We start from the raw sequence: 57,671 nt of genomic DNA, 5'->3' as shown, positions 1-57,671 counted from the left end.
CAAGCCGAAGCGCAAAAAGAACGCGCTATGAAGGAGATACATTCTTTAGATCGCTTGCAAACGAGTAGCCTCCAGACACTGGCACATCAGCAACAGTTTATTTTCCTTATAGGAAAATCGAAACCTTGGCAGAGTGAGTATGCTCATTACCTTGAGCATTCTGCTGAATTTAAGCAATTATGGTCTACTTATAAATCATCCAACAGTAATCTAAAACAACCTAAATATCCAAATTTAAATGATAATTATGCTTCAATAAAAAGCTTTATGCAAGCTTATGAAGGTCTTCCCGAAGCGTACATAGAACAATCCGACAAAAATTTGAAGCAAATTGCCTCGTTAAATTTAGATTCAGAAGAAATCAAGGTGGCACAACAAGTGCTTTTAGATTTTAACGATAGTCCAATTGCTTTTAAATTTGATACTTTTTCTGATGACCTTACTGAACTTGTCAACCTTGCTCATGAGGACTATGAACAAGCGAAGGCATATTATGATACAGCTCAGGAAATTCGATTTCAAATCGTTACGGCTAGCATCTTATTATCGGTTGCGATCGCTGTTTTGTTAGTGATGTACATCAGTCGTGCGATCGCTATGCCAATTCAAGCAACAACAAACATTGCTCAGAAAGTTACCAAAGAAAAGAATTTTGACTTACAAGCGCCCATAACTACTAAAGATGAAGTGGGAGCTTTAACTCTCTCATTCAATGAATTGATTCAACAGGTGAAGCAGCTTCTTGAAGAACAAAAAGCGGCTAGTCAAGATCAGATGATACAAAGTGAGAAGATGTCTAGCCTAGGGCGAATGATGGCTGGAGTCGCCCATGAAGTCAATAATCCTCTGAACTTCATCTATGGCAACTTGATTTATGCTAGTGATTATGTTGAAAAACTCTTAGTGCTTCTAGAAGCCTACACTGCTGAGATTCCTCACCCTTCAGAAGCTATCCAAGAAATGCAGGAGGAAATTGACTTAGAGTTTCTAAAAGAAGACTTGCCGAAAGTATTACAATCGATGAAACTTGGTGCAGAACGTGCAACTCAAATTGTTCTTAGCTTAAAAGACTTCTCTAGGCTTGATAAGTCAAACCCGCATCCTGTCGATTTACACGCTTGCATGGATAGCACCCTCCTTATCCTGAATAATCGCCTGAAAAAAGAGATTAAAGTGATTCGGAACTATGACAATATTCCAGCAATTGAAGGCTATGCGGGTCTACTGTATCAGGTATTTATGAATCTGCTCAGTAATGCGATTGATGCTTTAGAAAAATTAAGCGAAAGTAAGCTGATTGCCATTACAATAGAATGCCAAGATCAGAATTCAGTTATTATTAAAATTACAGATAACGGTTTGGGCATCTCTCCAGAGAATCAGGCAAAGATATTTGATGCCTTCTTTACGACGAAACCTAGAGGTGTGGGAACAGGATTAGGTTTAGCCATTAGTCGAGAGATTATAGTCGAGAAACATGGTGGCAAAATCACTTGTAATTCTGAGGAGGGAGTTGGTACAGAATTTGCGATCGCACTTCCAATCAAACATCAATATACTTCTAAACCCCATAACCAGTTCGACTCGCTAGCTACCACCGCCGAAAAATCTCATCGTGTAAATTTAATCTGAAAATAGGTGTTAGGTGGTAGGTGGCAGGGGAGAGGGATTTTCATAGCAATCTTTGTGTACTCCTGTTCATGGGTGTCTAATCTGAAATAGACAGGGGAAGAGAGATTTTCCTTCTTTAGGTTAGAGGCAAGCCACCTTTAACTTGTGCGATATTCAAAAGCAGTGAATTTTTGAGTAAAACGAACTATGGGACTCTTTGACCAGATTTTAGGCGCAATAAACAATCCTGAACAGCAAGCTAGTTCAGGTCAGATAGGCGATGTCCTCAGTACTGTTCAACAATTGAGTAACAATTCCAATGCCGACCCTTCAGCCGTTCAATCGGTGTTCTCAATTGTAGGAAAATATGCTCGCTCGGCTCTGCAACAAAAGCGAAACACTGCTGGCAATCAGCAAACTCAAGACTTTGTCAATCAATTCGGTGGCACTCATCCCAGCAATCAAGCTGTCCAGATGCTCTTTAATGCTCCTCAAATCCAGCAGATTGTTCAAGAAGCAGCACAAAGGACAGGATTAAGTAGCGCTACGATTCAAGCAATGTTGCCAATCCTGGTTCCCGTAGTCTTGAAGCTTCTTCAAACGGGTAACAGTACCCAAAACCCTCAAGGTTCAAACCCTGTTCTCCAAACCTTCTTAGATGCCGATGGCGATGGCGACGTTGATATGGCTGATGCCTTGCAGATGGCAGGGCGCTACATGAGTCGATAGTGTTATTTAATGAGACACCATGTGCATAGTTTTGAGTGCTTGTTGTGTGAACAGCTAAACATTAAGCCAAACTGACTAGGTTAATTAGCAGGGCGGGACAAGCACAATTTCTGCTACAGCAAGACAGGAGTGAAACTCAATCATGGAAGGCGTTATACCCTGCCTCGCCTTCCTCCCCGCCTACAAGGGGACGGGGTTTCCAGGCGGGAAGATTTTTATGAACATTCTCAACCAAGTTTTGAGTGCCCTTGATAATCCTGATCAGGATGCCACTTCCGGTCAAATGGCTGTGATGCTTAATACCGTGCAGCAGCTAGGGGACACGTATGGTACAGACGCATTGACTGTGCGCTCGATGCTGTTGATTGTCGGAAACCATATTCGCTCTGCTTTGCAGCAAAAGCGGACTACAGAGGGTACGGCACAGGCAGAAGCCGTGGTCGATCGCTACAGTGGCACTTATCCTAACGATCAAGCGGTTAATGTACTCTTTAACTCTCCTCAAGTAGAGGGCATTGTGCAAGAGATTGCCAACCGAACCGGGTTGAATGCTGCAACGATTCAAGATATGTTGCCGATTCTAGTTCCCTTGGTGTTGAACTTCTTGAAAACTGGCAGTAAAGCGCAGCATTCCCAAGGCGGCAATCCAGTACTCAATGCCTTCCTGGATGCAGATGGTGATAGAGACATTGATATTGCAGATGCCATCCTGCTGGCAGGACGCCATGTTGGTGGGTAAGGGGCTAAGAAACTAGTGCCGCTCCCTTGGAAGTCAAAAGTCAAAAACCTTGCTTTTGTAGTGAGCTTTACGGTTTACCTGAGGCAGATTGGCCTGATGCTTACCGCGTGAACCGCTATGTCCGAGGTGTCAATGATGATGCTACGGCAGTTGAAGCTTTAGGAGAATTCCAAGACTTTCCAACCTGGATGTGGCGCAACACGGATGTACTTAACTTCATCAATTGGCTACGTCAGTATAACGATGCGTTACCTCAAAATGCCCGTAAAGTGAGCTTTTATGGGCTTGACCTCTATAGTATGCACGCCTCCATCGACGCTGTTCTAGGTTACCTGGACAAGGTTGATCCAGACGCTGCCAAGCAAGCACGCTCCCGTTACGACAGTGCTTGGCATAATCTGCGGACTCCCTCTTGAATTTGCGGCTCATTGAGTTCGGTATAACCTAGGACAAACTCATTCGTACTACCACTCTGAATGTAGTAAGAAGAGGCAGAGATTAAGCCCACGCCCACTTGTGCCGCCCGATTCAGGATTTCTTGCTCACTCAAGTGGGTATGCAACCGTATCATTAGATGCAGCCCTGCATTCTTACCCAAAATCGTTACTTGCTCTCCCAGATGCTGCAATAGAGCTTGCACAAGCGTCCGACGACGTTGGTCATAAAGGTTACGCATCCGCCGAATATGGCGTTCTAGATGTCCCTCTTTAATAAAATCTGTAAGAACGTGTTGATCTAACAGTGATGATTGACGGTCTATAAGCCACTTGGCACGGTCAAATACAGATACTAAACTCGGTGGCACAACCAGATAGCCCATTCGTAAGGCGGGAAATAGTACCTTCGAGAAGGTGCCAATGTAAATTACTGAGTCACTTGAGCCTAGTCCTTGTAAAGCAGGAATTGGGCGATCGCTATACCGATACTCACTGTCATAATCGTCCTCTATAATTGTTGCGCCTGTCTTTTGTGCCCACGCCAGTAGCTCTAACCGTCGTGGCAGCGACAAGATGGCACCTGTAGGGAATTGGTGAGATGGAGTTACATAAACGAGTTTGATTGCTCCTGGGGCAGTTGCTAAACTCTTGACCATGAATCCTGATTCATCAACAGCTACAGGATGTAGACAAGCCCCTTGCGCTAGGAACGTGCGTCTTGCTCCTAGATAACCTGGATCTTCCATTGCAATCCAGTCACCGCGATCAATCAACAAGCGTGTTACCAAGTCAAGGGCTTGCTGGGAACCACTGACGATAATTACTTGGTCAGGTTGGCACTGTACAGCGCGAGAGCGGGATATGTAAGACGCGATCGCTTCCCGCAATGGCTTATATCCTCGCGAGTCTTGAGCATAGCCGAATATATCTGAGCTAAAGCGGCAATGGCGTGACAAAAGCCGTCGCCACAGCTTCAACGGAAAATGGTCAATTGCAGGTCGTCCGTAGCGAAAGTAAATCGTCGCCTCTGGTTCTTTTGGTCTCAACAAGTCATTACCTGTGAGACTGACACCATAAGCTGATAGTTGCTTCGGCAAAGGTGCTGCATTTACAGAGGACTGAATGGGTGCAACTTCCAATAGGTCATCTGGGAGTTGCTGACAGACAAATGTTCCTGAACCCCTAACCGCTTGGAGGTAACCCTCACTCAGAAGTTGCTCGTAGCTCAGAGTCACAGTAGCACGCGAGACTCCAAGAGACTGAGCCATAGTTCGTGTTGAAGGAACACGCTGTCCTGACGTTAATCGCCCTGTAAGGATTGCTCGTCGCAACTCCTCATACAGTTGACGGTGCAGAGGTAGTGCAACTTGGGGGTCAAGGGTAATCGCTAAGTCCATACTGGTTGTGAAAGTGGACTGGTTATTAAGTACAAAAGTGGTGCTTGTGCAAGACCACTTAGCTAATTACTCTAGCTATGTAGCGCTAAGAGGCAAAGGTCATGAGTTACAAAGCACCGGAAGTCAGTGAAGAGAACTTTACCCCGACGCAAAGAACTACCCTTAAGCGAGTGCCGAAACGAGGGCATTATGAGCGCGATCTGGTTTACCAAATTTTGGATGAAGGGTTGGTGTGCCATGTCGGATTTGTCGCCAATGGACAGCCCTACGTTATCCCGACTGCTTACGGACGAGTTGAGGATAAGCTCTATATTCATGGTTCACCTGCCAGCCGGATGCTGCGATCGCTACAGACAGGTATTGATGTCTGTGTAACTGTGACTTTGATTGATGGTTTGGTGCTAGCTCGTTCAGCATTCCATCATTCAATGAACTACAGATCAGTCGTAGTGTTTGGGACAGCCACAACTGTACAGGATACTGATCAGAAGCTGGAAGCGCTCTATGCTTTTTCTGAGCATATTGTTGCTGGGCGGTGGGCAGAGGTGCGTCCGCCTAGCCGTCAGGAACTTGCAGGAACTTTGGTTTTGGCGCTACCACTCAGTGAAGCTTCTGCAAAGGTACGGACGGGGCCACCTGTTGATGATGAAGCTGACTACGCACTACCCGTGTGGGCAGGCGAAATTCCCTTGAAAGTTGTTGCCACTCAACCGATTAACGACCCTCGTCTAGGCTCAGAAATTCAACCTCCTACCTATGTGTGCAATTATTCCAGGTCTACTGGAGCGGGCGAAAAAGCGATCGCCCTTCCATCAGAAATTTTTGGTAAATGAGGGCGACCAAACGCAATAAAAAGACTTAATTCAGTGTCAACACACTATCATTTAGATGCTACTGGGCAAAGCTGGTGACCTATCAGTGGAAGGTAAGGGGCAAATCGTGAGCGCAACCCATACAGCAGACTTCAATTTGTGGATTGAGCGGACAGCCAAACTGTTGCGGGAACGTCGCTGGCATGAGATCGACCTGGAGCATCTAATTGAGGAGGTTGAAGACTTGGGCAAAAGTGAACGGCGAGCAATTGCCAGTCAATTAACTCGCCTTCTGTTGCATCTGCTCAAGTGGCAACATCAACCTCAGCGTCGCTCGGATAGTTGGCTAGATTCCATTACTGATGCTCGGACTCAAATCAACCTAGTGATCGAAGATAGTCCTAGCCTCAAGAAGTATCCAGCAGAGCAACTCGAACAAAGCTATCAGCGAGCTAGGCGACAAGCAGCCAACCAACCGGAAATACCAATTTCAGTTTTTCCAGAAGAGTGTTCGTATTCCCTAGAGTTAGTGTTGGACGAGAACTGGTTGCCAAAGGAAAGTAATTGAAATCTTTGTGCAAAGCTAAATGTTGAGTTAAATGAATATTATTGTGCGATTACAGGTTATTAGATACAAATCTCGTTCTGCAATAGACGATTGAGACAAATGGAAAAGCGATCGCCCCTTCCAAAGTAGGGTGCGTCATGACGCATCCTACCAAGCCGCAACATTCGGTTGCCTGTATCAAGCTCTACCAAACTGCAACAGCAAATCCGTTATCGTCATGGCATTAAGAATGTAATCTTATTTACATAACTATGCGGATTGAGCAGTTGCAAGCGTTTCTGGCTGTTGCCGAAACAGGGAATTTCGGACAGGCAGCACAAAAATGTGGGGTAACGCAGTCCACAGTCAGCCGACAAATTCAGTCGTTAGAAAATGACTTGGGTTTGCCCCTATTTCATCGCACAGCTCAAGCTAAGCTGACGCTGGGAGGGGAACATCTGCTGCCTCATGCTCGCAAAATCTGTCAGGAGTGGCACTCGGCAACGCAGGAATTAGCGGAATTGATGGCAGGGAAGCAGCCAGAACTCTGTGTGGCAGCAATTCACTCAGTCTGTTCTCATTACTTACCTCCGATATTGCAGCAGTTTTGCCAAAATTACCCAGATGTGCAGTTACGGGTGACAGCATTAGGAAGCGATCGCGCTTTAAAAGTCCTCCGAGATGGCTTGGTTGATGTTGCGATTGTGATGAATAATCGCTTTTTAACCGCTAGTCCAGAAATGGTCGTTGATGTCTTATTCAACGAACCCATTGAAGTCTTAATGGCGGCAAATCACCCCCTGACTCAACACGAACAGGTGCCTTGGGCAGAACTCGTTCAGTATCCGCAAGTCGTGTTTAAAGATGGCTACGGGATGCAGCGCTTGGTACAAGAGCGATTTTCCCGGTTTGGAGCCAAACTGAAAGCGGTGATGGAGTTGAATACTTTAGAGGCGTTTCGTGGTGTTGTGCGGCAGGGAGAATTAATTGCTTTGTTGCCCAAATCAGCTTTAGTAGAGGCTTGTACTGACCCAACTCTGGCAGTCCGTGCGATCGCCAATTTACCACCGTCACTAACAGCACCTAATAACCTTGTCGGCAATGTCTCAACCTCAGATTCCAGCCTGAGTCGCCAAGTCGTTATGGTTACAACTCAAGACCGACTTCTCGTTCCTCCTATTCATTACTTTTGTCAGCTAGTGCGTCAGTTGGGGCTACCTGGTGTTAATCCACCCTCATCCTCAGAAGGTAATAATTGCTCAGACCTTTCCAGCCATTTGAACAAGAAAGTGATGAATTATGAGTGATTGGGAAGATTACTAAAAAAGATACTTGAGATTTCTTAGTCTCCAGGCTCCAAAACTGTTTAATTGTGCCTAACTTAATTCATAATTTCTCAATCCAAAGCTGACGACGAAACTGCCATGAGTGATGCCTTTAGGGAATTGTTAAAGAAAGTGGGTAGTGGTGTCCACACGGGTAAAGATTTGAGTCGTGAGGAAGCCGCAGACGCTACTCGGATGATGCTGTTGCAAGAAGCAACCCCCGCGCAGATTGGCGCGTTTATGATTGCCCACCGGATTAAACGACCTACGAGTGAGGAACTTGCAGGAATGCTGGATGCTTATGACCAGCTAGGGCCAAAGCTGCAACCTTGGGGAATGGGGAATGGGCAAGAGTCTTCAACAACGCCCTCTTTCTCTCAACCCGTAACTGTATTTGGAACACCCTATGATGGGCGATCGCGTACTGCACCTGTAACTCCACTAACTGCCCTCATTTTGGCAGCCGCTGGCGTACCTGTATTGATGCACGGGGGCGATTGTATGCCGACTAAGTATGGTGTGCCTTTAGTTGAGATTTGGCAGGGATTGGGAGTTGATTTCTCGAAACTAAGGCTTTTTCAGGTACAGCAGTTACTAGAGACAACAGGTTTGGGATTTATCTACCTTCCCCAACACTTTCCTCAAGCGCATCAGTTGGTGCCCTACCGCGACCAACTTGGTAAACGTCCACCAGCAGCAACACTAGAACTCGTTTGGTGTCCTTATGCAGGAAATGCCCATATTATTGCAGGATATGTGCATCCTCCAACGGAAGACCGATTTCGACATACCTTTGAGTTTCGGGGAACCACTAATTTCACGTTGGTGAAGGGATTGGAGGGGAGTTGTGATTTGCCACGCGATCGCACGGCAATTATTGCAGTTAGTCAGCCAGATAGCAGTTCTAACTTTGAGCGTATCTTGCTGCATCCTCGTGACTATGGTTTCGCTGGTTCGGAAGTGCCTCTCGACTCAACCTCTCAGCTTTTGGCACAGATGCGAGATGTTTTGGATGGTAAATCCTCCGATTTGATGCTAGCTGCCATTTGGAACGGTGGATTTTATCTGTGGCGTTGTGGTATTTGCCCCGACTTACCCACAGGTCTTGCCAAAGCGCAAGCGTTATTTCTAGGCGGGAATGCTGCCCAGAAACTACAGGAAGTCAGCGATGCGATCGCTTCTATGCAGTTAGTGACTAGTGCCTAATTTCTCTTCTTCCTGAGAAACTCGTTCTGCAAATCTAAGTTTTGCAGAGCGAGAACGCGGATTTTCATTAAGTTCGTTTTCTTGGGCTATCACTGGCTTTTTGGTTAATACCTTTAACAAGGTGGAATCTCGGAGGCTGTGCTTAACAAGGCGGTCTTCTAAGCTATGAAAACTAATAATCCCGATTCTGCCCCCAGGCTTTAGCCAGTTCGGTGCCTTGTTCAAGAAGGTTTCTAGAGAGGAAAGTTCCTGGTTAACAACAATCCTCAAGGCTTGAAAAACGCGGGTAGCCGGATGAATTCTGCCATAGCGATATTTACGAGGGACACCAGAAGCGATCGCTTCTGCCAGTTGATCAGTCCTTTGAAACGGACGTTGTTCAACAATTCGCCGTGCAATCTGCCGAGATAACCGTTCTTCTCCGTACTTGTAAAACGCATCGGCTAGCTGCGCTTCATCCCAGCGATTGATCACATCGGCGGCAGTCAGAGATTGGCGCTGATCCATTCGCATATCTAAATCAGCAGCATGACGAAAACTAAAGCCTCGTTCCGGAATATCAAACTGAGCAGAGCTAACACCCAAATCGGCGATGATTCCATCAAATTGCTGGTGAAATGGCTGATATTCAGCAAAATTACCTAGCCAGAAGTGGACGTGATCGCTATACGTTTCTAACTTGGCTTTTGCCGCTGCGATCGCGTCTGCGTCTCGATCAATTGCTGTGACGTGAATATCTGGTGCGGCTTCCAGAATTAACTGGCTGTGTCCACCCCCACCCACCGTAGCATCCAGGTAATGCCCACCCGGACGAACGTCTAAACCTTCGATCAACTCTCGGCTCAGCACTGGCACATGTAAAAACGCCACTGGCTTCGCCTCTTCAGCACTAGTCTCCATATAATTAGTAAAGAGAAGCAACAAAAATCAATATATTGCACAAGACCTACCGCCATAAAGCTATCAAATATCAGCGATAAGCGAGTTCGTACATTGTGCCTAGTCTGTTTTCCATTGTTAAATATCAACAGACTGCTGACTAGTAGGGGTAACTTGCCAAGTTGCACTACTAACTTTTGAAGCTGACTGTCTCTTGTTGCAACTGTCTAACCTGCCGAAACGGGAAACTGCTTAATTTATGGCACAAATTGAAACGAGAACAGAACCCATGGTTCTCAACATGGGTCCTCACCATCCTTCCATGCACGGGGTGTTGCGACTGATCGTTACTCTCGATGGCGAGGATGTGGTCGATTGTGAACCGGTAATTGGCTACCTGCACCGGGGCATGGAGAAAATTGCCGAGAACCGTACTACCATCATGTACGTCCCTTACGTGAGTCGATGGGACTATGCGGAGGGGATGTTCAATGAGGCAATCACCGTCAATGCCCCAGAAAAGTTAGCGGATATCTCGGTACCCAAACGCGCCAGCTACATCCGCGTCATCATGCTGGAGTTGAATCGGATTGCCAATCACCTGCTGTGGTTGGGACCGTTCATGGCTGACGTTGGTGCTCAGACACCGTTCTTCTACATCTTCCGCGAACGGGAGCTGATTTACGACCTGTGGGAAGCCGTATCAGGGTATCGAATGGTAAACAACAACTACTTCCGCGTTGGTGGGGTAGCTGCTGATCTAACTTACGGCTGGGTTGATAAGTGTTCTGACTTCTGTAACTACTTTATGGACAAAGTAGACGAGTACGAACGTCTTATTACCGACAACCCCATCTTCCGGCGACGGGTAGAGGGCGTTGGTACCATAACCCGCGAAGAAGCGATTAACTGGGGACTATCGGGTCCGATGCTGCGGGGTTCCGGTGTGAAGTGGGATTTGCGGAAAGTTGACCACTACGAGTGCTATGACGACTTCGACTGGGAAGTTCAGTGGGAAACGGCTGGTGATTGTTTCGCTCGCTATCTAGTGCGGGTTCGCGAGATGCGCGAGTCGGTCAAGATTATCCGTCAAGCCTTGAAAGGACTGCCTGGTGGTCCTTACGAGAACCTAGAAGCCAAGCGCATGGCAGAAGGGAAGAAATCCCAGTGGAATGACTTTGATTACCAGTTCGTCGGCAAGAAAATTGCTCCTACTTTCAAGGTTCCCAAGGGTGAACACTATGTCCGTGTTGAAAGTGGCAAAGGAGAACTGGGAATTTTCATCGTTGGGGATGATAATGTTTTCCCTTGGCGCTGGAAGATTCGTGCAGCCGATTTTTGCAACCTGCAAATCTTACCCCAGCTCCTGCGGGGTGTGAAGCTAGCTGATATCATGCCAATTCTTGGTAGTGTTGATATCATCATGGGTTCTGTGGATCGATAAAGATTTTAACAAGTAATCCCAAAGTCTTCTAACTAAGTAAAGAGGCAAAAGAGAGGATTCTTTCTTTTGCCTTTTTCTTTTCCACCTCATCTGCTGTCTCATAATTAGCAAGATAGTGATGTGCGATTTGCTACAGTTTTTAGGACTGCACAACCGCTTGAATAGGGCTACAAAGCTGTCTCTCACTGACAGCAACGATGAGGAGTTTTTTTGTGTCTATTCCAGAAATTACTTCAGCGCTTTTAGCCGCCAAAAAGGCAAAAGGACTAACCTTTGCTGATTTAGAGAAGATAGTTGGACGGGATGAAGTATGGATTTCAGCGGTTTTTTATCGTCAAGCCAGTGCTTCTGAAGATGAGGCGAGTAAAATTATCTCGGCTTTGGGTTTAGAACCAGAGATGGTAGCAGAACTAACAGACTTTCCTGTGAAAGGCTCTTTAGACCCAGTTATTCCCACTGACCCATTAGTTTATCGATTCTATGAGATTATGCAGGTGTATGGAATGCCCATGAAAGCAGTGATTCATGAAAAGTTTGGCGATGGCATCATGAGTGCGATTGATTTTACTTTGGATATCGAGAAAGAAGAAGATCCAAAAGGCGATCGCGTTAAAGTCATCATGTCAGGAAAGTTTCTACCCTACAAAAAGTGGTAAGCAAAAGCTAGAAGCAAACTAACAAAATTGTAGTAGACGAGCGTTAATTGTAGAGTGTCTATAAATTAACAATTGAGCTTGCAGAAATGCTAAATAGGGACGCACAGTTGTACGTCCCTACCTAGTTTGTATTTATTCCAGCCCCTATAGAGTTGTATCAGCTTTTGACTATCTAGCTGGCTGATTCGACCAATAGCGACGAGCCTCCTGAGATGGCAGTATTCTGGATACTAGATTCAAGCGCTTTTCGGATATCACCATTTAGCTCTCTGCTCAAAATCCGCTGAATCCTCTGCTGCAAATCTTCTGCTATATGGTCTTGTAGCATTTCAAGGGATGTAAGCAACCGTTGCCTGTCTGGTAGAGGTAAATCTCTCATTAAGTCGTCGGCTTCCCATAGCATCTGCTCTTGTGCTTCTGGAATAAGCTTGCTCCAATTAGAAAGCAATAAGTTGCGTTCTACGATTGTCAGCTTCCATTGATACTCAGGCATGTTGCTTATCTCGTTTAACATTCCGATACCTTTTCCTAATCTAGAGAATGAATGTGAACAACTTGTCAAGAAAGCACTCTTTTTTGTGAAACAATTGTAAAAAGAGTGTTTTAAGTATTAGTACTTATCGAGTTGTCGGGGTGCCGATAAAAGCTATGCGTCACGCGAATGTTGTCGGCATCGGGATTGTGTGAAGTGTTTGCGGAGACTGTCCTCACCTTCGCTTCCGGTAGCGTAGAGTTATTCCCTAAGAAATCGCTTTCATTTTGAAGGTGGATGGTTGACTGACAAAAGACCAAAAGTGATACCCTGTATGCTTTTCAATGGTTTAAAGCATGACTCTAACAGTCTTGCCTTTTCGTCTTTCAGGGCTTTGTCTGTTGTATCCGGATAGTTTTGTCAGTTAATCCGTTGAATGTAGAAAAAGAAGAAGACTCTAGAGGATAGTTACCTTGGGGTATCTTTGCCAACTTGAGTTCGCTAGATGAGCGATCGCATTACCAAAAACATAAGCGATTCTTCTTGGGAAACGCTTCGCTAACCTCCTTTCTTCCTCCTAGTGCTAACCGGGTTTAATGCCAAAATTCGGGCATTTATGACAGATAATCGGGTAAAAGGAGTGCAATATAACCTGAATAACCATGTCTTTTGACAATACCTGTAAATATCTTTCAGAAACTTATCCTGACCGCTTCGCTAATTGGTTATTTGGAACTACTCCTGAATCGATAGAAGTCTTGAAAACCGAATTGAGCATTGAGCCAATTCGTGCGGATTTTGTCGCTAATTTACCTACCCAGCAACGGCTATTGCAGATTGAATTTCAAGTCAAGGGCGAAACAGAACCACCTTTGTCACTGCGGATGCTGGATTATTGGGTACGGCTTCACCGTAGTTATCGACTTCCTGTGACACAATTCCTTGTAATGCTCAAATACTCAAGCGCTGCTGCCGAAGTTGAGAGTGAATTCCACCTCGAAGGAACGCGGCATCGTTACAATGTGGTGCGGATGTGGGAACAAGACCCAGAGCCATTGCTAAAAGATACTGCACTGCTACCACTGGCAGTTCTCTGTGCGGCTGAGGACTCGGCTCAACTGCTGAGTCGAGTAGCAGTTGAGGTCAGTAAGATAGAGGAACCAGAACAGCAACAGGTAATTTCCAACTGTACTCAACTACTAGCAGGTTTACGGTTTAAGAAGGATTTAATTCGCCAACTTTTCTCTGGAGGAATTATGCGGGAATCTGTTATTTACCAAGAAATTTTGGAAGAAGGAAAGCAGGAAGAGGCATTAGCATACACTATGCGCCTGCTGACACGTCGGCTTGGTAGGGTAGAGCCGGAACTGGAAGCACAAATTCGAGAGCTAGCGACGCAAGAGCTAGAAGATTTGGGTGAGGCACTATTAGAATTTTCAGAACCCGCTGATCTGGACGCTTGGTTACAGGCTCGTCAGGATTAAAGAAGAAGTGGCGTTGACCGTTAGCAAAGCGCTTCGCAGCCGACAACCCAAGGACGAGTTGCTCTTGATTTTTAGAAGTGATCAGGGTGAAATGTTTTGCTTGTCTTTGCTGCGATCACTTCTAACATTTTGCGGATTGCAAAAAGCGATTAGATCTTTGGCTAGAGCCGCCGTGCGCTTGCCCTCTCCAGTGAGATTGTCTCAAAGCTTGCATTAAGGTTAAGGTTGAGATGCTTTAAATTTGTTTTAAGAGGAAATATTAGTGGCGACTAAACTTATTGAACTTGAGGATGGCATTTTAGTAGAGGTAGAAGTACCTCCAGAGCAAGCTCAACCCATTTCTGGTGGTGCAGCAGATAGGGTTAGTGCGACTTTTGATAAGATTAGACCCATTTTGGTTAAAACTTGCCGTCCTATCGCCGCTGCTTGGAAGGAAATTAATCAAGATATGAATATTGAACAAGCTGAAATTCAACTAGCCTTCAACTTTGAGGGAGAAGGGAATCTCTACGTGACGAAGTCCAAGGCATCTGCTAATTTAACTGTCAAACTGGTACTTAAACCCAAGGCTTAATGTAGATGAGTTTAAAGCTACAAGACTCAGTTATTTTGATTAGCAGTAGCACTCCTGATAATAATCGCTTTGGTACTGGGTTTGTCGTTCACCAGGATAAACACGCAACCTATCTGCTAACTTGTGCTCATGTGGTGAGAGATGTCGGGGGACAAGATCAAGTAGAAGCTGATGGGAGCAACGCTATAGTGATTGCTTCTGGTGAAGCAGATGGCATTGACTTAGCTGTTTTGCGTGTTGAAGGACTATTTGACAAACCATCATTGAGTTTGCGGGTGTCTGGTGAGAAAGGAACCTCTTTCATTACAGCTGGCTATCAGTCTTTTGATAAAGGCTTTTTGATTAGAGAAATTCGAGGCAATCTAGCTGGGCAAACAGGATTTAAGTATAGAGGGCAAACGAACCGTGTCAGAACTTGGGACTTAAAGACTATTGATGAGTATCACTTGCAACCTGGCTGTAGCGGTTCGCCTGTAGTAGATGAATCAAATGGCTATGTTTTGGGAATAGTCAGCCATCGAATAGGTGAGAGTGAAAAAGGAGTAGCCATTTCCATAGAAGCTCTTGAAAAAATTTGGCAAGACATTCCATTTGATATATTTAAGACAAATGCTCATCAAGCTTCTGAGCCAACCCCAACTCCTGAAGTCATTGAAATTTTCCTCTCTTACTCTCCTAAAGATGAAAAATTACGAGATCAGCTAGAGGAGAGCCTCAGCGGGTTGGACTACATTACAGTGTGGCACGACGGCAAGATTGGAGCAGGGAAAAACAGGCAAAGCGAGATTAGTAAGCACTTGAAATCAGCTCGTTTGATTTTATTACTGATTAGTCGAAGTTTTATAAGTTCGGAGTACCACCGCAACTACGAAGTTAAGCAGGCAATGGAAAGATACAAAGCTGGAGAAGATTGTGTCATCCCTATAGAACTCAAGTTAGTTGCGAACTGGAAGAGAGCACTGTCTTGCGAAGAACTCTTATCCTTGCCCAGAAATGGTAAACCTGTAACTAGCTGGACAAAGCGGGAAGAAGCTTTCTTCAGTATTGCTGAAGACATTAGACAAAAAGTAGAGGAGCTAACTACAAATTATCCTTAAACTTAAATATTCAAGATACTGCCATTAAATCTGTTAAGAAGTTGTTCGGTAATGCAATCACAAGGAATTAAATTTTCGGATTACCATAGTTAGCTATTGACCTCAGTAAAACATTTTACTCATGTCCTTATCGCCGAACTCTACCAAAGATATCAAAATTTTTTTCGCACACTCTCAATCTCGTAAAGACAAAACCCCCCTAAGAGGTCTAGAAAACCACCTCAGTGTCTTGAAACCGCTAGGTGTAGATATGATTGGGTTAAGACACCAACCTGAATCTGAACAGGATGGAAATATTAAGGATTTTGAACAGTTTAATAGAGCTGACATAATCGTGCTACTAATTAGTCCAGATTTTGTTTCTCTGATTCTAGAGAACGTTCATTGGCATACTGTAGTTAATCATGTAGTAAGTCGTAGTGAAGAGGAAGAAGTTCCAGTTATCCCTGTTCTCCTCCGCCCAATCTCTAGTTGGCAAAACTTACCCTTTAGTAGTTTTGAACCTTTGCCAAAGAATCGTAAACCTGTGACGGACTGGACAAATCGTGATAAAGCGTTTGTAGAGATTGTTGAGGGTATTGAAGAAAGAGTCAATGAGCTAAAACGGTACGGGCAAAAAATAGATGAATATAAACAGCATTTTTTTGAGGCATTACAGAATAATTATTCTATTGATGTTCATGCTTATGAGAGATTAAATGATTTTAAGCAAACTTGGATGCTTAAGGATAAAGATACAGCACCGATTGAGAAACAAATTACCCGCCAAAAACAAGGAGAGTATCAACAAAAATTACAGCAATATGAAAATGAGCTTTCTAGAGAAATTCAGCGAGAGTATCCTCTCACTGTTCAAGTCCGTACAAGGTTAAGGACTCTACAACAGTCTTTGAATTTGAGAGATCAAGATGTGCAGCAAATCACTCGGCAGAAGCGTCAGGAAAAAATTACTCAGCAACAGGAAGAAAAGCGACAGCAAAAATTACAGCGACAGCAGTCTAGTCTTGCTCGACTCGTTGGCATTATTGTAGCTATTCTTACAACTTTTCTGTTTCTGGGACACCTTGCCTCTTCTCCAAAGATGAGTGCTGAAGACTTCTTCAAGCAAGCAGATAATAAGTTTGAAAGAGGCGACCCCACAGGAGCAATTGAATACTACACTCAGGCTATTAACAGTAATTCCAACTACATCGAAGCATACCTCCAGCGAGGAATCACCTACTACTACCTAAAAAATTATCAAGCTGCGATCAAAGACTATACACAAGTTATTCGCCTTGCCCCCGATTCTGCCGATGCTTACTACAATCGGGGTGTTGCCTACTCTGATTTAGGAGATAAGCAAAAGGCAGTTGAAGATTATCAGAAAGCTGTAGACCTTTACCAGCAACAAGGACAGACAGATAATTACAAAAATACACTCGCCGACCTTAGGAAGCTTCAACACTAACCAGATTTGATTGCTTAGTTAAGTAAGAACCTAGCTAGTAACACTATTGCAACGCATCAACCATAAAAAACAAATTTTGGGAGGCGATCAGTCTTCTACCAAAGGGTAATACCTTCCCCTCATCACCGCGATCGCCTTTACCTACTCTTCCTCTAACTGCCCCTGCACTTCATCAGGCAATTCCTCATCTTCGCCTTCTCCAGTCTTTGCCTGTAACTGTGCGTACAATTCCTCAAGCTGAAGCAATCTGTTCTCCAGCTTATTGATCTTTGAGCGATAATCAGCCAATTGATCGTGGGTTTCCTCGATTAATTGGCGCAGGATTCCCCCAGAAATCGTTCCTCGCTCAGTATTAATGTGTCTGTCTGAATCTCGCCTCTTGCCAGTCGGGTTACTAATTCTGTCCTTGACAGCCCCAGCGCTTTCGCCTTGACCCGCAGAAGTTCCCAATCCTCTGCCTTCATGCTCAGCGTTGCGTTGATTGTCGTCCTGACTCGCTTCGGCTTTTCTTTTTTGCCCGTCATTCCCTTCTGGTTGTGACATCGACTCTCCTTGCATTATTGCACGTGCCACACATTTGCTATTGACTTTTCCACTTGTCACGTGTAAAACAATATACAGGTAATTGGCACGTGCCGAACGCTGACAACAAGGAAAGTTCCGTGTACATGGGCGATCGCATATCTAGAGATGCAGTTCACAGTTTTTGCGATCGCTTTCCTCAAATAAGCACTCTGCTATTCATCTACCAACACAAATACTCATGACCTACAAAGACAAGCTGAATCCGTGGTGCATCATCCGCTCTGTCTCTAATGTCCAGATGCGAAATCTGGACAAAACGCTGGGAGCTACTTTGGAAGAAACAAGAGCTAGCCGAAGTGGCAATCAATTTTTGATACGAAGGATGTGAGCAAAGTAGCAATCAAGCTAACTCCCAGTGAGGGTTGATTAAACTCGTGAGAATGTGATCTTGCCACTGTCCATTGATCAGGAGATAGTCACGAGCATAACCTTCAACAACAAATCCAAGTCGCTTCAGGAGCCTACCGCTACGTTGATTATGTGGCAAGTAAGATGCCATAATTCGGTGCATCTTCAATTCAGTAAATACATAACTGATAGTTACCTTTAAAGCTTCCGTCATGTATCCCTTTCCCTGAGAAGCTTCCGCCAGGTTGTAGCCCAGAGTACAGGATTGAAACACTCCTCGAACAAAATTACGAAAGTTAATTGACCCGATGATTACGCTCTCATTCTCCTTCTCAAAAAGAAAAAGCCTCAGGGAGCGGTCAGTGTTAAAGTCATCCAGGGCTTCTTTCACCTGTTTACACCAGTAGCTTTCTGTATAGAAGTCTGAAAATCTAAGCGGTTCAAATAGGGCAAGATGAACTTTATTGTCAGTGTAGTAATGAATAATCTCTGGAACGTCATCTAAGCAAGCAAGGCGCAAGAGAACTCTTGTACTTTCAAGTGTTGGAACTTTTTCCATAGGACAGCTATTCCAAATCATTTAAAAGGGAGACAAGGAAAGCATCTGCACCTTCGGTAGATTGGAAAAAAGAAGCAGGAGCTTCTTCTCTCAAGAAACCTGCTGTACCACTCTTCCTTACCAACTCTGAGGCAAACTGCTTGAGAAATTGTTCGCTCTGCTGCTGTTGCTCTGGTGAGCATTGGAAAGACTTAACTGTTGAGGTTTGATCGATGACGAAGGGATCGATGCCACTCAACTGCTTGAACTGATAGCCCATCGGTAGCCAATCTTTCACAGCTACCTTTGTAGGATGTCCGTTGCCACACCAGACAAGAAGTTGAGTGTCAGAGGGCAAATCTTGTAGTGCTTGGACTAAATTCTTCGCTTGCTTCTCCTCTCGGAAATTGGTGTATTCCATTGAGAGGGGGTAATTTAATGGATATTCCTGAAAATTGATTTCGTAGGGAATGAGTGTCCAGCCCAAATCAAGCGCTGCTTGCATGAAGGCTCTCATATCCGGTTGATGAAGATAACCCATTCCTATTTTGACTTCAGGCAACTGTCGAGTGCGATTTGCCTCATCAACAAAGAACGGAGACAAAGCCTCCATCGCTAAGTGCCGTACACCCGCCTTATGGGCAGTCAGTAGTATCCGTTGCCCAATCTGGCGGGTGCGAATGCAGCGCTTGAGACCATCGTGTGCTTCATTGATCATGACAACACGCGATCGCCTTAAACCAATCTCCAGCAATTCTTCTGGTGTTCGCCACATGAACTCTATAACGGTCGATACACCCGATAGTTGATTTCGGGGAAGATATTGTCGATTTCCTCGACCTTTTCTAGCCAACCACTATCGATTTTGCCGATGTTGATGTCCTCGTAGAGCTTATTAAACCGCATCAGGTGCGATCGCGTCCGTCTCACAGCATACGGTACCATCGTCCCCGTCCGCATAATAAACGCCCAATCCGACGACTGCGCCAGCAACAACTCTCGCGCTGCCTGATTCAGTGCCTTCCACTCTAGTTCATCCGCTGCCTCCCGCCGTCCTAACTCAATCATTCGCTCCGCCGCTTTGTGCAGGTGAGGATAAATCCAAGCATTCGTCTCATTCAACCAATACTCGTGGAAGCCCTTATAGCCCCAGCTAGACTGGGAAGGCTTACAGACTTGCTGCATCGGATTATCGTGCAAATAATCTGCCAGATGCGTCATATCGTAAGTATTTTGGTCGTACCAAGACTTGCGGAATAAGTAATCAATGAACCAAGGCCCCTCATACCACCAGTGACCAAATAACTCCGCATCATAGGGAGACACAATAATTGGGGGGCGCTGCATAATCCCAGCTAGATGATTAACCTGCTGCTCCCGGTTAAACATAAAGTTTGAGGCGTGTTCTGCTGCCTTTTCCCTTGCCCAATAGGGGTCATACAATGCCTTATCACCTAAGCCAAGCCCACGTCCTGTAATTTTGTGATACTTGATACCCGTGTTCTTCCGCTGCCCGTTCGGCATGATGTAGGGCTTAATGTAATCGTATTCCGCTTCCCAACCTAAATCCTTGTAAAACTCTCGATATTCCGCCGCACCTGGATATCCAACTTCCGAAGACCAAACTTGCTGGGATGATTCCTGGTCACGCCCAAACACCGCTACACCAGTCTCCGTATAGATTGGCGCATAAGTGCCAAAACGGGGTCGAGGACGTGCATACAAAATCCCATGCCCATCAGTTAGGAAATAGCGCAAGCCAGCATCTGCTAGCATTCGATCAAGTCCTTCATAATAGGCACATTCCGGCAACCAAATTCCTTTCGGCGGACGACCAAAGTTTTGCTCGTAATGTTCACAAGCTACCTGAATTTGCGCCCACACCGCTTGAGGATACATCTTCATCAGCGGTAGGTAGCCGTGAGTCGCACCACAAGTGATGATTTCCAGGTTGTTGCTGTCTAAGAATTGCTTAAACGCTAATACCAGGTCACCCTTATACTGTTCCCAGGTTTTGCGAATCCGGCTGAACTCGTTAACGTAATATTCAGCCAGATAGCGGATATGACCGTTGTGTTCGTTAAACTCGGCTTCCTTTTGGACTAGTTCTTCCAGTAAAGCCAAGTGCTTGTCGTAGCGCTCTTGCAATAGCGGGTCACGCAGCATCGACACCAAGGGAGGTGTCATGCTCATGGTAATTTTGAAGTCAATGCCATCCTGCTTTAACCCCTCAAATACATGCAGGAGGGGAATATACGTTTCAGTGATTGCCTCAAATAGCCACTCTTCTTCGAGGACATAATCACTTTCGGGATGGCGGACAAAAGGCAGATGGGCGTGGAGAACAAGAGCGACGTAGCCAGTAGCCATGGTGAATAGGACTCTGAATCGATGGGTAACGAAAACGGATGCAAGCTGGGAGTATTACGGTCTTTTAAGATTTTAGGACGAAAGGGACGGGAGATCGCACAGCCGCGTCAGGTTGCGAATAGAAGTCAACACCATAAGGGATGAGTAGTGCAGAAAATCTAAAATAGATATTAAATTGTAAGGAAGTTCATACTTCTGGCAACAAACAGTTGATCCTAACTGTTTTTAGAGCCTTATCCACGATCCTCGTGTTCACACCAAATTGCATGCAGGCAGCTCTTGAAAAGTCAGCTGATTCGGAAGCATCACTACAGCTACTGCTGTTTGTTGATGAACGCCCTAGTTCTCGGAAGCATATTCAGCGAATCCGCAGTTACCTCGAAACGTTGAAGGTGGACTATCCGTTTGAGCTTACAGTCGTGGACGTTGGGGAGCAGCCCTATTTGGCTGAGCATTTCAAGCTGGTGGCAACGCCAGCACTGATTAAGATTCATCCGAACCCTCGCCAGACGATTGCTGGTAGCAATTTGGTCGGTCAGCTAAAGAATTGGTGGCCACGCTGGCAACGGTCTGTAGAAGAATACGAGTTGGGACTGTCCACGGGTACCTGTTTACAATCACCTATCAGCTCATCTAATTCAACACCAATAGTACAATCAGCCGCGAATTCAATTGCGGCTTCTGTGGAATTGATTCAACTGTCTGATGAAATCTTTCGCCTCAAACAAGAAAAAGAGGAACTGCTTGAGCAGTTGCGATTCAAAGACCAAGTGGTGTCAATGTTGGCGCATGACTTGCGTAACCCCCTGACAGCGGCTTCAATCGCTCTAGAAACCCTGGAACTAGAGCAACAGACACACAAAGAGGCAGGTGCCCCTCAGTTGACTCCAGCGATAAAAAAACGGCTATTTGAGCAAGCTCGTACCCAAATTCGCAGCATGGATCGGATGATTACAGATCTGCTTCAAGCTGCAAAGGGAACCAGTGCTGAATTGAAGCTCCAGCCTCACAAATTACTTTTGGGGAAACTCTGTCAGGAGGTTCTAGAGCGGATGGGTGAGCAGTTTCAGCTCAAGTCTCAGCAGGTGATTACTGATATTCCCCAAGACTTACCCTATGTTTATGCTGATGAAGAATTAGTGCGCCAAGTCTTTGTCAATTTACTGGATAATGCAATTAAATATTCAGCTCCAGGTGGCAAGATTCATGTTTCAATTCTCCACCGGACGACGCAGAAAATTCAGGTGACTATTGGCGATGAGGGTCCTGGTATTCCAGAAGAAAATCGCGATCGCGTCTTTGAAAACCACTTCCGACTCAAGCGAGACGAAGCTAAAGAAGGATATGGTTTAGGCTTATCACTCTGCCAAAAAATTGTTCGCGCCCACTATGGCAGCATTTGGGTAGATACTGCGCCGACAGGGGCGTGCTTTCACTTCACCTTGCCAGTTTATCGATAGGGAGGAGAGAAGAGGGATGGGGAGGTAGGGAGATTGGGAGATTGGGAGATTGGGAGGTAATACACATAAACTTTGGAGTTTTTCACCCCATCCCCTTATCCCCTCATCTCCCCATTTTCTTGACGTAAGGCGGCAATAATCTGGCTATTGGCTTTTGGGAAGGGAAATTGGTCAATTTCCTCTAGAGTGACCCAACGAATTTCGTCAGATTCAATAGGTTGAGGAATTCCTGTAAGGTAGCGGCAGTGATGTACGTTGAGGGTAACGCGAAAGTGGCTGTAGGCGTGATCGATGGTAATTAAGCGATCGCCTACCTCAATTTCAATTCCTAGTTCTTCCAGAATTTCGCGTTTAATACACTCTTCAACGGTTTCACCCAGTTCGATTTTACCACCAGGGAACTCCCATAACCCCCCTAATAAGCCCTCAGGTCGGCGACGATCGATCAAAATTTGCTGCTGGTTGTTCCAGATTACGGCAACACCGATATTTTTGTGAGGTAAGGGAGAAGAAGTTTCGCGCATGGGCAACTGAGATTGAATACCTCGATTGTAAGCCTGACAATGAATTGTCCAAGGGCAACTTTGGCAACTAGGATTTTTGGGCGTACAAATAGTCGCTCCCAAATCCATCAGTGCTTGGTTGAAGTCTCTAGGATTTTCTCGGTCAAGTAAGGCTTCTGAGAGTTGCCACAGTTGTTTTGTTGCTTTGGCTGGTGGTACGGGTAAAGCCTCTAGCCGTGCTAGCACTCGCTTAACATTCCCATCCAAGATGGCTAGCGGCTGATTGAATGCCGCACTAAGAATACCCCCTGCTGTTGTTCTACCAATCCCTGGTAAAGCTAAGACCTCTTCTAGCTGTGTGGGAAATGCCCCACCGTGATGTTGCATGATTGCCTGAGCGCAGGCATGTAAGTTACGAGCGCGGGTATAATACCCCAAACCTTCCCAGGCTTTGAGTACCTGCTGTAAGTCGGCTGAGGCTAACTGCTCAATCGCAGGAAACTGCGACAACCACCGCTGATAGTAAGGAAGGACTGTCTTGACCTGGGTCTGCTGAAGCATAATTTCAGACACCCAGATGGTATAAGGGTCACGGCTACGTCGCCAAGGCAAGTCTCGACCAAATTTAGCGTACCAAGCAAGAAGCGATTTATGATGCGATCGCGCAGTTGTTGCCAACCCAGATTGCTCCACTTCAGCAGAGGCTTCTTTGTCAAGACTTTGTTGCTGTTTTTCTATAGTCGAAACCGACAGACTCACTTGCTGATCTGTCAGTGTTCGGTGTATTCGCAATAGTCGTATTTCCTCAAAAGAATCGTTGCTGCTGGGTATCAACTGGGTTACTAACCCACATCTGAAGAATGGGATTCAGCCGTTTGCAAAGATTTCTCAAAAACCATCCGTTGCTCAGCATTGCGGAGAAAATATCCACTAATCATTGCTGAAGCCAACAGGCGCCCCAAGTTCTCACGGCTTGTATTGATAGTAACGCCAAAGTGATCTGAGGGAAGGTTTCCTAACAACCCTACAATATTGCGTTCCATCACCTGAAACACTTCAGAGGACATCGGCTTAGATAGACGAGCCATCGTGTCTGGACTCATCGATTGCACGTACTGCCATAGCAAGTTGGTGTCAGCATCGCCTTCAAAAAATTCAGGAACTTGATTGGATGTGTTGTTCACCTTTTACCTCCTAGGTACGGCTCACTCACATCTTCCCACTGATGGAGGAGCAGCTTGTTGTTTCTTTCTCAACTGTGTTTGTCTCTGCAAATTAATGTAACAAGATAATCGCAATGACAAAGTGGGTGCAACCGAACCATTGATATCGGATTCTCTCACCTCTTGGGAATTTATTTATTAGTAGTTAAGGGCTAGTAGGCGAGTAGATTTTCCCTACTAACCACTAACCCTTAACTCTTCGAGAGTTCCGTTAGCTAGCTGCGATGTATTCGCGCATATCTGCTTTGCGCTTACGAAGTTTAGATAGGGCCTCCCGTTCAATTTGTCGCACTCGTTCACGGCTGATGTTGAGGCGATCACCTATTTTCGCTAATGTTAGGGCTTGTCCATCTGCTAAGCCAAATCGTAGCGCTAATACCTCTCTTTGCTGAGGTGTCAAATCCGCCATCAGCTTCTCTAAGTCAACTTGCATCGAAGATTGAGTTACGAAGTCTTCTGGAGAAGAACCCGTATCTTCCAGCAACTCTACCAGTTCCGTATCCTGGTTATCTCCGACACGGAGGTCTAAAGACAGCGGTTGACGGGCGCGTTCCAGATACTCTCGCACCTGCTTAGGCGTCAGTTCTAGTTCTGTTGCTAACTCGGAGACACTAGCCGCCCGTCCTAGTTGTTGAGCAAGCTGACGCTGAGCTTTCTTTATTTTGTTGAGCTTTTCGGTAATGTGGATCGGGAGACGAATGGTGCGACCTTTTTCTGCGATCGCACGAGTAATTGCCTGCCGAATCCACCAGTATGCATAGGTAGAAAAACGATAGCCCTTAGTGGGGTCAAATTTTTCAACACCCCGTTGCATCCCAATTGTGCCTTCCTGAATCAAATCCAGTAAGTCCACATTGCGCTTGATGTACTTCTTCGCTACGGACACAACCAGTCGTAGATTCGCTTCTACCATTTTGCGCTTTGCGGTTTCACCCGCTGCAAGGCAGTTGTTCAACTCGTCTTCAGTCAGCGAAGACGCTTCTGCCCACTGTGCAAGTGTTGGCTCATGACCTAGCTTTTGCCACAAGGATTCTTTCACATCCTGTAAGGCGGACAGTCGCTGCACCTGCTTTCCATATAGAATTTCTTGCTCATGGGTTAGCAGTGGCACACGCCCAATTTCTCGCAGATAGGTGCGGACTAGGTCTGTAGAGGTCTGAGCAGTTTTCATAGCGCTCGATCAAAGATAAATGGAGTTTAAGCAAACGTGCTGACTTTTGTACCCGGCTCAACCACCGCGTGGCGGTGATTTAATCTCTATGAGAAAAAAATTTAAGGAATGTTTCGTAAATTGCGGTTAATTAACAAAGGGACTAGAGAGGCATTATAACTAGCCCTTGCTGACAATACAAAGTAGGCTGACAGTGTGTTCACTGCCAGAAGTATGATTATCGTCATAAAACTTTTTGTTCAAAGCCGCAACTGTTTAAATATTGTAACATTTATGAGAAAGGAAGAGCAAACTTAAAGAGTGGAAGTTAAGGACTGTTTCTGCTAGGAGGCAGTAGTTAAGAGAGTACCCAGAGAAAGGCGGAACAATTGCATCCTGGAAAACAAAATGAGAAAAATCTTGTAGGACGCACCGCGATGCCTCTCATCTAGCAGAAAGCCGTTAGCTATCAGCTATCAGCTTTTTTGTTTTCCTTGCTCTGTCTCTTGTTTCACACACATCGACGCTTTACCTCATCCAATTGAAAACCGCCATATACTCATTTAGGCGATCGCGCTGAGCCATTTACTTCCTATGCGAAGTGGTCAGAAACTTTTGCCTTGATGCACTAGTATTGTCGAGGCAACTGCTATGCTGATGCCTAAAGATGCGTAAGTCCGACCCCTGAAGAGTTTGTAGTGTAGACAAAACCTTCACATCGGGTCGGGGGCAGTATTTAAATTCATCAACCAAATTCATGCGCCACACTGTTTGGATTGCAAGACATGGAAACCGCCTCGACTTTGTTAACCCTGAATGGTTCAACACGGCAAAGCGACCTTACGATCCCCCGCTTTCCGAGGATGGCTTTGAACAAGCCAAGCAATTAGGTCAACGTCTGGTTGGGGAAGGAATTAGGCACATCTTTGCCTCACCCTTTTTGAGAACTGTACAAACAGCAGTCCAGGTAGCAGACGCTCTCGACTTGCCCATCAAGCTTGAGTCCGGTCTTAGTGAATGGCTCAATCCTGAGTGGATGAATACGATGCCAGAAAAACTACCTATTGAAGTATTGCACGAGCAATATCCCCGAATTGATCTCAGTTATACATCGCGTGTAATTGCTCACTATCCAGAAACCAGCCTTGATGTACTAGAACGCACGGCTGAAACTGCCCGATGTTTGACGGCGGAATTCTTGGAAGACATATTACTGGTAGGTCACGGTGCTTCAGTCGTTGGTACGACGCAAGGGCTAATGGGTGGAACACCTGAAGTTCATGCTTCTCTGTGTTGCTTAGTCAAGCTGGTGCGTCAAGAACAAGGATGGATCATGGAACTCAATGGAGATACCTCACACCTGACTGAGACAGAGGACACTATTCGCTTTAATTAAAGCTATTTATAGCTCCAAAGCCGTCAGCTATCAGCTATCAGCTTTTTTGTTTTCCTTAGTCCGTCTAGGTTTCACACCTCTTGCTGTACCTCATCCAACTGAAACCGCTATAAGATAACAGGGAAAATTCTCTGTCTGGGATAACCTAAGACTTGGAGAAAACTTCTCTTTAATGTTGTATGGCAGTCGCTAATGATTGAGCCTCCCTTCGGGTGGACGCTACCCAAATCGGCTATCTGTCAAAATTCCTGTGGTCAACTACTAGCTAAGCAGCGAACCAAAAGCCCATGACATTACTATTGGCAGGAGACATCGGCGGTACCAAGACAATTCTGCGACTGGTAGAGAAATCAGTTGAAGGCTCATGGCCGACACTTTACGAGGCACTTTACGCTAGCCGTGACTTTCCCGATTTAGTGCCGATAGTACAGCAATTTTTGTCAGCAGCAGGGCAGCAACTGGGTACAGTCCCAGTCCCAGAGAAAGCCTGTTTTGCGATCGCAGGCCCCGTAGTCAACGACACCTCTATCCTCACCAATCTGGATTGGTTTCTCGACGCTAGACGCTTAGAGAAAGAACTCGATATTGATAAAGTTAGCCTGATTAATGATTTTGCTGCCGTTGGTTACGGTATTCTCGGCTTGGAAGCCAAAGATTTACACACACTGCAAGCGGCTACTCCTGAACCCCAGGCTCCGATTGCCGTGATTGGTGCAGGTACAGGCTTAGGAGAAGGCTTTTTGGTTCGGGTGGGATCACATTATGAAGTCTTTCCTTCAGAGGGTGGACACGCGGATTTTGCTCCTCGCACTGGGCTAGAATTTCAGCTTTTGCAATACTTGCGAGAAAAATATGATATTCAGCGTATTTCGGTTGAGCGTGTCGTTTCTGGACAAGGGGTTGTCGCCCTGTATCAGTTCTTGAGAGATCGAGAGTTTGCCCCAGAATCCCCAGAAATTCAGGAAGTGATCAGAACTTGGGAACATGAAACTGGGCGCACTGAGAAAAGTGTTGATCCAGCGGCTGCGATCGCTAAAGCAGCATTAGAAAAACGCGATCGCCTGTGTGAACAAACTTTACAAATGTTTGTCGAAGCTTACGGTGCAGAGGCAGGTAATCTTGCCCTCAAACTTCTACCGTATGGTGGTCTTTATGTTGCTGGAGGGATTGCCGCTAAAATTCTTGTCCTGATTCAAGAAGGTCAGTTTTTACGAGCCTTTGGTCAAAAAGGTCGAGTGAGTTCTTTACTCGAAAGAGTACCCGTTCATGTTGTCCTCAACCCACAGGTTGGGCTAATTGGTGCAGCGATTTGTGCCTCCAGAATATGACCGAAAATCGCTGCCTAAACAAGATGCGTTTCCTCAGGGGATTGTGCTACTAATTGGGTACAGCCTCAACAAGTGATATTTAGGGGATCTGTTACAGACACTTTCGTAAATGACTACCAATAGAAAAGGATACCAGAACGTTACACGTCATAGTTCTTGGTTATTAAGCTGATCATCGCAGATGATTGGAAACGTAGTTTAGACATCTTGCTGAGGCGGTAGCTTTCTGTAAAGAAGACAATGATAAGCAGAGTACAAAGATTGAACTCTGTAGTCTAATGCTGGGTAGACCAAGATACTCAGTTATCAATTAAAGGGCAAGCTTACCTGTTTCTCACTGATTGAGTGTTTTAGATTTTCGATTGATTAAGGAAGCATATGCCGGAGTTTCTGCAAAATCTTGTTGCGTCTGAATCATTTATTCCCCACGGGCATTGCTATTTATGGAAGCCCGGTTTAGTGCTGCTGCACCTAGTCTCAGACTTGACTATTGCCCTCGCCTACTATTCAATCCCGGTGCTGCTCGTCTATTTTGTGCAGAAGCGACGAGATGTACCGTTCCACAGAGTATTTTTATTATTTGGTGCCTTCATCATTGCCTGTGGTACGGGTCACTTGATGGATATTTGGACGCTATGGCATCCCGTTTATTGGCTATCCGGCTTCCTTAAGGCAAGTACAGCTTTAATTTCGTTTTATACGGCTGTAGTGCTTTTCCCTCTGATTCCCAAAGCCTTAGAACTGCCAAGTCCAGCACAACTAGAGGCAGCGAATCAGGCACTAGAAAATGAAATACGCGATCGCAAGCTTGCTGAAGCGCATATTCGCACACTGAATGCTGAATTGGAGGAGCGTGTTAATGAGCGAACAGCAGAATTAAGATTAGTTAACGAAAAATTAGAAGCCGAAATCGCTCAACACGTCCGAACGGATAAAGCACTTCAGTTAGCTGAACAGAACTATCGCAGCATCTTTGAGAATGCGATTAGTGGCATCTTCCAAGTCACACCAGAGGGGCACTACCTAAGCGCAAATCCAGCATTAGCTCGTATTTATGGTTACTCCTCACCCGAAGCTTTAATTGCAGGTTTGACAGAACTGAATCAGAAAGTTTACGTTGACTCGAACTGGCGTACCGAGTTCACGCGCTTGATGCATCAGTACGGCGCTGTTTCTAATTTTGAGTCCCAAGTTTATCGTCAAGACGGGAGAGCAATTTGGATTTCTGAAAATACCCGTGCTGTGCGTGATGCTAAGGGAGTGCTACTTTACTACGAAGGTTCAGTCGCAGACATTACTGAGCGCAAGCAAGCCGAGGAAAAATTACAACAAAGTGAGCAGAAGTTACGTCAGGTCATTGATTTAGTTCCTCACTTTATTTTCGCTAAGAATATTGATGGACAATTCATTCTGGTGAATCGTGCGATCGCGGAGGCATACAACACCTCGGTTGACAAAATGCTCAACATGAAGGACGAGGACTTTGCGAAATCCCTAGAGGAGTCACGTCAATCTAGAGAAGAAGAGCGACAAATCATTCACAGTGGACAGCCTAAACATATTCCTGAACAAGTCATTACGGATAGTAATGGCAACGTTCGTATCCTCCAAACAACGCGAATTCCATTTTTTGTCGCTGGTTCAGCAACCCCAGCTATCTTGGGAATTGCCATTGATATCACTGAACGTAAGCGAGTCGAACAAGAACTGATTGAGAGCGAAGCGGCGATTCGTGCCCTATATGAGGTAACAGCCTCTGGACACCTAGACTTTGACCAATGCTTAGAAAGACTCTTAGCGATGGGACGGCGACAGTTTGGTCTTGAAATTGGGGTTTTGGCTCGTGTTGAAGGCGATGCCTATGAAGTCATGGCAACCCAACTACCGAATAATCTCAATGCCAGAGGGGCAATTCTCAGTTTGAGGCAGACCTATTGCTATGAAACATTGCAATCCGAAAAACCCCTATACATTGTTTCTGCCGGGACTTCAAAATGGCATGACCACCCTTGCTACAGAGCCTTTAAGATAGAAGCCTATATTGGTGCGCCAGTTGTTGTTGCGGGTCAAGTGTATGGCACACTAAGCTTCTCCAGCTTCGCTCCCCATCAGAAACCCTTCAAAGCCTTAGACATAGAACTTTTACGGTTAATGGCACAGTGGATTGGTGGCGAAATTGAGCGCCAGCAAGCTGCACAGGAGCTAGCCAAAGCTCGTGACGAGGCACTTGCCGCAACTCGTGCCAAAAGTGAGTTCTTGGCGACCATGAGCCACGAGATTCGCACGCCGATGAATGGCGTAATTGGCATGACTGGACTGCTGTTAGAGACTGCACTAACGTCTCAGCAGCGCGAGTTTGTGACAACTGTCCGGCACAGTGGTGATGCCTTACTCACGATCATTAACGATATTCTAGACTTCTCGAAAATTGAGTCCGGCAAGATGGACTTGGAGGAGCAGCCGTTTGACCTGCGGGATTGTGTTGAAGAATCCCTCGACCTCCTTGCTGCCAAAGCCGCTGAGAAAAAACTGGAGTTAGCCTACCAACTCAGTCCGCAAACTCCCAACATGATTGTAGGAGATGTCACTCGCTTGCGCCAAATTCTGGTAAATTTACTGGGCAATGCTGTTAAATTTACTCAAGCTGGGGAAGTCGTTGTTGTTGTAAAAGCCAACAAACTCAACGAGCCAAGCACAAATGGGAATACAGATAAATACGAAATTTGTTTTGCGGTAAAGGATAGTGGCATTGGCATTCCAGCAGACCGCTTGAACCGTTTATTTCAACCCTTCAGTCAAGTGGATTCCTCGACAACCCGGAAGTATGGTGGAACCGGGCTGGGACTGGCTATCTGCAAGCAACTCAGTGAAGTGATGGGAGGCAGAATGTGGGTAGAAAGTCAAGTCGGTCGAGGTTCAACATTCTATTTCACGATTGTTGCCCAAGCGGTTCTCAGTTGTGATCTAAATGAACTTCATACGCCTCAACCCCAGCTAGCGGGAAAGCGTCTGTTAATCGTCGATGACAATCAGACAAATCGGCAAATTTTGACAATGCAAGCGAATTCCTGGGGAATGCTCCCCTGTGCTGCCCAGTCTGCGAGAGAGGCGCTAGAGTGGCTAAATCGAGGAGAATGCTTCGACTTGGCAATTCTGGATATGCAAATGCCAGAGATGGACGGGCTAACCTTGGCGGCTGAAATCCGTAAGCTGCCAATTTGCCAGAAATTACTCTTGGTAATGCTGACCTCTCTTGGCAAGCCAGGAAACAGCGACAAAACTAGCGAGCGTCACTTTGCGGCTTTCCTAACGAAACCGATTAAACAGTCTCAGCTCTATAATGTTCTGACTCAGGTTTTAGTCGGACAGCCGATTAAAGTTCGACCGTCTTATTTTGCCTCTCCGGAGATTGACCCGCAGTTTGCTGAACGCTTGCCTCTGCGGATTCTCTTAGCTGAGGATAATTTGGTTAACCAGCAGGTTGCATTGCACTTATTGCAGCGGATGGGGTATCGAGCAGATGTAGCAGGCAATGGGTTGGAAGTAATCGAAGCGCTTTCACGCCAGTCTTATGATGTGGTGTTAATGGATGTACAGATGCCAGAGATGGATGGATTAACGGCAACACGTCAAATCTGCCAAACCTGGTCGCCTAAAGAACGTCCTTGGATTATTGCAATGACAGCCAATGCCATGTTAGGAGATCGGGAGATGTGCCTACAGGCAGGCATGGATGACTACATCAGCAAGCCGATTCGAGTACCGGAACTAGTTCGGGTCTTGAGCAAGTGTAAAGAGGCAATCACTACTGGGGAAGAAAATGGGCGATCGCTTAATTCCAATGCCATTATCCATAGCTTAGTGTCTAATTTAAACAGTAGTGCCCACCGAATGTACGGACAGGCAACGTTGCTTGCTAAACCAGAGGATGAGACTTTTCCAGTAAACACTCTGTCCCCTCAAGAGTGGAACTCTTCTATTTTTAACAACACACGGGAAGCACCACTGCATTTAGAAAGCAAAGAAGAACTTTCTCTCCCTGCTTCCCCTACTCCTCTACTCTCTTCCTCCCCCTCATCCATTGATGCTGAAGTATTTCAAGGGTTACGTGAAATGATCGATCAAGATGATGTCTTGCTGGAAGTGATTGACCGCTACTTAGAAGAAACTCCAAAGCTGCTGCAAACAATGCACAATATCCTCACTTTGAAGCAAACTGAGGAGGCAACACAAAAGGATGCGACTGTTTTAGAGCGAACTGCCCACACCCTGAAGTCAACCAGTGCCATGATTGGCGCCACAAGGCTATCTCAACTTTGCCAGGAGTTGGAAGTAATGGCTCACACTGGCTGTGTGTCTGCTAAAGTAAGCATTGTCTCGAAAGTAGAAACTGAGTATGAAACCGTCAAAGCTGCTTTGCTACAAAAACGTCAAATTTTGACTTGACAATACCACCCCTTTCTACAACACTTGATTGAGTTCTAGAGGTAGGATTTCTAGATTCAACTTCGGCTTACTTGCTAGGTCACACCTAAGGCAGCACATTAAGTCCTGTCGCACAACGGTGGATTATCCTGACACCTGAACTCGTCACTTCAGTGTAATAAATGAATGCTCTATTGGGAGTAACGAAAGATTCTGGATCGGTGCGGTTCATCTCTGTAGAAGCACTTACCTTTCGATACAAAGGGGTAGTGGCATCAATGCCCGCTATCCACACATCGCTGCTTCCTCCTTTACCCCTATTTGCCCTAGTCAGAAAAGAAACATAGGACTTGCCATTGTAGACAAAAGGTTCAGGGGAATTAATATACGGGCCTGTTGAGGGCGGTATAAGGGTGTGGATTATTGTCCAAGTATCATCAATCTTACGGTAGATGGGCATACTTGTAAGACCATCGCTCAAGCAGAAAAATACCAGTTCGTTATTGAACTCCGGAGCCTTCCACATGAAGATCGGGCCCTTATTCCCAGGATTGAAGGTGAGCTGAGTTGTAGTACCCGTATCAATATCGTATTTTGCACACTGTTTCTCTCCCCCAACATCAATTGTCAAGCCCATTGAGCGATCGCCTTCTACCCAGCGAGCATTAGGGGGAACAGTCGCATTAGGTACGAACGTCTCGCTAACTGGTTTATTGAGTTCCCGCCAAGTCAAGAGCGGAGCGTCCCCTTCTTGTAAAGTCTTATAGATGATTCGAGGATTAACATCCCCTGGATCTAAGCTCCCAACTGTAGCGACTCGATCTGCACCATTCTGTAGTCCCCTGACTCTCCAAGTACTACCTGTCCACCAAGCGCGGCTCAAAGAGATTTGATCATTAACATATTTGGTGTAAAAAATTTGCGAATTCCCTTGACCATAAATCCACTCTGGACCGTTCTTGGTGATTGCAATTGAAACCAAACCGGTATCTAAGAGCTGACCTTGACCGGAAGGGGGGATGAAAGCTCCAGTCACCGGATCTACACTAGCAACCCAAAGTTGATTACTACCGTCCTGCCAAGTCACCAGTGAACCAACGCGATCAAATTCCGGATCAGGGAGCGACATAGAGGGATCGGAGACAACTTGGTCATTAGGCGCAAATTGACGAGACGGTCTTGGGATGTTGGTTGTCTGAGGTGGATTACAGAGATTACCAAGATCGACAGTTCTACCGTCCTCTGTTTCCATGTAGCAGCCTCCTGTGTCAGCAACTGAACTAGCTATCACTGGCTGTTTATACTGAAAAGCCTGTTCAGCTAGGATTAGAACCAAGGTTGCACAGAAGGCAACACTAATTAAGAAAGAAATGCTTCTTTTTAAAGTCCTTCCGAACATCAAGTTTCATAAGATAGAACTAATACTTATCACTAAAAGTTTTGTTATTTATGCAACATATTTGGTAAAAAAATGTGAAGCTAACAGTATAGCTTTCAGGTTTAACAGCAATAGGGCAAAAGTGGATCAAGTATGCCAACCTGCCAAAGGATGCCGAGCTGAGTAATCCTAGAAAAAATTTCCTCAACTCCTGTCCGCGAGAAGCCGCATTAGTCTTATTACCACCGTTTAGGAGAATTGGGAGAGGTTCTTCAAAATTGTGAGCTAAGCAAGCCGATTCCTGCACTGATCTTCTAATAGGGTGTCAAAGATTAATTGAAAATCAGGTTCAACCGCTGCTGAGCATCTTTGAGTGCCTCAACAGGTGAGCTTTTTCCCAAGAGTACCGACTCGATCGCACGACCTAATTTTTCAGAAATCCGAGCGTACCCTCTGAATATCGGACGCGATCGCGCAAATCCTGCTTGCTCAAGAAACACCTTGACCGCTGGTTGCTGCGCCACAAAATCTTGATATGCCTCACTTTCGCGTGCTTTGAGATTAACTGGTAGATAACCCGTTCCCATCGCCCACTGCGTCTGAAACTCCTCCCCCATCACATACTCAGCAAAGGTAAATGCTGCTCGTTCCCGTTCCGGAGTCGTTTTAAACAAAAACAAATTCTCACCTCCAGTTACCGCGACTTGTCGTACCGCAGACGGCATTGGGAAGACACTAAAATCCACACCTGTCGCCTGCAATTGAGCCAACGTCCAAGGACCCGATAACTGCATTGCTACCTTACCCGTGAGGAAGCGATTCATCTCATAGCCTCGTTCTGGTAAAGACAATGTAGCTGAACCATCCGTAACTAAATCACGCCAAAATTGCAGTGCTGCGATCGCGCCCTCGTTCACTACGTTCACATTTTTCGAGCGGGAAGCCGCTTGGGGAGGTATTAAATCACCACCCGCACTCCACATAAACGGCATCCACATAAAAACCGTCCACTCACCCTTACCCAACGGTAATAACATCCCATACTGGTCTACTCGACCATCACCATTCGTGTCACGAGTCAGCGTTTTAGCAACCTGCCGCAACTCCTCCCAAGTCCTCGGCAACTGGGTAATCCCCGCCTCCCTAAACAAGGATGGACGGTAGAAAACCCCTGCATTGTTTGTCCCGAACGGCACTGACCAAATATGCTCCTGGAACTGCATGGATTCCAAAAGTGCGGGGTCAAGCTCATCGCGCACTGGGGAGACAGCCAGTAAATCGTCCAAGGGGCGAATCGCACCCAATTCCACTAATCGTCCAGTTAAGGTGGGATTGAACCACAACAAATCAGGTGGTGCATTTCCGACTACACTTGCCAAAATCTTTGGCGTTTGCTGGTCTTCTTGCCCGATATAGAGCGATTCCACCTGAATGTTGGGATGCTCACGATTAAACCGATTCACTAACTCCTGCAAGACATCACGATTCGGTGGCGGGTTCACGCCATGCCATAGTGTTAGCCGCATCACACCCGTCTGATCAGGATGTGCTTGGAACTGACATCCCTGTAGTATTAAAAGGCATAGACCTGAGAGCAAAAATCGACTGACGTAACGCCAAAGCTTCCACATCAGTGTTTCAAACGCTGTAGTTTTCTCATATCTCATACACATAACGAGAAAGCTTACTACATAAGACAACCGTAAATTTACTGATGACAAGTTATCAAAAAAAGCGCACAACCCCGTAATTTCCACGAGGGCTAGTTAATTTGACCATGCAACAATTTATAGATTGTCTTCTAAATTGCTAGAACATCACAATTGCCGAAACCATGTAGATGTTACCAAGGTGAAACTGCTGTAAAGAGTGAAGTGAGTCTGGGCAGTGCCGCCCAGAGTCAGGTTAACCAAGCCCCGCCAACTTCAAAGTGAAGGAACCAATGAAGACGATATTAGTAATCGAAGATGAGGAAACTGTCCGAGAAAATATTTTGGAACTGCTGGATGCCGAGGGGTTTGAGGCAATCGCGGCGGAAAATGGTCGTATTGGTCTTGACTTAGCGCAAAAGCACTTACCTGATTTAATTTTGTGTGATGTCCGAATGCCTGAAATGGACGGATACGGGGTTCTTACGGGGTTACGCTCCCAACCCGCAACAGCGTCGATCCCTTTTTTGTTTCTGACCGCCAAAGCTGCCAAAACAGATTTGAGCTATGGTCTGGAATTGGGAGCGGATGCCTATATAACCAAGCCATTTACCTTGGCAGAACTCCTGGATGCGATCGCAAAAGCACTGCCATAAAGCCAATTGCAATTCTCAGGAGTTTTTCAATGTCTAGGGTAAGAAAAATTCTTTTGTGCTGTAAGCCTTTTCCTTGCTCTATCTGTCCAACACATTGATCAATCGGTCGGTTGTTACCCGATACATCGCTTCTTGATTCAGTCTTACTCTCAATCCGTTGCAAGTTATGCCTCTTTCACCCGACCCTCTACCGCTCAAGTCAACCTCTGACAAATGGACGAGTGACCCTTATTTCTTAGCTATCCAAGCGGAAATAAGTAACCAAGTTGCCCAAGTCACACGCGGGACGATGGTTCTTGAGGACGTGCTAAACTTCATTGCTGTTGCATTGCATAACACGCTACAGGTAAGTGGTTGTCTGATTGTTCAAGCTGATCGATGTCAACCCCTAGCCGCTTCCACTCTTGGTTCGCTTAGTCGCTCTGATCTAGCAACAAACCTGCCTAGCTCCACGGCAATACCCACACCTGTATTAAATGTTGTAACAGTTGAACAAGAAGCTAGATATAGACCTGGTAAAAATTGTTACACAGAACCAGAGCAACGCCTCTTCAGCCTAGGTCGTGATATTTGCCAGTACTATCAATCTTGGTTAGCTCAGGGTACTGCGGTAGCAATGCCTGGAATTGAGCGACTACTCCCATCAGTTATCCAAGAAGCAGCTAGGGACAGTGGTATTACTAGCCTTTTGATTGTGCCGTTGTTATACCGACAGTTTTACATGGGTAGTGTGATACTGCATCAGTATGAGCAGGCAAGAGAATGGGCAGCCCAAGAAATTGCCTTTGTTGAAGCAATTGCTAATCAATGTGCGATCGCGCTTACCCTCGTTGAGCTTGAACAACGCTATCAGGCTGAGTGCATCGCACGTCAGCAAACTGAGTCTGCACTCAAAGCAAGCGAAGCAAGAAACCAAGCCTTCCTAGATGCTGTCCCAGATTTGCTCTTTCGAGTGAGTAGAGATGGCATCTATTTGGAGTGCAAAGCGGCTAAAGAAGACGCTCTGTTAATGCCAGCTAATAAAATTATCGGGAAACATTTACATGACTGTTTGCCGACTGATGTAGCCGGACTCGCTTGGCACCACATCGAGCTAGCTTTAGAAACGAATAAAATTCAAATCATTGAGTATCAACTGTGGCTCAATGGAAAATCCTGTCACTATGAAGCTCGCATCGCTAAAAGTGGAGCTAATGAAGTTGCCGTAATTGTGCAGGACATTACCGAGCGTGTACAAGCGAGAGTCACACTCCAACAAGTCAATGATGCGTTAGAAATCCGTGTCGCCGAGCGCACAGCTGCTCTAAAAGAAGCAAACCACACGTTGAGAGCTGAGATTGTTGAGCGTAACCGAGTTGAGAAAGCACTGCGGGAGAGCGAAGAACGCTTCCGTAGAGCCATAGTCAATGCGCCCTTCCCAATCATGATTCACGCCGAAGATGGTGAAGTTCTCCAAATCAACGAAGTCTGGACTAACTTGACAGGCTACACCCACGAGGACATCCCCACAATCACACAGTGGACTCAAAAAGCATTTGGAAAAAACAACGACACCGTGCAAGCTGGCATTAACCAGTTATATGACCTGAAGCACACAGTCCATGAGGGAGAATTCACTCTTACGACTAAGACAGGTAGCAGCAAAATCTGGAATTTTAGTTCCGCTTCCTTAGGTCAGCTTGCTGATGGTAGACGACTGGTCATCTCCATGGCAACAGATATCACAGCGCGTAAACAGGCAGACCAAGAGATTCGTCTGTTGCATTCAATCAAGCAAGCGATTTTTGAGTCTCAAGACTTTCATACGGCACTAAACGTTGCCCTCCAAAAAGTATGTGAAGCCACGGGCTGGGATTTTGGAGAAGCTTGGATTCCTACAGTTGATGACCGTGTACTCGAATGTAGCCCTGCTTGGTACACCAAGACCAATCGTCTAGAGGCGTTCCGAAGCGTGAGCGAGAAGTTGACATTTCTCCCAGGCGTGGGTTTGCCAGGGCGAGTTTGGTTATCGCAACAACCAGAGTGGCGACGAGATGTGTCAGCCGAGTCTGAGCAAATTTATCTCCGCACCCAGATAGCGAGAGAAGCAGGTCTTAAAGCGGGACTGGGAATTCCACTTCTTACCACTAATGGTGTGCTAGCTGTCCTCGTCTTTTATATGTTTGAATCCCAAGACGAAGACCAACAGTTAATTGAACTGATTTCGGCTTCGACGGAATTAGGGTTAATGATTCAACGCAAGCAAGCAGAAGGAGAAATTCGTAAGGCACTGGAAAAGGAAAAGGAGCTGACTGAACTCAAGTCTCGTTTTGTCTCCATGACCTCTCACGAGTTTCGTACACCGCTGACGACGATTCAATCTTCAGCCGAGTTACTAGAACGTTACAGCCAAAGATGGTCAGAGGAAAAAAAACAGATTCACCTGTACCGCATTCAAACATCGGTCAAACATATGACCAAATTATTGAATGACATTTTGATCATTGGTAAGGCAGAAGCGGGAAAACTAGAGTATAGTCCGGTACCGCTGGATCTGGAAAAATTCTGTAGCAATTTAGTAGAAGAATTGAAACTCAATGACACCAATCAGCACATCATTACCTTTCAGGTAGGAAATAGGGAATCAAGAATGGGGAGTGAGGAAATAGACGACTCAAGCGAAGCTATCAAGTCTGTGCTTGATGCGCCCGGCTTCCCCCCTCCCCCGAATCTTCCTTGCCTGGATGAAAAACTGCTGCGGCAAATCTTAGAAAATTTGCTGAGCAATGCGCTGAAGTATTCGCCTAGCAGTACGAGTGTCGAGTTTTCACTCAACTATCATCAAAACCAGGCGATTTTTCAAATACGCGATCAAGGTATCGGTATTCCAAACCAAGACAAAGGCTTATTATTTGAAACTTTCCACCGCGCTACTAATGTCGGCACAATTGCTGGAACAGGTTTGGGACTAGCAATTGTTAAAAAATGCGTGGATCTTCACAAAGGTCGAATTGCTGTGGAAAGTGAAGTTGGGTTAGGCACTACTTTTACCGTCACACTACCTGTTTAGAGCTTGGGAGAATCTGTTGAATTCAGAATTATGAGTGATGAAATTTAAGCAGCAAAATCATAACTCATAAGCATCAAAAGTCTCTTACCAGACTTGTAAGTTTACCCCTGTACACATGGTTCTCGACTAATGAAAACGATTCTAGTAATTGAAGATGAAGAATTTGTTCGGGAAAATATTCTTGAACTCCTGGATGCTGAAGGGTTTGAAGTAATTGGTGCAGAAAATGGGCGTATTGGCATTGATTTAGCTCAAGAAGTGCGCCCTGATTTGATTTTGTGTGATGTGATGATGCCTGAACTGGATGGTTATAGCGTCTTGGCAAAGTTACGTCAAGACCCAGTTTTGGCAACAACTCCCTTTATTCTGTTGACGGCAAAAGCGGCTAAAGCTGATTTTCGTCAGGGGATGGAATTGGGTGCGGATGATTATATTACGAAGCCATTTACCAGAGCGGAATTGTTAGGAGCGATCGCAATTCGTCTCAAAAAACAAGCAGCGGTGCAAGAACACTACAACACTGAACTCCAGGAAGCAAAAGCACAGCTCAATTACTTAATCCACCATGACAGCTTAACAAAGCTACCGAATCGACTATCACTACGAGAGCGGTTTAAGCAGGTACAACCACAAGATACTGACACTGAAAAAGTCGTAGCTGTTTTGTGCTTGGGTTTAGATCGATTCAATCACATTATCGATCCTTTAGGGCACACTGTTGGTGACTCGTTGCTCAAAGCGGTTGCCGAACGCCTCACTACTTGTGTTGGCAAGGATACGGTTGCTCGCTTAAATACCGATCAATTTGCCATTATCCTTGCCAATGTCGATCACAAAAAAGAGGCTGGCAATATTGCCCAAACTATTTTAGAGAAACTCTCTCATACCTACGTTCTAGCTGGTCAAGAAATCTTTATCACCGCTAGCATCGGTATTGCCCTTTATCCCCATGATGGGGCGGAAATTGAACAGTTGCTGGCGGCGGCTAATACAGCAATGACTCAGGCAAAGCAGCACGGGGGCGATCAATATCAGCTTTACAGCGCTGCCTTTAACATTGGCTCCTCAGATCGCCTCGCCTTGCAGAGTAGTCTGCGTCATGCCCTAGAACGAGAAGAACTCCGAGTCTACTACCAACCCCAATTGAACCTCCAAACCGGGCAAATCGTCGGTGCAGAAGCGCTTGTCCGCTGGCAGCATCCAGAACGAGGAATAGTTTCACCGGATAAGTTTGTGCCGCTTGCTGAGGAAACAGGTTTAATTGTGCCGATTGGGGAATGGGTGTTGCGTACAGCTTGTAAGCAAACTAAAGCGTGGCAAGATGAGGGATTTCCTTTTTTACGAATAGCGGTCAATCTATCAAGCCGTCAATTTAGTCAAATAGACTTGCGACGACAATTAGTCGAAATTTTAATGGATACAGGTCTTGACCCGAAGTTCATCGAGCTAGAACTCACCGAAAGTATGCTCGTACAAAATACAGAGGTAGCAATTCGACGGCTAAATGCTTTAAAGTCGTTAGGTGTAGAAATTGCTATTGATGATTTTGGAACAGGCTACTCTTCGTTAAGCTATTTGCAACAATTTCCGTTTGATATTCTCAAAATTGATCGATGCTTTATCCGAAATATTACAGAGAATGCCAACAATGCGGCGATTACCAAAGCGATTATTGCTATGGCAAAAAGCCTAAATCTGAAATTAGTTGCTGAGGGTGTAGAGACCGAAGCAGAACTTTCTTTTGTTCGCCAAAATCAGTGTGATGGAATGCAAGGTTATTTATTTAGTCGTCCAGTTCCGGCTGAAGATTTCAAGCAATTGCTAATGGCTGATAAGCGTCTCCCACTCCCCATTAGCTAATGAGGCTTGGATTTTATCTAGAAAATAATTTGCCTGAGGCAAGGTGAGTGGGTTTGTTAGGGTGCATCTATGGCTGAAATTCTCAAGCTGCTTTTGGATAGAGTCGGAGGAAGGAATGAAATTTACTTGTAAACTAGATAATTTGGTGCAACTTTAAACAAAATTAACTGGATATAAATTCAGTTGTACTCCTTAGGAAGACAGTCAGTAATCGTTTTTGGAGCTATGGCAGGACACAGTAAATGGGCGAACATTAAGCGCCAGAAAGCAAGAGTTGATGCCGTCAAGGGTAAAACCTTTGCCAAACTCTCGCGGCAGATTATTGTTGCAGCCCGCACGGGGGTTCCCGACCCAGAAGGAAACTTCCAGTTACGCACAGCTATTGATAAAGCGAAAGCAGCAGGGATTCCCAATGAGAACATAGAACGTGCGATCGCTAAAGGTTCTGGACAATTTGGTAGTGATGGCGACAATTTTGAAGAGATTCGCTATGAAGGGTATGGTCCGGCTGGTGTTGCAATTCTGATTGAAGCATTCACTGATAATCGCAATCGTACTGCTGCCGACCTGCGCCGAGCCTTTACGAAAAATGGCGGGAATCTTGGTGAAACTGGCTGCGTCTCTTGGATGTTTGAGCAAAAGGGTGTTGTTAGTCTAGACGGGACTGTTGCAGAAGAGCAATTGTTGGAAGCGTCCTTAGAAGGGGGAGCAGAAGATGTCCAAATGGATGCTGAAACGGCTGAAGTTTTTACAGAAATTAGTAACCTGGAAACTCTCAATCACACATTAAAGGAAAAAGGCTTTCAGGTGCGTGATGTTGAACTTCGTTGGATTCCAGGGAATACAGTAGAAGTGACTGACCCAGACTTAGCGCGATCGCTTTTGAAATTGATAGATGCTCTAGAAGACCTTGACGATGTGCAAAATGTCACTACGAACTTCGAGATGGCAGAGGAGTTGATGTCCCTCAGCATGGCATAGCTAGATAGCTACATCCCTCAGACCCACTTGTCATCCTTAATGTTGATAAGCGCTGCCTAACAATGTGAAACGCATTAAGTTTTGCAAACTTTGAATCTAGATCTGTCTAGGTGTAGATTTGCTAAGATTAAAGATTTGGCTAAATGGATAAAGTAGTTTAATATCTGACTTGTTGCAACGGTTCAACGACCCGAATTGTAGCAAAAATAGCCAAAATAGGAGAAGCTTTGTATGAAATTTGTCACCGTTAACCTATCTGCTCTATGGCATTCTTTTCGCCTTTTTGTAGCTAGCTGTGCCTGCGCGTTGATATTGTTCTCTAATGCACTACCGGCATACAGTCTGCCTAATATACCCAACCCATTTGCCTCTGATAACGCTGCGGCTACACCGACCAGCCCTACAGAAGGTGAGGCGCAACTAAGGGGTATTGAAGCGGGAGGACAAAAGACCGTTAACCGTTCGCAAGATCCGCTTTCAGGCGAAGAAGTCATGAGAAAGTCTAATGAGGGACTCAATGAGGTTCAGGGAGCTGCTGATATCAATAAGATGAAGCGACCCTCAAATACAGGAGCTGAGTCGGTTGAGGGAATAATCCAGGAGAAGCTGGAAGAGGCTACTGGTCAAAAATAAAAACCGAGAGGCAGTAATCGTATAAAAATTGTCCTTCTGTTTAAACTCTTCTTACAAAGAAGTCATTGATTACGGCATCACTAGCTTTAGGAAAACTAGTGACCCATAGGGAGGAGCGGTAATTATAACAACGGAGTTATTTTTGTACGAGCTGTTAAGAATTAAGAGGGCAGACAGAAGTGTCTGTCCTGTTTTCGTTTATTGGATACTCGAAGACTCAAAGACAGTTCTCGTGATGGCAAAAAGGGAACATTACAAATTGTTTTTGGTTTGTTGTGCGATGCTCAGGGATGTCCTGTAGCCGTGGAAGTATTTGAGGGGAACACGGCTGATTCAACAACGCTTCAGGCTCAAAGACGCGCTCACAAACGAGAAGAGTTATTACAGGCAACCGAACAAGAGCTAAAGCTGATTGTGGCAGCTACCCAACGTTCGGTGAATCGACTTCGAGGCAAAGATGCTATTGGAGTACGGGTCGCAAAAGTGATCAATCGTTTCAAAATCGCCAAACATTTTAGCTATGAGATTACCGATGATAGCTTTAACTATCAGCGTAATCTTGACAGCATTACCAATGAAGCGAGGCTTGATGGCATTTACGTAGTTCGGACTTCAGTAGTGGCTGAAAAACTTACAGCTCCTAAAACTGTAAGCGCTTATAAAAGCCTGTCACAAGTTGAACAAGCTTTTCGTTGTTACAAGTCAGTTAACCTGCAAGTTCGACCCATTCACCCTTGCCGCACAAAGCGTTTGAGCTATTGGGTGTCTCCCTCTAATGTACCCAGTAACTGCACAGGGCAAAATAGCAGTTTTCCTTGTGGCTACAAGGCTTTTGGGCACTTTTTGAAAAAAAACTTCAGACTAATGCGGCTCGTCCTTTAGTTCTGGAGATTCAGGTTTTGCCAGTGATTCCTAAAGATTTGGTAAATTGCTCATTTTGGAACTTGATGCTGTAGACTCTTCTCGTAGTGGCGGCGCTTCCTCTATACTCTCTACTGCTGTTGTGGAGGTTTGGAAAGGGAGTTTCGGTGCATTGATGGAATTAGGATAACGATATGCGATCGCAATAAACCTACTTGCCAGATTTCACTCAATACACGTCTTGTAACACTTAGTCGCTCATTGTTATCGGCTCCCCGTTAACAGTCAACACTTTATGCTAAACCAGGCAACGTTGCTCTAAAAGGATTTAATTCATGGGATTTGTCATTGCCACAGTCAATATGAAAGGTGGTGTTGGAAAAACTACCCTCACCATAAACTTGGCTACTTGCTTGGCAAACAATCATGGAAAGCGAGTGTTAGTTGTCGATTTAGATGCTCAAATTAGTGCAACGCTCAGCTTAATGCCACCTCATGAATTTGCAAAAGTAAGGCGAGAAAAACGCACTTTAGGTCAGTTGATTTATAAAGAGATTAAACCGAATAGTAAGAGTAAAGTTACTATTCAAGATGTTATTAAACCCTATACTTGCAATGTAGAAGGTCTAGACTTATTACCTGGAGACATTGACCTGTATGATGAGTACCTCGTCTCGGAAATGCTTCACAAGAAAGCGCTTAACGAAGGCGGTCGCACTTTTAGTCAAGTTTGGAATCGGTTTGAAGAACTACTCATTAGAAGTATTTTAGATCCAATTCTGGATGATTATGACTTTATTGTTCTCGATTGCGCTCCTGGCTATAATCTTCTAACTCGTAGTGGAATTGTTGCCAGTGATTTTTATTTGCTCCCGGCAAGACCAGAACCTTTATCACTTGTTGGTATTCAACTCTTGGAAAGACGGATTAGTAAGCTACGAGAAAGCCACGATTCTGAACAAATTCTCAATCTTCGGCTGCTAGGAATTGTGTTTATCTTATCGGGGAGTCCGTTGATGGGTCGATATTATAAACAAGTTATGCAGCGAGTCACACAAGATTTTTCTGCTGCTCAACTGTTTGAGAACAGAATCCCAATGGATGTGAATGTTGCTAAAGCATTTGACAGTTTTATGCCAGTTGTTTTGGCAAATCCTGGTACAGCAGGTGCAAAAGCCTTTATGAAGCTGACTGAAGAGTTTTTGCAAAAAGTAGACAACTTTCCACCCTCTCAACCAGCATAAACTTCGAGAAATTTAGCGAATCTTGATTAGTATAAATAAAAAAAATTATAGGGTGAGTCTTGCCCACCCTATGAAGATTTAAGTTGTAGTTGAGGCTAGCTAGAACTCAGCCTTTAATGCGGGAACACAGCGTTCGCATAAGGTGGGGTCTTCTGCTGCTTCACCAACATGGGTTGAGTAGTTCCAACAGCGATCGCATTTTTCTCCATCTGCCTTAACCACACCAACTCCCAACGTATCTGACTGGAAGCTGTACTTGGCTTCTGCTAGAGCCTCAGGAGAATCTAATAGTTCCACCTGAGAAGCAAGCAAGAGATAACGCAGTTCATCAATATGATTACCGTTACTCAAGCTATCTTGCGGATTGAGTGCTGCTAATTGCTGGCCCAACTCGCTATCTGGCACGTAAAGTAACACCTTGGCATCCAAAGAAGAACCAATTATCTTCTCTGTCCGTGCCTGTTCTAGCACCTTATTAACTTCCGTGCGGATAGTCCGCAACTTCTGCCAGAGTGTTGCCAGTTCAGGTTTATGCCATTGCTCCTCTAACTTCACCCAACCCGATTCAAATACAGACTGATAGGGCGTTTGGTAGGGGAGATATTGCCAGATATCCTCTGCCATGTGGCATAGAACTGGTGCGATCGCTCGTGCTAAATTTTCCAATGCGATCGCCAATACTGTCTGACAACTGCGACGGCGAGGCGAGTTTAAATCGCTGATATAGAGCCTGTCCTTGGCAATATCCAGATAGAAGTTCGACAAGTCAACCACGCAGAAGTTCTGCACAGTCTGGAAGAATCGGTAGAACTGATAACTCTCAAATGCCTCCGTGACTTCCCCAAATACCTCCGTCATCCGATGGAGCATATAGCGGTCTAATTCAGGAAGCTGCTCATAAGGCACTGTATGCTTTGCTGGGTCAAAGTCATGTAGATTCCCCAAGAGGAAACGCGCCGTATTGCGGATTTTCCCCCTAATATCTCCCAATTGCTTGAAGATATTCTTGCTCTGGGCGATATCGGAGGAATAGTCTGCCGAAGAAACCCACAGGCGCAGTACATCTGCTCCATAGGGTGGTTCCTGTTTCTGGTTCTTGCCACCCTCAATCACCACAGCGGGGTCAATTCCATTGCCTAGTGATTTACTCATCTTGCGTCCCTGTTCATCCACCAAAAAGCCGTGGGTGAGGACAGTTTTGTAAGGAGCAATGTCATTTGTAGCAACGCTAGTGAGCAAACTGGACTGGAACCAGCCTCGGTGTTGGTCTGACCCTTCTAGATACAAATCTACGGGATAGTTCAAATTTTCTCGCTGCTTTGCCACGGCTGCCCAAGAGGAACCAGAGTCAAACCAGACATCCATTGTGTCCATGCCTTTGCGGTATGACTTGCCATTATTACGATATTGTTCGGGCAATAGCTCTTCTACTGAGAGTTCCCACCAAGCATCTGAGCCTTTTTCCGCAAAAATAGCTTGAACGTGGGCGATCGTTTCTTGGGTTAGTAGGGGTTCGTTGCTTTCTTCGTCGTAGAATACCGGAATTGGGACACCCCAATTGCGCTGGCGGGAGATACACCAATCAGAGCGATCGCTTACCATTGCCGTGATGCGGTTTTCACCTTGAGTGGGAACCCAGTTTACCGACTTGATTGATTTGAGTGCCTCATCCCGGAATCCCTCAACGCTTGCAAACCACTGTTCCGTTGCCCGGAAAATCGTCGGCTTTTTCGTGCGCCAGTCATAAGGATACTTATGGCCGTAAACCTCTTCCTTAAGCAAGGCACCTGCTTCAAGCATTGCCTGAATGATTGCCTCATTGGCATCCTTAAGTACATTTAAGCCAGCAAACTGTCCGGCTTCTGCGGTAAGATTTCCGCGATCGTCCACAGGTGAGAGAATTGGCAAGCCATACCGCTGACCAACTATATAGTCTTCTTGACCATGACCAGGGGCAGTGTGTACTAATCCTGTACCCGACTCCGTGGTAACGTAATCGCCACCAATTACAACTTCACTCTCGCGGTCAAACAACGGATGCTTGTAGGTGCTATGTTCCAACGCCCGTCCTGGCATGGTCGCTTTCACTGTCAGCGGAGTGCCAAACTTTTCAGACAGCCGTTCCACCAAATCCGCTGCAACAATTAGGTATTTAGCTGGGGTCTCTGTGCCAACTTGAACCACGGCATAGTTGAGTTCAGGATTAACCGCAACTGCCAGGTTGCCGGGAAGCGTCCAGGGTGTTGTCGTCCAGATTGCTACTCCCAAGTTCGGCCCAAATGGTTCCAATAGCTCTTTCACTGCTGACGCTGGCTTGGTCATATTGAACGCTGCATAGATGCTGCGCGAGGTATGCCCTTCTGGATACTCCAACTCCGCTTCTGCCAAAGCTGTGTGGGAACTGGGACTCCAGTGAACGGGCTTTAACCCGCGATAGATGTAGCCCTTCAAAACCATCTGACCAAACACACCGATTTGAGCCGCCTCATACTCTGGGTTCATCGTTAGGTAAGGATGCTCCCAATCGCCCCAAACGCCGTAGCGCTTGAAGCCTTGGCGTTGCTCATCTACGGCTTTGAGCGCAAAGTTACGCGCTTTATGACGAAGTTTCAGAGGTGTTAACTGCTCCCGCTCCTCTGACTTCATGTTTTGCAGGACTTTTAGCTCAATTGGCAAGCCGTGACAATCCCAACCGGGGACGTAGCGAACCTTGCGCCCCCGCAGCAGTTGGTATTTGTTGATGATGTCCTTGAGGATTTTATTCAGGGCGTGACCCAGATGCAGAGAACCATTCGCATAGGGCGGCCCGTCGTGCAAAATGAAAATCTCGCCGGGATTGTTCTGTGACAGTTTTTCGTAAATCTGGTTTTCTTCCCAAAACTTTTGCAGTTCGGGTTCGCGCTTAATCGCGTTCGCCCGCATATCAAATTTGGTTTTGAGTAGATTGACGGTATCTTTGTAAGATTTTGCTTCTGTCACAGTCGCACAGGGAAGAATTGTAAAGGTATATTCATACTATTCTATCCCTGATAAATCCCAAGGTCTTCAAGTTGCCGTTGGCGGATTTTCTGGATCGATGGGAACAGCTTCGATCGAAGCCGTTGTCTCTGTCTCTGATTCTGCAAGTCTATCTTCAGGGTCTCCTGGTCCCGGTGGTTCAGCAGGTGGAGCGAGTTCTACTTCGGGAATGATTTCTTCTATTGGTGTCACGGCATCTGTACTTGCGTGTGGTGCCTCAGAAGTAGCGGAGTTTTGGGCAGCTTCTACTAGTTCCGGGTCTGGCGGATTCGGGCGAACAAGTTCAGGAGACTCTGACATTTCAGTGTCAGCCGTCGGTGGTTCCTCTTCTACAAGATTTACCTCAGCCACCTCAGCAACAGGAGTATTCGCTTCTTTTGGTGTGCTATCAATCTGGGGCGTAGTCTTATCAACCACCGTTACGATAGGAGAACTTTCCCTAACCTCGGCTGGTGGCTGGGTTGTTTGCGTTTCCGGTGTGCTTTTGCCACGACTCTTAAAGAAGCCTGTGACTTGATTGAGTAGCCCTTGAGGTTGCCCAGATGGTGAAATATTTTTTAGCTTCTCGGTCAGTTCTCCTTGACTGGGGACTGGGGTTTGTTGCTCTGACGGGATCAACTCTCGCCGCAATGTCAAAGTTTGCCAACCAAACCAACCCAATAGCGCTACACTCGCCATTTGGCCCACCAGAACGCCGCCTGTAATGCGCCCAGCACACACCCAGAGAACCAGGGCATAGAATAATCCAACTCCACTCCAGATAAAGTCTTGTTTGCGATGAACTTCTGGAAAAAAGAAGGCTGCCATATACATGGCAAAGCTACCAAGACCGACGACCAACGCTAGGACGTATGCCAACATTTTGTGGGTACTCCTTACTGTGTCTTTGTTTCTAATTTTGGCGCGAAACTGTTCGTTTAAATACAAATACCCGTTAAATAGTTCTCAAGAGTCGATGTCATTTTTAATTTCCTCGGCTATTACGCCTGAATCGCAGACTCTTAATGTATTTTTTACGGGACTCCTACGGGGATCGGGCTACCCTGTAAGTGAATTGAACCGTACTACAAGTTAAGCAGAGTTCAACGAGAGTTTTATGACACAACCAAGCTTCGGTGTAATTGGTTTAGCCGTTATGGGTGAAAACCTGGCGCTCAACGTAGAACGTAATGGTTTCCCGATCGCCGTTTATAACCGTACTGCCGCCGTTACCCAGAGGTTTATGGCGGAGCGGGCACAGGGGAAGAATGTCAAAGATACCTATTCTCTTGAAGAATTTGTTCAAGCCCTGGCACGACCCCGCAAAATCCTGGTGATGGTAAAAGCGGGTGCGCCAGTGGATGCGGTAATTGCCCAGCTCAAACCCTACCTAGAGCCTGGGGATATGCTCATTGACGGCGGTAACTCCCTCTACACCGATACAGAACGGCGTACCAAAGAACTAGAAGCCGAAAACTTCGGATTTGTTGGTATGGGTGTGAGTGGCGGTGAAGAAGGCGCACTCAATGGTCCGAGCCTGATGCCTGGAGGGACAGATACGGCTTATGGAGAATTAGCACCGATTCTGACCAAAATTGCGGCTCAGGTGGATGATGGTCCTTGTGTTACCTACATTGGTCCGGGTGGCGCAGGTCACTACGTCAAGATGGTACACAACGGAATTGAGTACGGTGATATGCAGCTAATTGCAGAAGCCTACGACCTGCTCAAGAATGCTCTGGGGCTAGACCATAAGCAGTTGCATGAGGTCTTTGCTGAATGGAATACCACTGATGAACTCAACTCATTTCTGATTGAGATTACAGCCGATATTTTCAACTTCATTGACCCAGACACCAATTTACCTCTGGTGGAGGTCATTCAAGATGCCGCAGGGCAAAAAGGAACCGGACGCTGGACAGTGCAGAGCGCCTTTGAGCTAGCTATCCCGATTCCAACAATGACGGCGGCTGTCAATGCCAGGGTGGTGTCCTTCTATAAAGAGCAGCGAGTAGCCGCCTCTAAGCTCCTGACAGGTCCCACGGGTAAGTATGAGGGGGATACTCAGGACTTTATCAACAAAATTCGGGATGCCCTGTACTGCTCGAAGATCTGTTCCTATGCTCAAGGGATGGAGTTGTTGGCTAAGGCATCAAAAGAGTTTAATTACGACATTAGTTTGAGTGAATGTGCGCGGATTTGGAAAGGCGGCTGCATTATTCGTGCTGGGTTCCTAGATAAGATTAAATCGGCTTTCATGGACGATGAAAACTTACCCAACCTGTTGTTGGCTCCTGAGTTCAGGCAAAGTATTTTGGATCGGCAAGACGCATGGCGGGAAGTGCTGTCGGTATCCAATAAATTAGGGATTCCTGTTCCTGCGTTTGCCGCGTCGTTGAATTACTTCGATAGCTACCGACGCGATCGCCTTCCCCAAAACCTCACCCAAGCGCAGCGTGACTACTTCGGCGCTCACACTTACGAGCGTACCGATAAAGAAGGTCTGTTCCACACAGAATGGACAGCGGTTGACAAGGAATCGCTGCAAACGGGTTCCACCGATTAATCAGATTGCTATCTCTTCGTAACCAACAACGTTAAGCAATTGAATCTTGATTAATCAGTTCAAGGCACTCCTTGTGGGTGCCTTGAATTGTTGATGAATACAGCTCAAAGTACCCAGTTTTCCAAAAAATCCTTAACCTTCTCTAGTTGGTCTTCTAAAGCTTCAAGTCGCTCTGTTGCACCTTCCAAGGTTTTTTCTCGTGCCTGTCGCTCTAGTTGCGCGGCAACCTCTGGCATCATAAATACACCGACGTTTGCACTTGCCCCTCTAATGCGGTGGGCTTGCTGCTCAATTGTGAGAAAATCTTGTACTTGCAGGGCAAAGCGTATCTGTTCTAGTCCGGGTTGAGCATTCTTAACAAACATTTGCACAAGCCGCTGTTGAAAGGCAACTTTGCCCTGAGATATAGCATTTAGGCGCTCCAAATCCAGAGGTGTTTCGTTCATGCGAAAAGCCGAGGGCTGAACTTCGCCAATTACACAACCGCTTATGAAGAGGTTTGCTGGTCTATTTTCCTCACTTCTGCTTCAGAAAGCTTCACCTCACTAGCATGAAGGGAGTCGTCTATACTAGACAATTTGCTGGCTCCAGGGATAGGGACGATGCAGGGTGACTTCGCCAGCAACCACGCCAGAACAATTTGATATACCGAAACGCCTTTTTCTTTAGCCAACTGGGCAATTACAGCAATATCTTCTAACTTGCTAACTCGACGGCTTCCACCTAGTGGACTCCAAGGGAAAAATGTCAATCCTTCAGTTTCGCAATACTCCAAAACGCCATCCGATTCTGGCTGCCGATTCCAAGGGTTGTATTGATTCTGAACGGAGACAATTTCAACAACGTCACGAGCTTGCTTAATTTGCTCAACTGAAAAGTTAGAAACCCCGACAAATCGAATTAGCCCCTCATCCACTGCCTCTTTTGCTGGTGCGAGTGCTTCCTCAATCGTATAGTTTGGGTCAGGGGCGTGGTATTGCCAAACATCAATTGGTTTTGTCCCACCCAATGCTTCAAAGCTAACGCGGATTGTCTGCCGCAGATGGTCAGGATTACCGTTGCGTGTCCAACTGCCATTCGGACGCATTAAGCCACCCTTTGTAGCAACAGTCACTTGGCTTGTGTCCCCCTGATACTGCTGAAGTGCTTTGCAGATAAGTCGTTCGTTGTGGTGCTTGTCGGACTCATCCTGACAGTAAGAGTCTGCGGTGTCGATGAGGGTTACGCCTAGGTCGAGTGCTTTATGGATAACGTTGATTGCTTGTGATTCTGGTGGTCTACCACTCAAGGACATCGGCATCCCACCAAGTCCGATCGCGCTGATGGTGACACCAGTGCTTCCAAGCTGTTTCGTTTCCATTGGTTTAACCTTGTCTTTGTTTCTCTTCAATTAATTACAGAACACGAACAAAGAATCTTCTGTCTGAATGATTAATTCAATTGCTCTTGTTGGAGCTTCGCGCTCGGATTTATACCTTAGTTAAATGAGGTACAGTTAATCGTGGTTCTCACCCGAAAATAACAAAAGAGGGATAAACGCGATCTCCAGTCGGTAATGTGCCTTCTGCTATACATCGTTATAAGCACAGCTCACGGTGCCTATAGAGGTAAGGAAAAATCAGTTCTTCAGTTTTGCTGTAGTTCAAAACACCACCAGAAAAGGCACTCTATGCATCTCTTGGTAGTTTTGACATAGAACTTCATCAAAGCTTTGAAGGTTTGGGGAACAGAGGCTGGCTAATTAAAGATTGCGTAAAGTTTAAATCTGAGCAAAATCCGTGACGGTCTTTCCCTCGTACATTAATTAGTGTGCAGCCGTAGTAAAGAAATATACTTACGCGCTGGATCTTATAGGATTGTCGAAATTTTGCCTGTAAGACCACAGTTCACAATTAATTAGGGCAACTCATGAAATTAAATAAGTTTAATACCCTCATCACTGCACTAACTGTTGCAATACTGTTCGATTTCCTTAGCGTTGCCAAACCAGCAGTTGCAGCTAGCATTCAGCTACTTGGTCTAACCGACAACAATACCATAGTTTCATTTGATCCCAATAATCTCACCAGTACTAGCAGTGTGGCGGTCACTGGAGTGGATGGCAGTTTGATTGGCATTGACTTTCGTTCAGCTAATAGTCTGCTCTATGGTTTCACTAGCACCAACAAAATTTACACTATCGACCCTACGACAGGTGCTGCTACGCTTGTGAGTAGTCTCAACGTCCCCTTCAACGGAGGAGATGCAACAGGAGTAGACTTCAACCCGGCAGCCGACCGTTTAAGGCTTGTCGATATCAATGACCAAAACTTCCGCATCAATGTGGATACGGGTGCGGTCGCGGATTTTGACGCTAACACTCCAGGCATCCAGCCGGATTTAAATTTGACTTACGCGGCAGGTGATGCAAACGCTGGAGCTAACCCTAATGTAACCGCTGCGGCATACACCAATGCGTTTTCCGGGCCGCCTACTCCCACTGGAGTGACTCCCCCAACCCGGACAACCCAACTGTTCGGCATTGACTCTAATCTCGATACTTTAGTGTTGCAAAACCCGCCCAATAATGGAGTTCTGACAACGATAGGCTCCCTCGGCATCGACTTCGGTTCGACAGGAGGGTTTGACATCTTCTCACCCAGTGCTGGGGTAAATACGGCTTTCGCCGCCTCTGGTTCGAGCCTATATACGATTAACTTGTCCGATGGTAGTGCTACGACTCTGGGTACCATTGATAGCAGTGATACCAATATCATTGGTCTAACGGCAACGGCTGTACCTGAGCCTGGAACTATTGGCTCTTTGCTCGGTTTCGGTACCCTTGCCCTATTGGGTGGCTACCGCCGTCGTGTTAAATCGAATAGCTAGTTAGGGAAGAAGAGGCTGGAGAGTTGTTGCTATTCTTGCTCTCTAGCCTCTTTTGACCAGGTTCAGCTGGAAGCACTGGTATAAAAACGTAATGCAAACCGCCAGAAGATACTAGAAAGGAACAATAACCCTAGCGCCAAGGCACCTGCACCGACTAGCCAAACAACCTGACTACGACCCAACATCGCTTCAGCAGGTACAGTCGTCAGGAATGCTACTGGCACTATAAAGGTAAAGAAGAATCGGTAAGTAGCCGGATACGCAACCATCGGAAATCGACCTGCTTCCAATAACCCCCGAAGTACTTCAGTAACGTTGTAGATTTTGACAAACCAAATACTGGTAGCTCCTAGCATAAACCAGAGGCTATAGAGGCTCATGATGCCAAAAAAGATTGGTATGGCACTGATTAGGTAATTATTGAGTTCCAAACCAAGCTGTGTTCCAGCATAGGCAATCAGCACGACCCCAAAGATTAAATCTGGCATTCCCCACGGGGATATGCTGCGAGAGGAAAGCCAGAACTGGCTACTGATAGGCTTGAGGAGGACAAAGTCTAATGTACCTTGCTGGACGTGTCCAACAATGCGGTTTAGATTGGGGACGAGGAACGTTGCCGAAACGCCTTGAAGTAGAGTAAATATACCTAATATTACTAACGCTTCTTCCCAACTCCAGCCTTGAAACGTGTAGCCAGTACGGTAAAACAAGAATAGCCCAAATAGGCTACCTGTAAGGTTTCCCAAACTGCTTAAAGAGGCAATAAGGAAGTTGAGCCGATATTCTAGCTCGGCTGCGATCGCAGTAGTCCAAAATAGCTTTAGTACCTGTATGTATCGTTTCATAATTATTTTTTAAGGAAGTGTGCTTGCAATCACTGCTTACTCAAGAGGGTTTGGTTAAGGATGGCGGTGGTCAGAATTATAGATTTAATCGAAGTTAGATTACTTCGGGCATTGCTAGTTACGCTCCCTCTCCATAGATAAAGCAGTTAAAGCCAAGCTAATGAAGAAGATTCTGGTAGTAGAAGACGAACTTTTTATCCGAGAAAACCTGATCGAACTCTTAGAGATTGAGGGTTTTTGTTGCTTCGGTGCTGAGAATGGTGAAGTTGGCGTGCAGTTAGCAAAAGAACATCAGCCAGATTTGATTCTCTGCGATGTGATGATGCCTGAACTGGATGGTTATGGTGTCCTAGAAGTCCTGCGCCAAGATTCAACCACCGCAGCGATTCCGTTTATGTTCCTCACAGCTAGTGCCGATCGCACCAATCTTCAAAAAATTAGAGAGCTGGGATTTAATGAATATATTCTCAAGCCTTTCCATGTCGATAAGTTTTTAGCCACAGTTACCACTCGGTTAAAAGACTCCCCAAGCAGCTAAATATAAAGCGGTGGGAAGCCCCTTCCTTCTAGGGAGGGTGATTCCGTCCACCGCTTTTTTGTTTGTTAAAGAATATAAATAACCAATAACACTTTCATCCCACATCCTTGCTTACGTGGGATAAGTTAAAGGAATATTATTTTTGTCTAGACAGCTAATAACCTGCCGGAAGCACACTCATAAGAAGCAAAAAGGGCGTAATAGCTACCAATTTTACTCAGCGCAAATGAATACAAAACTCCAGGAACCACTAAACCTGGAATGGCTAATTACTTAATAAGACTGAACACCAAATTTTTATTTTCCTTACTTAGGAGTATTCACAAATTTAATAATTTGTAATAGATTATGAGTAAGATTTACAAATAAATTGTTCTGTACACAACATAAAGGTGGTGAAGTTTGTGAATAAAGCACTCAAGGAGCACAACTTCATGATGGTGGTCGATTTGACAGAAAACGTGTTGGTCAACACCCCCATTCCCAGCGCTAACCATGCCGCTTTGCGATCGGGATTTGCTGGCTATCCCGCTAACCCTCGATGGAATGCAGCAAAGTATAGTGCCTGGAAAACAGGTCGTCAGTTGCGAGAAGCATTAGCAAGTGGTCAGATGGTAGTGCGTTCTACAGACTCAATGCTTGTGCAAGCGAATGAGCAGGACGATAACTCAAATTCAGGTAACGCATCAACTTCTAAGCAAGCTAAGCAATCTAAGCCCTCTCAGTTATTGCATAAAGCTAAACGAATGCTGGCAGCTTACCAGCTAGCTTAACGCCCAAGTTCTGCATCGGGTGTACCTACAGCTTTCTTATCTACTTCCATGATTTTGAGAAAATCCCGAAGTGTGGAAATGCAGCAGCTTGCTGTAACCTACGCAAGAAGCACATCAATGACGTGAAAATCATTGCTGTGCTTCTACTGTTTTTAGGTAAGTTCGATAGACTTTAGGTGTTATGGCAAAAGGCTCTTATGCACAGGGCAGAAGGCTTTTTACGGCTATAGGTCGTTTGGGCTGTTAAATCTGTCCTAAATTGAATCAAAGATGTAGAGATGACCGATGACCTTGACGGCAATTAATTAGACCACCTCTCAGCTTGCATCACATAATCGACCAAGTTAGCTACAGGGTTGAGCCTGATGGCCACAACTTTCTTGGCATACCTTTTAATTGCTTGCTTCCTCGTAATAGAGCGTTTATTAAGAAAGGGAGAGCAAGCCCTTAGTCTTCAAGCAGGTTCATCTGACCGTGGAAGTTCACGTTTACTATGGGTTAGTGGTTTATTCAATCTACTCACCATACTGCTCGCACCTATTTTTAATACCTATGACATTGGGTATTGGGCGAATGCTCTCGTTGGTTGGATTGGACTAGTAGTGATGATTGGTGGCATCATGCTCCGGTTTTGGGCTGCCAAAGTACTTGGTGAGTTTTACACTCGAACATTACGGATTATTAAAGGGCACCAAATTATTGAGCAAGGTCCCTACCGTGTCATTCGACATCCTGGCTATTTGGGTACTTTTATTATGGATATAGGCGCAGGATTAGCTGTAACCAATTGGATTGTACTTCTAATTATTGCGTTAACAGGAGTTGTATCGCGTGCTTATCGCATTCATGCAGAAGAAGAGATGCTAGCAACTACATTTGGAGAACAATACAAGGCTTACTTAGAGAAGACTTGGAAGCTAATCCCATTCATCTATTAGACGCTACTGCGATAAGTGTAGTTCAGAAAAGAAAAGTAAAGCGATCGCACTCTCCATACGAAGTCAATGGTTGCTGCAACCAGCTTCTGGAAGGGTTAAGCCAGTACGGTATCTTCTCAGCCGCGCATCTCATGCTCAACTTGGGATACTGATTTGACAATTCGTTAAAGTGTCTCATAGGTGACCATTTGAGGCAGAAAATAAAAATGACAACTGCAACAGCAAGTCAATCAGCAACTCAGCTACCACCACTGATTCCTCGCGAGACACTTTTCGGCAATCCAGAGCGTACTCGCCCCCAGCTATCACCCGATGGCAAGTACTTTGCCTACATTGCGCCAGATGAGAAAAATGTCTTACAAGTGTGGCTGCGAACTGTCGGGCAAGAAGACGATCGCAAACTGACGGATGATCAAAAGCGTGGCATTCGGATGTACTTCTGGACTTACAATGCTGACCAGTTGATTTATCTGCAAGACTCAGATGGTGATGAGAACTTCCACCTTTACTTAGTCAATATTCAGTCGAATATCGTCCGGGACTTAACCCCCTTCCAAGGAGTCAAAGCTCAGGTTGTAGAAATCGACCCCGAATTACCCGATAAAGTGTTGGTAGGATTGAACCTGAATAACCAACAAAAGTTTGACGTTTACTGCATTGACCTAAACAACGGTGCGGTTGAGTTCGACACCGACAACCCAGGTAATATCATCAGTTGGACAGCGGATGCCAAGTTTCAGATTCGGGCAGCAACAGCCGCAACGCCTGATGGTGGGTACGAGTTGTTATTCCGGAAAACCCTTGATGTGCCTTGGGAGACGCTTCGCCACTGGGGACCCGATGAGCAAGGTGGTGCCGTTGGCTTCTCGGCTGACAATCAAACCCTTTATGTAATTGGCTCTCACGATGCCAATGCTCAGCGTTTGCTTGCCCTTGACCTCGCTAGCCGTGAAGAAACTATCATTGCTGAGGATGAGCAATATGATGTGGGTGGTATCCTCACGCACCCCACGACACGAGTTATCCAAGCCGTTTCGTTCGACAAAGACAAGGTGGAGTGGCAGATACTGGATGAAAGTATTGCCGCAGATTTTGAAGCCATTGCCCAAGTGCGGGATGGGGAATTTGGAGTTACAAGCCGCGACTTGGCTGACAAAAACTGGCTAGTCGCTTACACCACAGACGATGGCCCCGTTTACTACTACGCTTACAATCGAGAGTCCAAATCCAGCACCTTACTCTTTAGCAACCAACCGAAACTTGAAGAGTTGTCCCTAGCCTCCATGGAACCCGTTTCCTACGAAGCGCGGGACGGGTTGACCATCCACGGCTATCTTACAATACCCGTCGGGTTGGAGCCAAGGAACTTACCAACTGTACTACTGGTTCACGGTGGACCTTGGGCGCGGGATACTTGGGGGTATAGCCCGATTGTGCAATGGTTGGCTAATCGGGGCTATGCTGTGCTGCAAGTAAACTTCCGGGGTTCCACTGGTTACGGTAAAGCTTTCTTGAATGCAGGGAATCGCCAATGGGCAGCGACAATGCACGACGATTTGATTGATGGTGTTAATTGGTTAGTAAAACAGGGAATTGCTGACCCAGAGAAGATTGCGATTATGGGTGGTTCCTATGGTGGCTATGCAACGC

Annotated in this window: 49 protein-coding genes and 1 pseudogene (2 of these 50 cut by a window edge); 32 read left to right on the top strand and 18 right to left on the bottom strand. The window is 45.8% G+C overall.

Annotated elements, in window-relative coordinates:
* The 4 genes from H6F98_RS34475 to H6F98_RS19810 all read left to right on the top strand — a co-directional run.
* Positions 1-1,632: the 3' portion of a sensor histidine kinase gene (locus tag H6F98_RS34475; protein ID WP_199348703.1), read on the top strand. 174 nt of this gene lie to the left of the window's left edge; the window shows 1,632 of its 1,806 coding nt (coding positions 175-1,806); the start codon falls outside the window, past its left edge; its stop codon occupies positions 1,630-1,632.
* 186 nt (positions 1,633-1,818) lie between these two features.
* Complete coding sequence (locus tag H6F98_RS19820; RefSeq protein ID WP_192220418.1) at positions 1,819-2,340, top strand: DUF937 domain-containing protein; 522 nt, start codon at positions 1,819-1,821, stop codon at positions 2,338-2,340.
* A gap of 217 nt (positions 2,341-2,557) precedes the next feature.
* Complete coding sequence (locus tag H6F98_RS19815; protein WP_192220417.1) at positions 2,558-3,079, top strand: hypothetical protein; 522 nt, start codon at positions 2,558-2,560, stop codon at positions 3,077-3,079.
* A 26-nt stretch (positions 3,080-3,105) separates the two neighbouring features.
* The gene (locus H6F98_RS19810; protein ID WP_192220416.1) at positions 3,106-3,495 is read left to right on the top strand and encodes an erythromycin esterase family protein; all 390 of its coding nucleotides are present in this window, start codon (positions 3,106-3,108) and stop codon (positions 3,493-3,495) included.
* Here H6F98_RS19810 and H6F98_RS19805 read toward each other — a convergent pair.
* Entirely contained in the window at positions 3,456-4,913 is a 1,458-nt protein-coding gene (locus H6F98_RS19805; protein WP_192220415.1) for a PLP-dependent aminotransferase family protein, read from the bottom strand. The genes H6F98_RS19810 and H6F98_RS19805 overlap by 40 nt on opposite strands.
* Positions 4,914-5,014: 101 nt before the next feature.
* Here H6F98_RS19805 and H6F98_RS19800 point away from each other — a divergent pair, with 101 nt between their 5' ends.
* From H6F98_RS19800 to H6F98_RS19785, 4 genes are all read left to right on the top strand, one after another.
* Positions 5,015-5,746 (top strand): pyridoxamine 5'-phosphate oxidase family protein, encoded by a 732-nt coding sequence (locus H6F98_RS19800; protein ID WP_192220414.1) that lies wholly within the window; start codon positions 5,015-5,017, stop codon positions 5,744-5,746.
* Between the two features lie 55 nt (positions 5,747-5,801).
* On the top strand, positions 5,802-6,293 hold the full coding sequence (locus H6F98_RS19795; RefSeq protein ID WP_199348701.1) for a DUF29 domain-containing protein: 492 nt from the start codon (positions 5,802-5,804) through the stop codon (positions 6,291-6,293).
* 251 nt (positions 6,294-6,544) lie between these two features.
* Positions 6,545-7,579 (top strand): LysR family transcriptional regulator, encoded by a 1,035-nt coding sequence (locus tag H6F98_RS19790; RefSeq protein ID WP_192220413.1) that lies wholly within the window; start codon positions 6,545-6,547, stop codon positions 7,577-7,579.
* A 117-nt stretch (positions 7,580-7,696) separates the two neighbouring features.
* Complete coding sequence (locus H6F98_RS19785; protein WP_192220412.1) at positions 7,697-8,803, top strand: anthranilate phosphoribosyltransferase family protein; 1,107 nt, start codon at positions 7,697-7,699, stop codon at positions 8,801-8,803.
* On the opposite strand, the gene rsmH is transcribed toward H6F98_RS19785, so the two are convergent.
* Positions 8,786-9,703, bottom strand: coding sequence for a 16S rRNA (cytosine(1402)-N(4))-methyltransferase RsmH (gene rsmH / locus H6F98_RS19780; protein WP_192220411.1), 918 nt, complete (start codon positions 9,701-9,703; stop codon positions 8,786-8,788). The two genes, H6F98_RS19785 and rsmH, sit on opposite strands and share 18 nt — an antisense overlap.
* Before the next feature lie 238 nt (positions 9,704-9,941).
* On the opposite strand from rsmH, the gene H6F98_RS19775 reads away from it, so the two are divergent.
* Positions 9,942-11,126: an NAD(P)H-quinone oxidoreductase subunit H gene (locus H6F98_RS19775; protein ID WP_192220410.1), complete on the top strand. Its 1,185-nt coding sequence runs from the start codon at positions 9,942-9,944 to the stop codon at positions 11,124-11,126.
* A 212-nt stretch (positions 11,127-11,338) separates the two neighbouring features.
* Positions 11,339-11,782 carry a cyanase gene (cynS, locus tag H6F98_RS19770; protein WP_313929900.1) on the top strand — a complete coding sequence of 148 codons (444 nt, stop codon included), beginning with the start codon at positions 11,339-11,341 and terminating at the stop codon, positions 11,780-11,782.
* Between the two features lie 172 nt (positions 11,783-11,954).
* Here cynS and H6F98_RS19765 read toward each other — a convergent pair whose 3' ends face one another.
* Complete coding sequence (locus H6F98_RS19765; RefSeq protein WP_242058610.1) at positions 11,955-12,275, bottom strand: hypothetical protein; 321 nt, start codon at positions 12,273-12,275, stop codon at positions 11,955-11,957.
* A gap of 641 nt (positions 12,276-12,916) precedes the next feature.
* Between H6F98_RS19765 and H6F98_RS19760 the strand changes: the two genes are divergently transcribed.
* The 4 genes from H6F98_RS19760 to H6F98_RS19745 all read left to right on the top strand — a co-directional run bounded on the left by H6F98_RS19760 (position 12,917) and on the right by H6F98_RS19745 (position 16,859).
* A complete protein-coding gene (locus tag H6F98_RS19760; protein WP_192220407.1) occupies positions 12,917-13,738 on the top strand; it encodes a DUF4351 domain-containing protein in 822 nt (273 codons plus the stop codon).
* Between the two features lie 262 nt (positions 13,739-14,000).
* Positions 14,001-14,312: a CU044_2847 family protein gene (locus H6F98_RS19755; protein WP_192220406.1), complete on the top strand. Its 312-nt coding sequence runs from the start codon at positions 14,001-14,003 to the stop codon at positions 14,310-14,312.
* A gap of 5 nt (positions 14,313-14,317) precedes the next feature.
* The gene (locus H6F98_RS19750; RefSeq protein ID WP_192220405.1) at positions 14,318-15,409 is read left to right on the top strand and encodes a trypsin-like peptidase domain-containing protein; all 1,092 of its coding nucleotides are present in this window, start codon (positions 14,318-14,320) and stop codon (positions 15,407-15,409) included.
* Positions 15,410-15,530: 121 nt separating this feature from the next.
* Positions 15,531-16,859: a tetratricopeptide repeat protein gene (locus H6F98_RS19745; RefSeq protein ID WP_192220404.1), complete on the top strand. Its 1,329-nt coding sequence runs from the start codon at positions 15,531-15,533 to the stop codon at positions 16,857-16,859.
* A 141-nt stretch (positions 16,860-17,000) separates the two neighbouring features.
* Here the strand turns inward: H6F98_RS19745 and H6F98_RS19740 are convergent, their stop codons facing one another.
* On the bottom strand, positions 17,001-17,402 hold the full coding sequence (locus H6F98_RS19740; RefSeq protein ID WP_192220403.1) for a hypothetical protein: 402 nt from the start codon (positions 17,400-17,402) through the stop codon (positions 17,001-17,003).
* 220 nt (positions 17,403-17,622) lie between these two features.
* Between H6F98_RS19740 and H6F98_RS19735 the strand changes: the two genes are divergently transcribed.
* Entirely contained in the window at positions 17,623-17,772 is a 150-nt protein-coding gene (locus H6F98_RS19735) for a hypothetical protein (RefSeq protein ID WP_192220402.1), read from the top strand.
* 12 nt (positions 17,773-17,784) lie between these two features.
* Here H6F98_RS19735 and H6F98_RS19730 read toward each other — a convergent pair whose 3' ends face one another.
* The 3 genes from H6F98_RS19730 to H6F98_RS19720 are packed head-to-tail and all read right to left on the bottom strand — an operon-like array spanning position 17,785 to position 20,700.
* Complete coding sequence (locus tag H6F98_RS19730; RefSeq protein WP_192220401.1) at positions 17,785-18,351, bottom strand: GNAT family N-acetyltransferase; 567 nt, start codon at positions 18,349-18,351, stop codon at positions 17,785-17,787.
* Positions 18,352-18,358: 7 nt separating this feature from the next.
* Positions 18,359-19,105 carry a hypothetical protein gene (locus H6F98_RS19725; RefSeq protein WP_192220400.1) on the bottom strand — a complete coding sequence of 249 codons (747 nt, stop codon included), beginning with the start codon at positions 19,103-19,105 and terminating at the stop codon, positions 18,359-18,361.
* 5 nt (positions 19,106-19,110) lie between these two features.
* Positions 19,111-20,700 (bottom strand): glycoside hydrolase family 57 protein, encoded by a 1,590-nt coding sequence (locus tag H6F98_RS19720; protein WP_192220399.1) that lies wholly within the window; start codon positions 20,698-20,700, stop codon positions 19,111-19,113.
* Between the two features lie 266 nt (positions 20,701-20,966).
* Here H6F98_RS19720 and H6F98_RS19715 point away from each other — a divergent pair, with 266 nt between their 5' ends.
* Positions 20,967-22,160: a histidine kinase gene (locus H6F98_RS19715; protein WP_192220398.1), complete on the top strand. Its 1,194-nt coding sequence runs from the start codon at positions 20,967-20,969 to the stop codon at positions 22,158-22,160.
* 95 nt (positions 22,161-22,255) lie between these two features.
* On the opposite strand, the gene mutY is transcribed toward H6F98_RS19715, so the two are convergent.
* The 3 genes from mutY to H6F98_RS19700 form a co-directional block, all read right to left on the bottom strand.
* Complete coding sequence (mutY, locus tag H6F98_RS19710; protein WP_396812624.1) at positions 22,256-23,455, bottom strand: A/G-specific adenine glycosylase; 1,200 nt, start codon at positions 23,453-23,455, stop codon at positions 22,256-22,258.
* 50 nt (positions 23,456-23,505) lie between these two features.
* The gene (locus H6F98_RS19705; RefSeq protein WP_192220397.1) at positions 23,506-23,847 is read right to left on the bottom strand and encodes a DUF760 domain-containing protein; all 342 of its coding nucleotides are present in this window, start codon (positions 23,845-23,847) and stop codon (positions 23,506-23,508) included.
* Between the two features lie 250 nt (positions 23,848-24,097).
* Positions 24,098-25,057 (bottom strand): RNA polymerase sigma factor, RpoD/SigA family, encoded by a 960-nt coding sequence (locus H6F98_RS19700; RefSeq protein ID WP_192220396.1) that lies wholly within the window; start codon positions 25,055-25,057, stop codon positions 24,098-24,100.
* A 736-nt stretch (positions 25,058-25,793) separates the two neighbouring features.
* Here H6F98_RS19700 and H6F98_RS19695 point away from each other — a divergent pair.
* The 3 genes from H6F98_RS19695 (at position 25,794) to H6F98_RS19685 (ending at position 32,206) form a co-directional block, all read left to right on the top strand.
* Positions 25,794-26,432: a histidine phosphatase family protein gene (locus H6F98_RS19695; protein ID WP_192220395.1), complete on the top strand. Its 639-nt coding sequence runs from the start codon at positions 25,794-25,796 to the stop codon at positions 26,430-26,432.
* 287 nt (positions 26,433-26,719) lie between these two features.
* Positions 26,720-27,760, top strand: a complete 1,041-nt coding sequence (locus H6F98_RS19690) for a glucokinase (RefSeq protein ID WP_192220394.1) — start codon at positions 26,720-26,722, stop codon at positions 27,758-27,760.
* A 378-nt stretch (positions 27,761-28,138) separates the two neighbouring features.
* Positions 28,139-32,206 carry a response regulator gene (locus H6F98_RS19685; RefSeq protein ID WP_192220393.1) on the top strand — a complete coding sequence of 1,356 codons (4,068 nt, stop codon included), beginning with the start codon at positions 28,139-28,141 and terminating at the stop codon, positions 32,204-32,206.
* 85 nt (positions 32,207-32,291) lie between these two features.
* On the opposite strand, the gene H6F98_RS19680 is transcribed toward H6F98_RS19685, so the two are convergent.
* Together H6F98_RS19680 and H6F98_RS19675 are read right to left on the bottom strand one after the other, a co-directional pair.
* Positions 32,292-33,437: a hypothetical protein gene (locus tag H6F98_RS19680; protein WP_192220392.1), complete on the bottom strand. Its 1,146-nt coding sequence runs from the start codon at positions 33,435-33,437 to the stop codon at positions 32,292-32,294.
* A 458-nt stretch (positions 33,438-33,895) separates the two neighbouring features.
* Entirely contained in the window at positions 33,896-35,230 is a 1,335-nt protein-coding gene (locus tag H6F98_RS19675) for an ABC transporter substrate-binding protein (protein ID WP_396812619.1), read from the bottom strand.
* Positions 35,231-35,505: 275 nt separating this feature from the next.
* Here H6F98_RS19675 and H6F98_RS19670 point away from each other — a divergent pair.
* A pseudogene (locus tag H6F98_RS19670) lies at positions 35,506-35,853 on the top strand (response regulator transcription factor); the annotation flags it as partial.
* Here the strand turns inward: H6F98_RS19670 and H6F98_RS19665 are convergent.
* Complete coding sequence (locus H6F98_RS19665) at positions 35,822-36,031, bottom strand: hypothetical protein (protein ID WP_192220390.1); 210 nt, start codon at positions 36,029-36,031, stop codon at positions 35,822-35,824. The pseudogene H6F98_RS19670 and the gene H6F98_RS19665 sit on opposite strands and share 32 nt — an antisense overlap.
* 3 nt (positions 36,032-36,034) lie before the next feature.
* Here H6F98_RS19665 and H6F98_RS19660 point away from each other — a divergent pair, with 3 nt between their 5' ends.
* The 6 genes from H6F98_RS19660 to H6F98_RS19635 all read left to right on the top strand — a co-directional run bounded on the left by H6F98_RS19660 (position 36,035) and on the right by H6F98_RS19635 (position 44,496).
* Positions 36,035-38,917, top strand: a complete 2,883-nt coding sequence (locus H6F98_RS19660; RefSeq protein WP_192220389.1) for an ATP-binding protein — start codon at positions 36,035-36,037, stop codon at positions 38,915-38,917.
* A gap of 129 nt (positions 38,918-39,046) precedes the next feature.
* On the top strand, positions 39,047-40,777 hold the full coding sequence (locus H6F98_RS19655) for a bifunctional diguanylate cyclase/phosphodiesterase (RefSeq protein WP_192220388.1): 1,731 nt from the start codon (positions 39,047-39,049) through the stop codon (positions 40,775-40,777).
* A gap of 225 nt (positions 40,778-41,002) precedes the next feature.
* Complete coding sequence (locus H6F98_RS19650) at positions 41,003-41,758, top strand: YebC/PmpR family DNA-binding transcriptional regulator (protein WP_192220387.1); 756 nt, start codon at positions 41,003-41,005, stop codon at positions 41,756-41,758.
* Positions 41,759-41,989: 231 nt separating this feature from the next.
* Entirely contained in the window at positions 41,990-42,391 is a 402-nt protein-coding gene (locus tag H6F98_RS19645; protein WP_192220386.1) for a low temperature-induced protein, read from the top strand.
* A gap of 201 nt (positions 42,392-42,592) precedes the next feature.
* The gene (locus H6F98_RS19640) at positions 42,593-43,273 is read left to right on the top strand and encodes a hypothetical protein (RefSeq protein WP_192220385.1); all 681 of its coding nucleotides are present in this window, start codon (positions 42,593-42,595) and stop codon (positions 43,271-43,273) included.
* A 314-nt stretch (positions 43,274-43,587) separates the two neighbouring features.
* A complete protein-coding gene (locus tag H6F98_RS19635) occupies positions 43,588-44,496 on the top strand; it encodes a ParA family protein (RefSeq protein WP_192220384.1) in 909 nt (302 codons plus the stop codon).
* Positions 44,497-44,595: 99 nt separating this feature from the next.
* On the opposite strand, the gene ileS is transcribed toward H6F98_RS19635, so the two are convergent.
* Both ileS and H6F98_RS19625 read right to left on the bottom strand, forming a co-directional pair.
* On the bottom strand, positions 44,596-47,475 hold the full coding sequence (gene ileS / locus H6F98_RS19630) for an isoleucine--tRNA ligase (protein WP_192220383.1): 2,880 nt from the start codon (positions 47,473-47,475) through the stop codon (positions 44,596-44,598).
* A 66-nt stretch (positions 47,476-47,541) separates the two neighbouring features.
* On the bottom strand, positions 47,542-48,375 hold the full coding sequence (locus H6F98_RS19625; RefSeq protein WP_192220382.1) for a Ycf66 family protein: 834 nt from the start codon (positions 48,373-48,375) through the stop codon (positions 47,542-47,544).
* Between the two features lie 235 nt (positions 48,376-48,610).
* On the opposite strand from H6F98_RS19625, the gene gndA reads away from it, so the two are divergent.
* Positions 48,611-50,059: an NADP-dependent phosphogluconate dehydrogenase gene (gene gndA / locus H6F98_RS19620; protein ID WP_192220381.1), complete on the top strand. Its 1,449-nt coding sequence runs from the start codon at positions 48,611-48,613 to the stop codon at positions 50,057-50,059.
* A 104-nt stretch (positions 50,060-50,163) separates the two neighbouring features.
* Here gndA and H6F98_RS19615 read toward each other — a convergent pair whose 3' ends face one another.
* Both H6F98_RS19615 and H6F98_RS19610 read right to left on the bottom strand, forming a co-directional pair.
* Positions 50,164-50,505 (bottom strand): Hpt domain-containing protein, encoded by a 342-nt coding sequence (locus H6F98_RS19615; protein WP_192220380.1) that lies wholly within the window; start codon positions 50,503-50,505, stop codon positions 50,164-50,166.
* A gap of 41 nt (positions 50,506-50,546) precedes the next feature.
* Positions 50,547-51,419, bottom strand: a complete 873-nt coding sequence (locus tag H6F98_RS19610) for an aldo/keto reductase (protein ID WP_192220379.1) — start codon at positions 51,417-51,419, stop codon at positions 50,547-50,549.
* A gap of 548 nt (positions 51,420-51,967) precedes the next feature.
* Here H6F98_RS19610 and H6F98_RS19605 point away from each other — a divergent pair.
* Positions 51,968-52,927 (top strand): DUF4394 domain-containing protein, encoded by a 960-nt coding sequence (locus tag H6F98_RS19605; RefSeq protein ID WP_192220378.1) that lies wholly within the window; start codon positions 51,968-51,970, stop codon positions 52,925-52,927.
* Positions 52,928-52,989: 62 nt separating this feature from the next.
* Here H6F98_RS19605 and H6F98_RS19600 read toward each other — a convergent pair whose 3' ends face one another.
* Positions 52,990-53,772, bottom strand: a complete 783-nt coding sequence (locus H6F98_RS19600; RefSeq protein ID WP_192220377.1) for an ABC transporter permease — start codon at positions 53,770-53,772, stop codon at positions 52,990-52,992.
* Between the two features lie 160 nt (positions 53,773-53,932).
* Here H6F98_RS19600 and H6F98_RS19595 point away from each other — a divergent pair, with 160 nt between their 5' ends.
* From H6F98_RS19595 to H6F98_RS19580, 4 genes are all read left to right on the top strand, one after another.
* Positions 53,933-54,310: a response regulator gene (locus tag H6F98_RS19595; protein ID WP_192220376.1), complete on the top strand. Its 378-nt coding sequence runs from the start codon at positions 53,933-53,935 to the stop codon at positions 54,308-54,310.
* A 404-nt stretch (positions 54,311-54,714) separates the two neighbouring features.
* Positions 54,715-55,083 carry a hypothetical protein gene (locus tag H6F98_RS32845; protein WP_206759662.1) on the top strand — a complete coding sequence of 123 codons (369 nt, stop codon included), beginning with the start codon at positions 54,715-54,717 and terminating at the stop codon, positions 55,081-55,083.
* 365 nt (positions 55,084-55,448) lie between these two features.
* A complete protein-coding gene (locus tag H6F98_RS19585; RefSeq protein ID WP_192220375.1) occupies positions 55,449-56,021 on the top strand; it encodes an isoprenylcysteine carboxylmethyltransferase family protein in 573 nt (190 codons plus the stop codon).
* Positions 56,022-56,227: 206 nt separating this feature from the next.
* On the top strand, positions 56,228-57,671 hold the 5' portion of the coding sequence (locus H6F98_RS19580; RefSeq protein ID WP_192220374.1) for a S9 family peptidase. It continues 458 nt past the right edge of the window; 1,444 of the gene's 1,902 nt are visible here — the first part of the coding sequence; the start codon lies at positions 56,228-56,230; the stop codon falls past the right edge of the window.

Source organism: Microcoleus sp. FACHB-SPT15 (genome assembly GCF_014849525.1).
GTDB classification, from domain to species: domain Bacteria; phylum Cyanobacteriota; class Cyanobacteriia; order Cyanobacteriales; family Coleofasciculaceae; genus Symplocastrum; species Symplocastrum torsivum.
This window is presented reverse-complemented; position numbering and strand designations above follow the sequence as displayed.

Bases quoted from the DNA above. Each gene is read 5' to 3' on its own strand.
- H6F98_RS19800 (WP_192220414.1), top strand. From the start codon at position 5,015: ATGAGTTACAAAGCACCGGAAGTCAGTGAAGAGAACTTTACCCCGACG.
- H6F98_RS19650 (WP_192220387.1), top strand. From the start codon at position 41,003: ATGGCAGGACACAGTAAATGGGCGAACATTAAGCGCCAGAAAGCAAGA.
- H6F98_RS19730 (WP_192220401.1), bottom strand. From the start codon at position 18,351: ATGGAAAAAGTTCCAACACTTGAAAGTACAAGAGTTCTCTTGCGCCTT.
- H6F98_RS19610 (WP_192220379.1), bottom strand. From the start codon at position 51,419: ATGGAAACGAAACAGCTTGGAAGCACTGGTGTCACCATCAGCGCGATC.
- H6F98_RS19750 (WP_192220405.1), top strand. From the start codon at position 14,318: ATGAGTTTAAAGCTACAAGACTCAGTTATTTTGATTAGCAGTAGCACT.
- H6F98_RS19655 (WP_192220388.1), top strand. From the start codon at position 39,047: ATGAAAACGATTCTAGTAATTGAAGATGAAGAATTTGTTCGGGAAAAT.
- H6F98_RS19680 (WP_192220392.1), bottom strand. From the start codon at position 33,437: ATGGAAACAGAGGACGGTAGAACTGTCGATCTTGGTAATCTCTGTAAT.
- rsmH (WP_192220411.1), bottom strand. From the start codon at position 9,703: ATGGAGACTAGTGCTGAAGAGGCGAAGCCAGTGGCGTTTTTACATGTG.
- H6F98_RS19585 (WP_192220375.1), top strand. From the start codon at position 55,449: ATGGCCACAACTTTCTTGGCATACCTTTTAATTGCTTGCTTCCTCGTA.
- H6F98_RS19795 (WP_199348701.1), top strand. From the start codon at position 5,802: ATGCTACTGGGCAAAGCTGGTGACCTATCAGTGGAAGGTAAGGGGCAA.
- H6F98_RS19675 (WP_396812619.1), bottom strand. From the start codon at position 35,230: ATGAGATATGAGAAAACTACAGCGTTTGAAACACTGATGTGGAAGCTT.
- H6F98_RS19685 (WP_192220393.1), top strand. From the start codon at position 28,139: ATGCCGGAGTTTCTGCAAAATCTTGTTGCGTCTGAATCATTTATTCCC.
- H6F98_RS19615 (WP_192220380.1), bottom strand. From the start codon at position 50,505: ATGAACGAAACACCTCTGGATTTGGAGCGCCTAAATGCTATATCTCAG.
- H6F98_RS19700 (WP_192220396.1), bottom strand. From the start codon at position 25,057: ATGAAAACTGCTCAGACCTCTACAGACCTAGTCCGCACCTATCTGCGA.
- H6F98_RS19625 (WP_192220382.1), bottom strand. From the start codon at position 48,375: ATGTTGGCATACGTCCTAGCGTTGGTCGTCGGTCTTGGTAGCTTTGCC.
- H6F98_RS19605 (WP_192220378.1), top strand. From the start codon at position 51,968: ATGAAATTAAATAAGTTTAATACCCTCATCACTGCACTAACTGTTGCA.
- H6F98_RS19815 (WP_192220417.1), top strand. From the start codon at position 2,558: ATGAACATTCTCAACCAAGTTTTGAGTGCCCTTGATAATCCTGATCAG.
- H6F98_RS19660 (WP_192220389.1), top strand. From the start codon at position 36,035: ATGCCTCTTTCACCCGACCCTCTACCGCTCAAGTCAACCTCTGACAAA.
- H6F98_RS19820 (WP_192220418.1), top strand. From the start codon at position 1,819: ATGGGACTCTTTGACCAGATTTTAGGCGCAATAAACAATCCTGAACAG.
- H6F98_RS19785 (WP_192220412.1), top strand. From the start codon at position 7,697: ATGAGTGATGCCTTTAGGGAATTGTTAAAGAAAGTGGGTAGTGGTGTC.
- H6F98_RS19600 (WP_192220377.1), bottom strand. From the start codon at position 53,772: ATGAAACGATACATACAGGTACTAAAGCTATTTTGGACTACTGCGATC.
- H6F98_RS19745 (WP_192220404.1), top strand. From the start codon at position 15,531: ATGTCCTTATCGCCGAACTCTACCAAAGATATCAAAATTTTTTTCGCA.
- H6F98_RS19740 (WP_192220403.1), bottom strand. From the start codon at position 17,402: ATGTCACAACCAGAAGGGAATGACGGGCAAAAAAGAAAAGCCGAAGCG.
- H6F98_RS19725 (WP_192220400.1), bottom strand. From the start codon at position 19,105: ATGTGGCGAACACCAGAAGAATTGCTGGAGATTGGTTTAAGGCGATCG.
- H6F98_RS19760 (WP_192220407.1), top strand. From the start codon at position 12,917: ATGTCTTTTGACAATACCTGTAAATATCTTTCAGAAACTTATCCTGAC.
- H6F98_RS19695 (WP_192220395.1), top strand. From the start codon at position 25,794: ATGCGCCACACTGTTTGGATTGCAAGACATGGAAACCGCCTCGACTTT.
- H6F98_RS19805 (WP_192220415.1), bottom strand. From the start codon at position 4,913: ATGGACTTAGCGATTACCCTTGACCCCCAAGTTGCACTACCTCTGCAC.
- H6F98_RS19595 (WP_192220376.1), top strand. From the start codon at position 53,933: ATGAAGAAGATTCTGGTAGTAGAAGACGAACTTTTTATCCGAGAAAAC.
- H6F98_RS19690 (WP_192220394.1), top strand. From the start codon at position 26,720: ATGACATTACTATTGGCAGGAGACATCGGCGGTACCAAGACAATTCTG.
- H6F98_RS19790 (WP_192220413.1), top strand. From the start codon at position 6,545: ATGCGGATTGAGCAGTTGCAAGCGTTTCTGGCTGTTGCCGAAACAGGG.
- H6F98_RS19720 (WP_192220399.1), bottom strand. From the start codon at position 20,700: ATGGCTACTGGCTACGTCGCTCTTGTTCTCCACGCCCATCTGCCTTTT.
- H6F98_RS19775 (WP_192220410.1), top strand. From the start codon at position 9,942: ATGGCACAAATTGAAACGAGAACAGAACCCATGGTTCTCAACATGGGT.
- H6F98_RS19715 (WP_192220398.1), top strand. From the start codon at position 20,967: ATGCAGGCAGCTCTTGAAAAGTCAGCTGATTCGGAAGCATCACTACAG.
- gndA (WP_192220381.1), top strand. From the start codon at position 48,611: ATGACACAACCAAGCTTCGGTGTAATTGGTTTAGCCGTTATGGGTGAA.
- H6F98_RS19635 (WP_192220384.1), top strand. From the start codon at position 43,588: ATGGGATTTGTCATTGCCACAGTCAATATGAAAGGTGGTGTTGGAAAA.
- H6F98_RS19765 (WP_242058610.1), bottom strand. From the start codon at position 12,275: ATGCCTGAGTATCAATGGAAGCTGACAATCGTAGAACGCAACTTATTG.
- H6F98_RS19645 (WP_192220386.1), top strand. From the start codon at position 41,990: ATGAAATTTGTCACCGTTAACCTATCTGCTCTATGGCATTCTTTTCGC.
- H6F98_RS19735 (WP_192220402.1), top strand. From the start codon at position 17,623: ATGACCTACAAAGACAAGCTGAATCCGTGGTGCATCATCCGCTCTGTC.